The 51,306-nt window shown below is 36.3% G+C and carries 56 protein-coding genes, 1 tRNA gene and 2 other annotated features; of the genes, 43 read left to right on the forward strand and 14 right to left on the reverse strand.

Going from position 1 to position 51,306, the window contains the following annotated elements; all coding sequences use genetic code 11:
- The first annotated feature begins 73 nt into the window (after nt 1-73).
- The 3 genes from Y7E_RS29395 (at nt 74) to Y7E_RS31490 (ending at nt 2,266) form a co-directional block, all read left to right on the forward strand.
- Nucleotides 74-271 carry a hypothetical protein gene (locus Y7E_RS29395; protein WP_017150562.1) on the forward strand — a complete coding sequence of 66 codons (198 nt, stop codon included), beginning with the start codon at nt 74-76 and terminating at the stop codon, nt 269-271.
- Between the two features lie 71 nt (nt 272-342).
- Nucleotides 343-594, forward strand: a binding site (T-box leader).
- A gap of 52 nt (nt 595-646) precedes the next feature.
- On the forward strand, nt 647-2,038 hold the full coding sequence (asnS, locus tag Y7E_RS0106960; RefSeq protein ID WP_017150563.1) for an asparagine--tRNA ligase: 1,392 nt from the start codon (nt 647-649) through the stop codon (nt 2,036-2,038).
- 93 nt (nt 2,039-2,131) lie between these two features.
- A complete protein-coding gene (locus Y7E_RS31490; RefSeq protein ID WP_017150564.1) occupies nt 2,132-2,266 on the forward strand; it encodes a YuzL family protein in 135 nt (44 codons plus the stop codon).
- Between the two features lie 73 nt (nt 2,267-2,339).
- On the opposite strand, the gene Y7E_RS0106970 is transcribed toward Y7E_RS31490, so the two are convergent.
- Both Y7E_RS0106970 and rnhC read right to left on the reverse strand, forming a co-directional pair.
- On the reverse strand, nt 2,340-2,594 hold the full coding sequence (locus tag Y7E_RS0106970) for a hypothetical protein (RefSeq protein WP_017150565.1): 255 nt from the start codon (nt 2,592-2,594) through the stop codon (nt 2,340-2,342).
- Nucleotides 2,595-2,761: 167 nt separating this feature from the next.
- A complete protein-coding gene (gene rnhC, locus Y7E_RS0106975; RefSeq protein WP_017150566.1) occupies nt 2,762-3,700 on the reverse strand; it encodes a ribonuclease HIII in 939 nt (312 codons plus the stop codon).
- A 123-nt stretch (nt 3,701-3,823) separates the two neighbouring features.
- Here rnhC and zapA point away from each other — a divergent pair, with 123 nt between their 5' ends.
- The 7 genes from zapA to Y7E_RS0107015 all read left to right on the forward strand — a co-directional run bounded on the left by zapA (nt 3,824) and on the right by Y7E_RS0107015 (nt 12,876).
- On the forward strand, nt 3,824-4,093 hold the full coding sequence (gene zapA / locus Y7E_RS0106980; protein ID WP_000082702.1) for a cell division protein ZapA: 270 nt from the start codon (nt 3,824-3,826) through the stop codon (nt 4,091-4,093).
- Between the two features lies 1 nt (nt 4,094).
- Entirely contained in the window at nt 4,095-4,634 is a 540-nt protein-coding gene (locus Y7E_RS0106985; RefSeq protein ID WP_017150567.1) for a CvpA family protein, read from the forward strand.
- Nucleotides 4,635-4,689: 55 nt separating this feature from the next.
- Nucleotides 4,690-6,408 (forward strand): DNA polymerase/3'-5' exonuclease PolX, encoded by a 1,719-nt coding sequence (gene polX / locus Y7E_RS0106990; RefSeq protein WP_017150568.1) that lies wholly within the window; start codon nt 4,690-4,692, stop codon nt 6,406-6,408.
- A gap of 21 nt (nt 6,409-6,429) precedes the next feature.
- A complete protein-coding gene (locus Y7E_RS0106995; RefSeq protein ID WP_017150569.1) occupies nt 6,430-8,790 on the forward strand; it encodes an endonuclease MutS2 in 2,361 nt (786 codons plus the stop codon).
- A 206-nt stretch (nt 8,791-8,996) separates the two neighbouring features.
- Nucleotides 8,997-9,686 (forward strand): 23S rRNA pseudouridine(2604) synthase RluF, encoded by a 690-nt coding sequence (locus Y7E_RS0107005; protein WP_017150570.1) that lies wholly within the window; start codon nt 8,997-8,999, stop codon nt 9,684-9,686.
- A gap of 118 nt (nt 9,687-9,804) precedes the next feature.
- Nucleotides 9,805-10,056: a binding site (T-box leader), on the forward strand.
- A 120-nt stretch (nt 10,057-10,176) separates the two neighbouring features.
- Entirely contained in the window at nt 10,177-11,502 is a 1,326-nt protein-coding gene (gene brnQ6 / locus Y7E_RS0107010; RefSeq protein WP_017150571.1) for a branched-chain amino acid transport system II carrier protein BrnQ6, read from the forward strand.
- 174 nt (nt 11,503-11,676) lie between these two features.
- Nucleotides 11,677-12,876 (forward strand): class I SAM-dependent rRNA methyltransferase, encoded by a 1,200-nt coding sequence (locus Y7E_RS0107015; RefSeq protein WP_017150572.1) that lies wholly within the window; start codon nt 11,677-11,679, stop codon nt 12,874-12,876.
- Nucleotides 12,877-12,976: 100 nt separating this feature from the next.
- Here the strand turns inward: Y7E_RS0107015 and Y7E_RS0107020 are convergent, their stop codons facing one another.
- Together Y7E_RS0107020 and Y7E_RS33575 are read right to left on the reverse strand one after the other, a co-directional pair.
- Nucleotides 12,977-13,171, reverse strand: a complete 195-nt coding sequence (locus Y7E_RS0107020) for a YwbE family protein (protein ID WP_017150573.1) — start codon at nt 13,169-13,171, stop codon at nt 12,977-12,979.
- The gene (locus Y7E_RS33575; RefSeq protein ID WP_017150574.1) at nt 13,172-13,345 is read right to left on the reverse strand and encodes a hypothetical protein; all 174 of its coding nucleotides are present in this window, start codon (nt 13,343-13,345) and stop codon (nt 13,172-13,174) included.
- Nucleotides 13,346-13,515: 170 nt separating this feature from the next.
- Between Y7E_RS33575 and Y7E_RS0107030 the strand changes: the two genes are divergently transcribed.
- The 9 genes from Y7E_RS0107030 (at nt 13,516) to Y7E_RS0107065 (ending at nt 19,673) form a co-directional block, all read left to right on the forward strand.
- Complete coding sequence (locus Y7E_RS0107030; protein WP_017150575.1) at nt 13,516-14,208, forward strand: response regulator transcription factor; 693 nt, start codon at nt 13,516-13,518, stop codon at nt 14,206-14,208.
- Between the two features lies 1 nt (nt 14,209).
- Nucleotides 14,210-15,145, forward strand: coding sequence for a sensor histidine kinase (locus tag Y7E_RS0107035; protein WP_017150576.1), 936 nt, complete (start codon nt 14,210-14,212; stop codon nt 15,143-15,145).
- A gap of 126 nt (nt 15,146-15,271) precedes the next feature.
- Entirely contained in the window at nt 15,272-16,195 is a 924-nt protein-coding gene (locus Y7E_RS0107040; RefSeq protein WP_017150577.1) for an ABC transporter ATP-binding protein, read from the forward strand.
- Nucleotides 16,196-16,214: 19 nt separating this feature from the next.
- Nucleotides 16,215-16,367 carry a hypothetical protein gene (locus Y7E_RS34235; RefSeq protein WP_237741358.1) on the forward strand — a complete coding sequence of 51 codons (153 nt, stop codon included), beginning with the start codon at nt 16,215-16,217 and terminating at the stop codon, nt 16,365-16,367.
- On the forward strand, nt 16,364-16,867 hold the full coding sequence (locus Y7E_RS29400; protein WP_017150579.1) for a hypothetical protein: 504 nt from the start codon (nt 16,364-16,366) through the stop codon (nt 16,865-16,867). Before Y7E_RS34235 ends, Y7E_RS29400 begins: the two co-directional genes overlap by 4 nt.
- 38 nt (nt 16,868-16,905) lie before the next feature.
- Nucleotides 16,906-17,610: an ABC transporter permease gene (locus Y7E_RS0107050; protein WP_017150580.1), complete on the forward strand. Its 705-nt coding sequence runs from the start codon at nt 16,906-16,908 to the stop codon at nt 17,608-17,610.
- 68 nt (nt 17,611-17,678) lie between these two features.
- Nucleotides 17,679-18,548 carry a DUF4097 family beta strand repeat-containing protein gene (locus Y7E_RS0107055; protein ID WP_017150581.1) on the forward strand — a complete coding sequence of 290 codons (870 nt, stop codon included), beginning with the start codon at nt 17,679-17,681 and terminating at the stop codon, nt 18,546-18,548.
- A 23-nt stretch (nt 18,549-18,571) separates the two neighbouring features.
- Entirely contained in the window at nt 18,572-18,928 is a 357-nt protein-coding gene (locus Y7E_RS0107060) for a hypothetical protein (protein WP_017150582.1), read from the forward strand.
- A 52-nt stretch (nt 18,929-18,980) separates the two neighbouring features.
- A complete protein-coding gene (locus tag Y7E_RS0107065) occupies nt 18,981-19,673 on the forward strand; it encodes an ABC transporter permease (protein ID WP_017150583.1) in 693 nt (230 codons plus the stop codon).
- A 61-nt stretch (nt 19,674-19,734) separates the two neighbouring features.
- On the opposite strand, the gene Y7E_RS0107070 is transcribed toward Y7E_RS0107065, so the two are convergent.
- Complete coding sequence (locus Y7E_RS0107070; protein ID WP_017150584.1) at nt 19,735-20,238, reverse strand: DinB family protein; 504 nt, start codon at nt 20,236-20,238, stop codon at nt 19,735-19,737.
- 173 nt (nt 20,239-20,411) lie between these two features.
- On the opposite strand from Y7E_RS0107070, the gene Y7E_RS0107075 reads away from it, so the two are divergent.
- The 8 genes from Y7E_RS0107075 to trxA all read left to right on the forward strand — a co-directional run bounded on the left by Y7E_RS0107075 (nt 20,412) and on the right by trxA (nt 27,650).
- Nucleotides 20,412-20,996: a sigma-70 family RNA polymerase sigma factor gene (locus tag Y7E_RS0107075; RefSeq protein WP_034278340.1), complete on the forward strand. Its 585-nt coding sequence runs from the start codon at nt 20,412-20,414 to the stop codon at nt 20,994-20,996.
- On the forward strand, nt 20,950-21,621 hold the full coding sequence (locus tag Y7E_RS0107080) for a hypothetical protein (RefSeq protein ID WP_017150586.1): 672 nt from the start codon (nt 20,950-20,952) through the stop codon (nt 21,619-21,621). Before Y7E_RS0107075 ends, Y7E_RS0107080 begins: the two co-directional genes overlap by 47 nt.
- Before the next feature lie 287 nt (nt 21,622-21,908).
- Entirely contained in the window at nt 21,909-23,594 is a 1,686-nt protein-coding gene (locus tag Y7E_RS0107085) for a long-chain-fatty-acid--CoA ligase (protein WP_017150587.1), read from the forward strand.
- 107 nt (nt 23,595-23,701) lie between these two features.
- Nucleotides 23,702-24,289, forward strand: coding sequence for a TetR/AcrR family transcriptional regulator (locus tag Y7E_RS0107090; protein WP_017150588.1), 588 nt, complete (start codon nt 23,702-23,704; stop codon nt 24,287-24,289).
- Nucleotides 24,290-24,300: 11 nt separating this feature from the next.
- Nucleotides 24,301-25,077 carry an enoyl-CoA hydratase gene (locus tag Y7E_RS0107095; protein WP_026049128.1) on the forward strand — a complete coding sequence of 259 codons (777 nt, stop codon included), beginning with the start codon at nt 24,301-24,303 and terminating at the stop codon, nt 25,075-25,077.
- 79 nt (nt 25,078-25,156) lie between these two features.
- Nucleotides 25,157-25,930 carry an electron transfer flavoprotein subunit beta gene (gene etfB, locus Y7E_RS0107100; protein WP_017150590.1) on the forward strand — a complete coding sequence of 258 codons (774 nt, stop codon included), beginning with the start codon at nt 25,157-25,159 and terminating at the stop codon, nt 25,928-25,930.
- Nucleotides 25,931-25,966: 36 nt separating this feature from the next.
- Nucleotides 25,967-26,944 (forward strand): electron transfer flavoprotein subunit alpha, encoded by a 978-nt coding sequence (etfA, locus tag Y7E_RS0107105; protein ID WP_017150591.1) that lies wholly within the window; start codon nt 25,967-25,969, stop codon nt 26,942-26,944.
- A 391-nt stretch (nt 26,945-27,335) separates the two neighbouring features.
- Complete coding sequence (gene trxA, locus Y7E_RS0107110; protein WP_017150592.1) at nt 27,336-27,650, forward strand: thioredoxin; 315 nt, start codon at nt 27,336-27,338, stop codon at nt 27,648-27,650.
- Nucleotides 27,651-27,695: 45 nt separating this feature from the next.
- On the opposite strand, the gene Y7E_RS0107115 is transcribed toward trxA, so the two are convergent.
- Nucleotides 27,696-27,941 (reverse strand): hypothetical protein, encoded by a 246-nt coding sequence (locus Y7E_RS0107115; protein WP_017150593.1) that lies wholly within the window; start codon nt 27,939-27,941, stop codon nt 27,696-27,698.
- 303 nt (nt 27,942-28,244) lie between these two features.
- On the opposite strand from Y7E_RS0107115, the gene uvrC reads away from it, so the two are divergent.
- Nucleotides 28,245-30,029 (forward strand): excinuclease ABC subunit C, encoded by a 1,785-nt coding sequence (uvrC, locus tag Y7E_RS0107120; RefSeq protein ID WP_026049129.1) that lies wholly within the window; start codon nt 28,245-28,247, stop codon nt 30,027-30,029.
- Nucleotides 30,030-30,336: 307 nt separating this feature from the next.
- On the opposite strand, the gene Y7E_RS0107125 is transcribed toward uvrC, so the two are convergent.
- The gene (locus tag Y7E_RS0107125; protein ID WP_017150595.1) at nt 30,337-30,786 is read right to left on the reverse strand and encodes a YslB family protein; all 450 of its coding nucleotides are present in this window, start codon (nt 30,784-30,786) and stop codon (nt 30,337-30,339) included.
- Between the two features lie 312 nt (nt 30,787-31,098).
- Between Y7E_RS0107125 and sdhC the strand changes: the two genes are divergently transcribed.
- From sdhC to Y7E_RS0107150, 4 genes are all read left to right on the forward strand, one after another.
- Nucleotides 31,099-31,725 (forward strand): succinate dehydrogenase cytochrome B558, encoded by a 627-nt coding sequence (gene sdhC, locus Y7E_RS0107135; RefSeq protein WP_017150597.1) that lies wholly within the window; start codon nt 31,099-31,101, stop codon nt 31,723-31,725.
- Nucleotides 31,726-31,738: 13 nt separating this feature from the next.
- Complete coding sequence (gene sdhA / locus Y7E_RS0107140; RefSeq protein WP_017150598.1) at nt 31,739-33,532, forward strand: succinate dehydrogenase flavoprotein subunit; 1,794 nt, start codon at nt 31,739-31,741, stop codon at nt 33,530-33,532.
- The gene (gene sdhB, locus Y7E_RS0107145) at nt 33,525-34,286 is read left to right on the forward strand and encodes a succinate dehydrogenase iron-sulfur subunit (RefSeq protein WP_017150599.1); all 762 of its coding nucleotides are present in this window, start codon (nt 33,525-33,527) and stop codon (nt 34,284-34,286) included. The genes sdhA and sdhB overlap by 8 nt, the downstream gene beginning before the upstream one ends.
- A 313-nt stretch (nt 34,287-34,599) precedes the next feature.
- Nucleotides 34,600-35,046, forward strand: a complete 447-nt coding sequence (locus Y7E_RS0107150; RefSeq protein ID WP_017150600.1) for an acyl-CoA thioesterase — start codon at nt 34,600-34,602, stop codon at nt 35,044-35,046.
- 24 nt (nt 35,047-35,070) lie between these two features.
- Here the strand turns inward: Y7E_RS0107150 and Y7E_RS0107155 are convergent, their stop codons facing one another.
- Both Y7E_RS0107155 and Y7E_RS0107160 read right to left on the reverse strand, forming a co-directional pair.
- Entirely contained in the window at nt 35,071-35,841 is a 771-nt protein-coding gene (locus Y7E_RS0107155; RefSeq protein WP_017150601.1) for a M15 family metallopeptidase, read from the reverse strand.
- A 229-nt stretch (nt 35,842-36,070) separates the two neighbouring features.
- Nucleotides 36,071-36,901, reverse strand: a complete 831-nt coding sequence (locus Y7E_RS0107160; protein ID WP_017150602.1) for a 5'-nucleotidase, lipoprotein e(P4) family — start codon at nt 36,899-36,901, stop codon at nt 36,071-36,073.
- Nucleotides 36,902-37,288: 387 nt separating this feature from the next.
- Between Y7E_RS0107160 and Y7E_RS0107165 the strand changes: the two genes are divergently transcribed.
- The 3 genes from Y7E_RS0107165 to Y7E_RS0107175 all read left to right on the forward strand — a co-directional run bounded on the left by Y7E_RS0107165 (nt 37,289) and on the right by Y7E_RS0107175 (nt 39,945).
- Complete coding sequence (locus Y7E_RS0107165; protein ID WP_017150603.1) at nt 37,289-38,173, forward strand: ABC transporter ATP-binding protein; 885 nt, start codon at nt 37,289-37,291, stop codon at nt 38,171-38,173.
- 2 nt (nt 38,174-38,175) lie between these two features.
- Nucleotides 38,176-39,396, forward strand: a complete 1,221-nt coding sequence (locus tag Y7E_RS0107170; protein WP_017150604.1) for an ABC transporter permease — start codon at nt 38,176-38,178, stop codon at nt 39,394-39,396.
- 117 nt (nt 39,397-39,513) lie between these two features.
- Nucleotides 39,514-39,945: an Rrf2 family transcriptional regulator gene (locus Y7E_RS0107175; protein ID WP_017150605.1), complete on the forward strand. Its 432-nt coding sequence runs from the start codon at nt 39,514-39,516 to the stop codon at nt 39,943-39,945.
- A gap of 57 nt (nt 39,946-40,002) precedes the next feature.
- On the opposite strand, the gene Y7E_RS0107180 is transcribed toward Y7E_RS0107175, so the two are convergent.
- The gene (locus Y7E_RS0107180; protein WP_017150606.1) at nt 40,003-40,668 is read right to left on the reverse strand and encodes an aquaporin; all 666 of its coding nucleotides are present in this window, start codon (nt 40,666-40,668) and stop codon (nt 40,003-40,005) included.
- A 177-nt stretch (nt 40,669-40,845) separates the two neighbouring features.
- Nucleotides 40,846-41,811 (reverse strand): DMT family transporter, encoded by a 966-nt coding sequence (locus Y7E_RS0107185; RefSeq protein WP_017150607.1) that lies wholly within the window; start codon nt 41,809-41,811, stop codon nt 40,846-40,848.
- A 104-nt stretch (nt 41,812-41,915) separates the two neighbouring features.
- Here Y7E_RS0107185 and Y7E_RS0107190 point away from each other — a divergent pair, with 104 nt between their 5' ends.
- Nucleotides 41,916-42,488 (forward strand): helix-turn-helix domain-containing protein, encoded by a 573-nt coding sequence (locus Y7E_RS0107190; RefSeq protein WP_017150608.1) that lies wholly within the window; start codon nt 41,916-41,918, stop codon nt 42,486-42,488.
- Between the two features lie 199 nt (nt 42,489-42,687).
- Here Y7E_RS0107190 and Y7E_RS0107195 read toward each other — a convergent pair whose 3' ends face one another.
- Both Y7E_RS0107195 and Y7E_RS0107200 read right to left on the reverse strand, forming a co-directional pair.
- Nucleotides 42,688-42,873 carry a PspC domain-containing protein gene (locus Y7E_RS0107195; protein WP_017150609.1) on the reverse strand — a complete coding sequence of 62 codons (186 nt, stop codon included), beginning with the start codon at nt 42,871-42,873 and terminating at the stop codon, nt 42,688-42,690.
- A gap of 264 nt (nt 42,874-43,137) precedes the next feature.
- Complete coding sequence (locus Y7E_RS0107200; RefSeq protein ID WP_017150610.1) at nt 43,138-44,961, reverse strand: APC family permease; 1,824 nt, start codon at nt 44,959-44,961, stop codon at nt 43,138-43,140.
- A gap of 660 nt (nt 44,962-45,621) precedes the next feature.
- Here Y7E_RS0107200 and gerE point away from each other — a divergent pair.
- The 7 genes from gerE to Y7E_RS0107235 all read left to right on the forward strand — a co-directional run bounded on the left by gerE (nt 45,622) and on the right by Y7E_RS0107235 (nt 50,235).
- On the forward strand, nt 45,622-45,846 hold the full coding sequence (gene gerE / locus Y7E_RS0107205; RefSeq protein WP_000659484.1) for a spore germination transcription factor GerE: 225 nt from the start codon (nt 45,622-45,624) through the stop codon (nt 45,844-45,846).
- Nucleotides 45,847-46,034: 188 nt separating this feature from the next.
- Nucleotides 46,035-46,850: a glutamate racemase gene (gene racE / locus Y7E_RS0107210; protein ID WP_154652019.1), complete on the forward strand. Its 816-nt coding sequence runs from the start codon at nt 46,035-46,037 to the stop codon at nt 46,848-46,850.
- 147 nt (nt 46,851-46,997) lie between these two features.
- Complete coding sequence (locus Y7E_RS0107215) at nt 46,998-48,044, forward strand: GerMN domain-containing protein (RefSeq protein WP_017150612.1); 1,047 nt, start codon at nt 46,998-47,000, stop codon at nt 48,042-48,044.
- A gap of 135 nt (nt 48,045-48,179) precedes the next feature.
- A complete protein-coding gene (gene rph, locus Y7E_RS0107220; RefSeq protein WP_017150613.1) occupies nt 48,180-48,917 on the forward strand; it encodes a ribonuclease PH in 738 nt (245 codons plus the stop codon).
- An 11-nt stretch (nt 48,918-48,928) separates the two neighbouring features.
- Nucleotides 48,929-49,540 carry an XTP/dITP diphosphatase gene (locus Y7E_RS0107225; protein WP_017150614.1) on the forward strand — a complete coding sequence of 204 codons (612 nt, stop codon included), beginning with the start codon at nt 48,929-48,931 and terminating at the stop codon, nt 49,538-49,540.
- Nucleotides 49,541-49,553: 13 nt separating this feature from the next.
- Nucleotides 49,554-50,060: a metallophosphoesterase gene (locus tag Y7E_RS0107230; RefSeq protein ID WP_017150615.1), complete on the forward strand. Its 507-nt coding sequence runs from the start codon at nt 49,554-49,556 to the stop codon at nt 50,058-50,060.
- A gap of 101 nt (nt 50,061-50,161) precedes the next feature.
- A tRNA-Gly gene (locus Y7E_RS0107235) sits at nt 50,162-50,235 on the forward strand.
- Between the two features lie 414 nt (nt 50,236-50,649).
- Here the strand turns inward: Y7E_RS0107235 and Y7E_RS0107240 are convergent.
- Nucleotides 50,650-51,264, reverse strand: a complete 615-nt coding sequence (locus Y7E_RS0107240; RefSeq protein WP_017150616.1) for a PH domain-containing protein — start codon at nt 51,262-51,264, stop codon at nt 50,650-50,652.
- Nucleotides 51,265-51,306 lie beyond the last annotated feature (42 nt).

The following is a 51,306-nucleotide window of genomic DNA, read 5'->3' on the forward strand; positions in this document are numbered from 1 at the left end:
GTTTTGGGGAACAATTAATTTCTTAAGTTGATGGGTATGGGGCATAGCCATCAAGTTAACAAAAATAAACCAGATGCTGAAAAGCATCTGGTTTATTTTTGTTGAGTGTGTAGAAAAAGTCGTAGTTAGTTTAAATGAATTAAATGAACAATACGATTTTTTCATTGAGACATTAGAAAGAGAGGAATTATATGAATTTATTGTAGAAGTAGCGGCTATAGCAGGATTGGAAGTAGAAGAAGACATAACCGAAGAATGGAGAGAGTGGTAAGGTTCACTTTATTAACAGGACGCCTTGCATCTTTCCCTCGAATGTAGTACATTAATTTTAGTTTAACAAAACGAAAAACGATGATAAGGAAAAGTAGTATATACTATAATCCATAGCGAGTCAGGGACGGTGAGAGCCTGATGAGGCGGTATATATGAAGAACACCTTGGAGTTGCTAACCGAAATTGAAACTTGTATTCAAGAGTAGACTTAGACGGGAATCCGGCCTGTTACAAACCGGGAAGTATGTATTACATACGAGTTAAAGTTGGTCTTTATGACAAATTGGGTGGTACCGCGAAGTTTAACCTTTCGTCCCTTTATGGATGAAAGGTTTTTTTGTATTCAAATATATCAGCAAAGGAGAATTTCACTATGGAAAACACATTAGTAAAAAGTCTGTATAGAGATACAGATAAATACGTAGATCAAACAGTACAAGTATCAGGTTGGATTCGTAACTTACGTGATTCAAAAGTATTTGGTTTTATCGAATTAAACGATGGTAGCTTCTTCAAAAGCGTGCAAATTGTTTTCGATACAGAGTTAGATAACTTTAAAGAAATTGCGAAGCTTCCGCTTAGCTCTTCAATTAAAGTAGAAGGTAAACTAGTTGCAACGCCAGGGGCAAAACAACCATTTGAAATTAAAGCAGAAAAAATCGACGTTGAGGGCTTATCAGATTCTGATTACCCACTTCAAAAGAAACGTCATACGTTTGAATACTTACGTACAATCGCTCATTTACGTCCAAGAACAAATGCATTCTCTGCAACATTCCGCGTACGTTCTATCGCAGCATTTGCAATCCACCAATTCTTCCAAGACCGTGGATTCGTACATGTTCACACACCAATTATTACTGGTAGTGATACAGAAGGTGCAGGCGAAATGTTCCGCGTAACAACGCAAGATCTGAACAACTTACCAAAAGGTGAAGACGGACAAGTTGACGAATCAAAAGACTTCTTCGGTAAAGAAACAAACTTAACAGTAAGTGGACAACTTAATGCTGAAGCTTATGCATTAGCGTTCCGTGATGTATACACATTCGGACCTACATTCCGCGCAGAAAACTCAAACACAACTCGCCACGCAGCGGAGTTCTGGATGGTTGAGCCTGAGATTGCATTTGCTGAATTAGAAGATGTAATGGATCTGACAGAAGATATGCTGAAATATGCGATGAAATATGTATTAGAGCATGCACCAGAAGAAATGGAATTCTTCAACAGCTTTGTTGATAAAACAGTTCTAGAGCGCATGAACAACGTAATCAACTCTGACTTTGGTCGCATCACATATACAGAAGCAATTAAAGTGCTTCAAGAGTCAGGTGCAGACTTTAAATACCCAGTAGAATGGGGCATTGACTTACAAACAGAGCACGAAAGATACCTTTCAGAAGAAATCTTTAAACGTCCTGTATTCGTAACAGACTATCCAAAAGATATTAAAGCATTCTACATGCGTATGAACGATGACGGTAAAACAGTAGCTGCTACTGACCTTCTAGTTCCTGGCATTGGTGAATTAATCGGCGGAAGTCAACGTGAAGAAAGAATGGATGTTTTAGTAGACCGTATTAAAGAATTAGGCATGAATGAAGAAGACTACTGGTGGTACTTAGAACTTAGAAAATACGGCGGTACAAAACACGCTGGATTCGGTCTAGGTTTCGAGCGTTTCCTAATGTACATCACTGGTATGGCAAATATCCGTGACGTAATTCCATTCCCAAGAACTCCAGGTTCTTCGGAGTTTTAAGATATGCAAAAAGCGAGAGGGGAATCCTCTCGCTTTTTTGTGCTGTATACTTTCTTACCGCTAAGTAAAAAGTAACACTAAGGGGTGAGTATAATGGGCAAAAAAGTGAAAAAAGATCCTTCCAGAGCAAGCCTTGGTTCTCCGGAAGTCGAAGGACAGGGAACTACTACGCATGAAACGGGTTCTTATAAAGTACCTTCATCAAATAAGAAGCAAAAACGAAGCTAAACATATAAAGAAGAGTAGCTAAAATAGCTACTCTTCTTTATATGTTATTATTTGGCTTATTTTTAATTAGTTATTACTTCGTAATGATTTTCTCAATCTCTTTACAAAATTGTCCAAGCTTTTTAGGATTGTGAATTAGTTCGTAAGCATCGTACGTACCAATATGTTTACGAACTTGAAATTTGAACAGGAACGATTTACCATACCGTTCTATTAGTGCATGAAATGCTGGTTCATCATTTAATAATCGGATATTTTCTCTAATCCTGCTTTGTTTTTCATGTGGTTTACCCATTAAAACATTCAAAATCATTTGTAGTAATAACAAAGTAATCCCCTCTTTTATATAGTTTTATAATGAGTATGTATAGAATTAAAAATAAGTAAAACGAAATTTCTGTATATTTGAATTATAACAAAAAACAAGGCGAAAAGAAATAGGGATTCTTTTCGCCTTGTTTAGCTAGTTTATATATTGTCGATACTAAAAAATAGCTATTTTTTCAATAAACGAAATGCCTTTTCTGTATTTGCAAAGTGAAGTTTCACAAACTCAGGAAGTCGTTCTTTGCCTAGCTTTTGAATTAATTTTGCTGCGGCGATATCAACTTGCTTGCCTGCACCTTTCGGAAGTGGCATACCCGCTTTTTTGCTTAATTCATCAAACTGTTTTACGAATGAGTAGCGAGCTAAAATGGAAGCTGCGGCAACTGCTAAATGGACACTTTCGCCTTTTGTTGCGAAATAAACGTTTTCGCGCTGTACCTGTTTTTGTTTTGCTAAGTATTTATAGTATGTATCAGGCTGCGTGAATTGATCGATTAGGATACCTTCTGGCTTTGTCGGCGCGATCTTTGCTAGTAAATTTGTAAGAGCCTTATTATGTAAGAGTGCTTTTAGCTTACCTTGATTGTTTCCTTTTTCGAACAGCTCGTTATACTTTTCATTATGCAAAACAAGAGAGCTATAAGGAACAACAGCAAGGAGTTGTTTTGCAATTTCAGCGATTTGCGCATCATTTAAGTTTTTCGAGTCTTTTACACCAAGTTCTTTTAAGAGTGGAATTTGCTTCGCATCGACATATACAGCAACAACTGTCATCGGTCCGAAGTAATCTCCAGTACCTACTTCATCGGATCCGGCTATAGACATTGTTCCAATGGAAGAGGGCGGGGCATAGCGGTGTGAATTTGCCGTTTTCTTAACAGAAGATTTAGGTGCTTGAGAAACATTTTGCCAACGTGCTGATTCTTCCTCTGCACGAACACCTTGAAACATTACTTTGCCTGATTTATAGGCCGTAATTGTACAAGATGGGACTTTTGCCATAAAGACACCGCCTTGCGGAACTTTCGGTGCAATTGCTTGTTTATACTGCTGCCGCATGTCTTCAATTGTTGCAGGATTTGTTTGGATTACGATAGAATTTGACAAAGTAGTCGCTCCTTTTTTATATTGTTATTTTTATCATATCGGATTGTTCTTTCTGTTTCCATATTATGATGGTTCATGGTATGATAAACTTTAGGATTCTGTACGTGATTGGAGGCCGGTGAGTTGTCACAACAAAAGGGAAATAAAAGTCGAATTAATGTAGAAATCTATGGTCAACAATATTCAGTTGTTGGCGATGAAAGTACAAGTCATATCCGCATGGTAGCAGCGATTGTGGATGATAAAATGCGCGAACTCAATGCCAAGAATCCTTCGCTTGATACGAGTAGACTAGCGGTATTGACGGCGGTAAACGTCATACACGATTACATAAAATTAAAAGATGAACATGAAAAATTGAAAGAAAGTATGACAAAAAAAGGAATGGAATAACATGATTGATATTATTATCATTGTACTGCTTGTTATGGGATTTTTCCTCGGTTTAAGAAGAGGGTTTGTCCTGCAACTCGTAAAGTTAACAAGCTTTATTATCGCATACCTTGTTGCATACTGGTACTGCAAAGATTTAGCGCCAGCGCTTGAGAAATTTATTCCGTATCCATTTGATAAGAACGTATCTGTTCCAGAATGGATTGATGCGAATAATATCGAAGCAGTCTTCTATCAAGCAATTGCGTTCATTGTATTATTTATTATTACAAAAATCGCACTTTCATTGCTTGGTAATTTGCTGAATATGTTTACAGAAATCCCAGTTTTAAAGCAGGTAAATGCGTTTGCTGGGGCACTTCTTGGCTTTTTAGAAGTGTATATTATTTTGTTTGTCTTAATTATTATTGGAACAATCCTTCCGATTGAACAAGTACAAACGCCACTGCAAAAATCATCAATTAGCAAAATAATTGTAGACGATACACCGATTCTTTCTGAAAAGGTGAAGGAACTATGGCAGACAGGTAGCAGAGTATAACTTCTCTTTTTTCGGAAAGAGAAGTTTTTTTCTATGAAAGAAAGGCGGGGAAAGAATGAAAGTAAATAAAAAACAAGTGATTAAATTACTGGAGACAATCGGCCTATTTATGGAGCTTAAGGGCGAAAATCCATTTAAAATATCCGCATTTCGTAAAGCGGCAGCAGCATTAGAAAGCGATGATCGTAGTCTTTCTGAGATTGAAGATTTCACAAAGATTCCAGGCATCGGAAAAGGAACAGCAGCAGTGATTCAAGAATATATTGAAGGCGGAACTTCAGAAGTATTGCAAGAGCTCGAAAAAGAAGTACCAAGCAGCCTATTACCATTATTAAAATTACCAGGGCTTGGCGGTAAAAAAGTAGCAAAGCTGTATAAAGAACTGGGCGTAATTGATATGGAAACATTGAAAAAGGCCTGTGAAGAAAATAAAGTGCAGCTACTAGCAGGATTCGGTAAGAAAACGGAAGAGAAAATATTAGAAGCGATTACTCAAGTTGGTTCTCGTCCAGAACGTTTACCGATTGCAATGGTCTTGCCTATTGCCGGGGAAATAGAGAAGAAATTGTCGAATATCCAGGAAATTATTCGATTCTCTCGCGCTGGTAGCCTGCGACGCGTGCGTGAAACGGTAAAAGATTTAGATTTTATTATCGCAACGGAAAATCCACCAGCAGTACGTGAGCATTTATTGCAGTTTGATAATATGATTGAAGTCATTGCGAGCGGTGATACAAAGGTATCTGTTCGCCTTCAATATGAATATGATATTTCAATTGATTTCCGTCTTGTAAAACCTGAAGAATTTATTACAACTCTTCATCATTTTACAGGTTCAAAAGATCATAACGTAAGAATGCGCCAAATTGCAAAAGATAAAGGTGAAAAAATTAGTGAGTACGGTGTGGAAAACTTAGAAACAGGTGAAGTGAAAACATTTGAAACAGAAGAAGCATTCTTTGCTCATTTTGGTTTGCCATTCATTCCGCCAGAAGTACGTGAAGACGGAAAAGAGATTGAATTAATTAAAGAATATCCAAATTTAATTCAGTTCTCTGATATACAAGGTGATTTACATATGCATACAACATGGAGTGATGGTGCCTTTTCGATTGAAGAAATGGTACAAGCGTGCCGCGCTCGTGGGTATAAGTTTATGGCAATTACTGACCACTCACAATACTTGAAAGTAGCGAACGGTTTAACGAAAGAGCGCCTTCTTGAACAAGGAAAAGAGATTGAGCGCATTAACGAAAAATACCCAGATATCACAATTTTACGTGGAATCGAAATGGACATTTTACCAGATGCAACGCTAGATTTTGATGATGAAGTATTAGCGGAGCTTGATTATGTCATTGGTGCAATCCACTCTAGTTTCTCACAAGACCGTGAAACGATTATGAAACGTTTGCGCGCAGCAATTGAAAATAAGCATGTTACAATGATTGCCCATCCAACAGGTCGTCTTCTTGGACGCCGCGAAGGGTACGATGTAGATACAGATTTACTCATTGAACTCGCAAAAGAAACAGATACAGTTTTAGAATTAAATGCGAATCCGAACCGCTTAGATTTAAGTGCAAAACTATTAAAGCAAGCACAAGATGCTGGTGTAAAAGTAGCGATTAATACGGATGCTCATACACTTGAAATGTTAGAAGATATGGAAACAGGTGTAGCGGCAGCACGTAAAGGCTGGATTCAAAAAGATACCGTGATTAACACATGGAATATTGAACGTTTATTAGACTATATTAAACGGAATAAGTAACACAAGGGGGACAGGCAACTTATGTTAGAAAGAACGTTGCGTGTATTAGAATATAACAAAGTAAAAGAACAATTACTTGAGCATGTTGCTTCTTCACTTGGTCGTGATAAAGTGAAGAGCCTACTGCCTAGTACAGATTTTGAAGAGATTGTAGAAATGCAAGAAACAACGGATGAAGCAGCGAAAGTAATTCGCTTAAAAGGGCATGTACCGCTCGGAGGGATTTTTGATATTCGTCCGAATGTAAAGCGTGCGAAAATTGGAAGTATGCTGAGCCCGCATGAACTTCTTGATATTGCGAGTACGATGTATGGTAGTCGCCAAATGAAGCGATTTATTGAAGATATGATCGATAATGGTGTAGAGCTTCCAATTTTAGAAACGCATGTGGCACAAATTATGTCTTTATATGATTTAGAAAAGAAAATTACAAGCTGCATTGGTGATGGTGGCGAAGTTGTTGATAGTGCAAGTGATAAACTGCGTGGCATTCGTAACCAAATTCGCACTGCAGAAAGTCGTATTCGTGAGAAACTTGAAAATATGACGAGATCTTCTAATGCACAGAAAATGCTATCAGATGCAATTGTAACAATCCGTAATGATCGCTATGTAATTCCTGTAAAACAGGAATACCGCGGTGCATATGGCGGTATTGTCCATGACCAATCCGCGTCTGGACAAACGTTATTTATTGAGCCGCAAGTCATTGTGGAACTAAATAACGCGTTGCAAGAAGCACGTGTGAAGGAAAAACAAGAAGTAGAACGCATTTTAATGGTGTTAACAGAAGAGGTAGCAGTAGAAGCTGATACTGTGTTAGCGAACGTAGAGGTTATCGCAAATCTCGATTTCATTTTTGCGAAAGCATTTTATGCGAAACGAATTAAAGCAACGAAGCCAATTGTAAATAATGAGCGATATATGGATTTACGACAAGCTCGTCATCCACTTATTGATCCAGAAATCATTGTTCCAAACGATATTATGCTTGGTAAAGACTTCACAACAATCGTTATTACAGGACCAAATACAGGTGGTAAGACGGTTACATTAAAAACAGTCGGTATCTGTGTATTAATGGCGCAATCTGGTCTTCATATCCCTGTATTAGATGAATCAGAGATTTGTGTATTTAAAAATATCTTTGCTGATATTGGTGATGAACAATCGATTGAACAAAGCTTAAGTACGTTCTCCTCACATATGGTGAACATTGTAGATATTTTAGAAAAAGCTGATTTTGAAAGCTTAGTGTTATTCGATGAATTAGGTGCTGGAACAGACCCGCAAGAAGGGGCAGCACTTGCGATTTCCATCTTAGATGAAGTATATAACCGCGGAGCACGCGTTGTCGCAACGACGCATTACCCAGAGCTAAAAGCATATGGTTACAATCGTGAACAAGTGATTAACGCGAGTGTGGAGTTTGATGTAAACACATTAAGCCCAACTTATAAGTTATTAATCGGTGTACCAGGACGCAGTAACGCCTTTGAAATTTCAAAACGCCTTGGTTTATCTGATCGCGTGATTGATCGCGCTCGTAATCATATTAGTACGGATACAAATAAAATTGAAAATATGATTGCAAAGCTTGAAGAGAGCCAAAAAAATGCAGAGCGCGAATGGAATGAAGCAGAAGAGCATCGTAAACAATCTGAAAAACTTCATCGCGAGTTACAACGTCAAATTATTGAATTTAATGATGAGCGCGATGAGAGGTTATTAAAAGCGCAAAAAGAAGGGGAAGAAAAAGTCGAAGCTGCGAAGAAAGAAGCAGCAGGCATCATTCACGAACTTCGTCAATTGCGTAAAGCTCAGCTTGCAAACGTGAAAGATCACGAGTTAATCGAAGCGAAAAGCCGCCTAGAAGGGGCAGCGCCAGAACTTGTGAAAAAACAAAAAGTAAAAGTGAAAAACACAGCGCCAAAACAACAACTACGAGCAGGTGATGAAGTAAAAGTATTAACGTTCGGTCAAAAAGGACAGCTGCTGAAAAAAGTAAGCGATAATGAGTGGAACGTTCAAATTGGTATTCTGAAGATGAAAGTGAAAGAATCCGATATGGAGTACATTAATACGCCACAACAAACTGAGAAAAAGGCAGTCGCGACTGTTAAAGGAAGAGACTACCACGTTTCCTTAGAGCTTGATCTTCGTGGTGAACGCTTTGAAAATGCAATGATGCGTGTAGAAAAATATTTAGATGATGCACAGCTTGCAAATTACCCGCGCGTATCCATTATTCACGGAAAAGGAACAGGAGCACTTCGCCAAGGTGTACAAGATTACTTGAAAAAACATCGTGGCGTAAAAAACTACCGCTATGGTGATATGGGCGAGGGAGGCCTCGGCGTAACGGTTGTCGAATTAAAATAGCAAAAAACCAAGCAAAAGGGGTAAACACTATGTTTATGGACAAACTTGCAAAAGTATTGTTAGCTTGTTGCGGCATATTTTTTGTGATTGGGGTTATTTATTTAGTGGTTTTTGCGAAGTAAGAGAGCGTCAATCTCGGCATAAGTATACCGCCTGAGATTGACGCTTTTTCTTTTCGGATAATCTATAAGAAAAAGGAATACGACATGAAAATTAACCAATTTATAAGCGAAGCATTATCCTGCTCAAGGAGAGAAACAGACCGTCTTATTAAAGCAGACCGCGTGGCAATTAACGGCGAAGTTTGTGCGCATGGTACGATTGTTACACCTAATGATACTGTAACGGTTGATAGAAAAGTGATTGAAAAGGAAAATAAAGAAAAAATCTATATTGCCTTTCACAAACCAGTGGGAATCACTTGTACCGCTGCAGAACATATTGAAGGGAACATCATTGATTATATCAATCATCCAGAGAGAATCTTTCCAGTTGGTCGTTTAGATAAGGCGTCAGAAGGACTGATTTTGTTAACAAATGACGGAGCGATTGCCAATCAAATTTTACACGGAGATCATGAGCATGAAAAAGAATATGTAGTGACAGTTGATAAGCCATTTACAGATTGGTTTATTGACGGAATGTCTCGTGGCGTGAAGATTAAAGATGGGATGACGAAGCCGTGTAAAGTAACAAGGGTAGATGGCAGTACATTTCGAATTATTTTAACGCAAGGAATGAATAGGCAAATTCGCCGGATGAGCCGGGCTTTTGGATATACAGTAACGAAGCTAAAACGCGTGCGCATTATAAATATTAAGCTTGATGGATTAGAAGCTGGGAAGTGGCGAAATGTTACAGAGCAGGAGTTACAGGAATTATTGAAGCAGTTGTAAGGAGAGGAGGAGCTATCGCTTTCTCTCTTTTTATTTTTTTGTCAGAAAAAATAAAACTATTGATTTTTTAAAAAATAGCCCATATAATAAAAAACAACAAGATTCGACAATATATTTTATAAAAGTAATGATGAGGACATGAGTTATTTTTTACGATTCTCAGAGAGGGGAGCCTTAGGCTGTGAGCTTCCTAATACGAAAAGATATACTTACCACCTCTAAACTTCAAGAGTGAACTGCATGATGCATTGTAATTCTTGGCGGATAAAACCGTTATCAATTTACACGAGCTATAAAATGAGTTTATTTTATTATACATTCATTTTATTAGAATAAGGGTGGAACCACGATTTCAACACTCGTCCCTTTGTTAGGGACGGGTGTTTTTTGCGTTCTTTTGTAAGGGAAGTAGGATTGAAAGAGGAAATGTAACGGGTTTTTATTTCTGAATATTTTGTTTATTTATAAATTTTTTAGGAGGTAAATGAAAGTGAAATCATCTTTAAAGTTATCTGAGATGTTTGCAATAAGTTTAATGTTATTTGCGCTATTCTTCGGTGCAGGAAACATGATTTTCCCGCCAGCATTAGGACAAGGTGCTGGAACGGATGTATGGATTGCGTTGTTTGGTTTTATTATTACAGGAGTAGGTCTTCCTTTACTGGGGGTTATTGCCATTGCCTTAAAAGGAGATATTAATAAACTCGCAGGTCGTGTGCATCCGTTATTTGCACTTGTTTTCATCGTTGCGATTTATTTATGTTTAGGTGTATTTGTAAGTGTACCGCGTACAGGAACTGTTGCTTATGAAATGGCGGCTGCTCCATTTTTATCAAGTTCAGTAGTGGGCCAAGCATATTCACTTGTTATCTTTACATTTATTTTCTTTGCAGTTACTTTCTACTTAGCGTTAAATCCTTCGAAATTAGTAGAACGTATTGGGAAAGTATTAACACCAATTTTATTAGCTGTCATTGCAATTATTGTTATTAAAGCACTTATTACACCAATTGGAGAGTTCGGTGCACCAACAGAAACGTACAAAGATCCACTTTTTAAAGGATTTATTGATGGATATTTAACATTAGATGGATTAGCGGCACTTGTTTTCGGAAATGTGGTTATCAATGCTTTAAAAGGAAAAGGGATTACAAATAAGAAAAGTATTGCAAAAGTAACAATCTTTGCAGGAATTATTGCAGCACTTGGCTTACTTATTGTTTACTTAGCGCTTGCTTATCTGGGGGCTTCTAGTGTATCGCTTGGAATGGGAGAAAACGGTGGTGTTATTTTAACAAACGTTGTTCATCATTTATTTGGTAGCTCCGGTACTTTATTACTTGGTGTAGCAATTGCGGCTGCATGTTTGACAACTTCTGTTGGGATTGTCGCAGCTTGTGGAGAGTTTTTCTCAGCATTATTACCGAAGCTTTCTTATCAAAAAGTTGTTTTCATTTTCTGTGTGTTAGCATTTATGGTAGCAAATCTTGGCTTAACACAGCTAAATGCATTAGCATTACCAATCTTAATTGCAATCTATCCAATTGGAATCGTGCTAATCGTATTATCATTAGCTGAAAATTATATTCGCATTCCGTTATCGATGTATGTAGGTGGAATTATAGGAGCATTTGTTATTAGCTTCTTCGATGGATTAAATCATGCACACATTCAAATTGCAGCACTAGCACCTATTTTAGAAAAAATTCCATTCTATAGTGTTGGCATTGGATGGTTGATTCCAGGATTGATAGGTATGTTTGTTGGATATATTGTTTCTATCTTTCAAAAACAAGAAGTTGTTATTGAAAAATAAATTAGAAAGGCTTTCCTAAAAGAGGAAAGCCTTTTTGTTTTTTAGCCAGGTGATGAGCTGGTTGTACTAGCAAAGCAATAATATGGTATAGTGAAACGAGGCTGTTTTTTCAGTCTCGTTTTTTAAATGCTTCCTACTAGATAGAAAGCATTCAAATGGAAAGGAAGACATTACATGCGATCAGAAGTAACTGTAAAGATAAAAACGAAATTTATAAAAGAAATTAAAAGTGGCTACCCACTTATTTTAAAAGATGCGATTCAAAACTTAAATGATATACGTGAAGAGGGGACGATCATCAAAATTGTTGATGAGAAGAACCAATTTCTTGGAAAAGGATACTATGGAAAGCAAAATAAAGGATATGGCTGGATTTTAACGAGAAAAGAGCAAGAGCACATTGACCAAGCTTTCTTTGAAAGAAAAATCAAATCAGCGTTACATAAGCGAAAAGGTTTTTATAAATCGAATGATACGACTGCATTCCGCGTTGTAAATGGTGAAGGGGATGGACTTGGCGGTTTAATTATCGATTACTACGATGGGTATTATGTAATCAGCTGGTATAGTGAAGGAATCTATTCATTCAAAGATGAAATCATTGGAGCTCTTCAAAAAATAGCAAACTTTAAAGGAATCTACCAGAAGAAGCGTTTTGATACAAAAGGAAAGTATATTGAAGAAGATGACTTTGTAACTGGAGAACGCGGTGAGTTTCCAATCATCGTAAAAGAGAACGGTGTGAATTTTGCAGTGTATTTAAATGACGGAGCAATGGTTGGCGTGTTCTTAGATCAGCGTAACGTTCGAAAGCAAATTCGTGATACATATGCGAAAGGGAGAACGGTATTAAATATGTTCTCTTACACAGGTGCATTTTCTGTATTTGCAGCGCTTGGCGGAGCAACAAAAACAACAAGTGTTGATTTGGCCAATCGTAGCTTAAGTAAAACAATTGAACAATTCAATGTAAATGGAATTGATTACGAAGCACAAGACATTATCGTAGAAGACGTATTCCATTATTTTAAATATGCAGCGAAGAAACAAATGAAATTTGATATGGTTGTACTAGACCCACCAAGTTTCGCGCGTTCGAAAAAATATACATTTAGTGCGGCAAAAGACTATAAAAACTTATTAAAAGAAACAATCGCAATTACAGAAAACAACGGTATTATCGTTGCTTCTACAAACTGCAGCACATTCGATATGAAAAAATTTAAAGGCTTTATCAGTGCAGCATTTAAAGAAATGAATGGGAAATATAAAATATTGGAAGAACATTCATTACCAGAAGATTTCCGTACAATTGACCAATTTAAAGAAGGCGACTATTTAAAAGTAGTCTTCATCGAAAAAATCAAAGGGTAATCACAATTATCGGTGTTTCGACAAAGAATATCGACTTACAGAAAAAACGACATGAATTATGAATAAAAAAAGGAGCTCAATTTCAAATGAGTTCCTTTTTCTATTCCACAATGTGCTGTACTCTACCAACCTGCCCATCTTGCAGTCGCACTTTAATGCCGTGCGGATGAGACGGTGAGTTTGTCAAAATATCTTTTACAATCCCTCGAGTGAGTGTGCCAGTACGTTGATCTTTCTTTAGTACGATATCAACTTCCAAGCCTGGTGAAATATTAGCTCGTTTTTGCCCGTTCATTTACACACCTGTACGTCTACGTTGGTTGTTTGTTTTCTTTGTTTGCTGACTTTGTAGTTTCTTCGTTGCTTGATTTTGGTTTTTAGCATTTGCGCCATTTCCATTTCCTTGCTTTTTCTTCGCAAGTTGCTCACGCATTAAATCAGCTAAATTTACTTTTTTATTTTCTGACATGGTAAATCTCCTTTATATAAAGTGAATTGTGAACAAGAGTAGTGAATTCCATCATAACATTGTTGTGAAAAGAAATGAAGTCAGATTGAATTTTCATATAATTCTTTTCAGTTTTATCTACTTCAGTTACAATTAAATTGTTAATGATTGTAAAAAAAGGGGATAGAAACATGTCACATCATATTTTACTAGTAGAAGATGACATTTCGATTCAAGAGATGGTTGAAAAATATTTAACGAAAGAAGGCTTTCAAGTTACAATCGCACCTGATGGAGAAGAAGGAGTTCTAGCGTTTTTAAAAGGTTCATTTGATTTAATTATTTTAGATATTATGATGCCAAAGCTAGATGGTTTAGAAGTGGTGAGAATTATTCGAGAAAAAAGTGCTGTTCCGATATTAATGATGTCTGCGAAGGATACGGATGTTGATAAGGCGGTCGGTTTAGGCCTTGGAGCAGATGATTACATTTGTAAGCCATTTTCTATGATTGAGCTATCAGCGCGGGTAAAGGCAGGTATTCGAAGATCAACCAAGTATTCAGCCACGGAGAAGAAAGAAGAAATGATTGAGATTGGTGATTTGAAAATCGATCCAATCAACTTTACTGTGCAAAAAAACGAAAAACAGCTAAAACTTACTTTGAAAGAATTCGAGATTTTAAAGCTATTTGTGAAGAATCAAAATCGTGTATTTACAAAAGCACAAATATATAATCTCATTTGGAATGAAGAATACTATGGCGATGATAACGTGATTAATGTTCATATGAGACGGTTGCGTGAGAAAATTGAAGATGATCCTTCTAATCCGGAATATATTAAAACACTATGGGGTATTGGTTATAAGTTGGAAGTGATATAGTATGGTCGCTCTTTTAACAATTGTTATTGTTATGTTATTAGGTATTATTTATTTTCAATATAGAATACAGAAAAGTAAAAGTGCAAATGTGCGCTATACATATGAAAAGTTACAGGATATTGTAAAGCAGCAAACAGGTGAGAAATTATTAGTTGTAACGGATGATAAAGAACTGCAAAAATTATTAGTAGCGATTAATCATTTATTAGATGCGAAGCAAAAAACGAATGCCAATCATGCGAAGGTTGAGATTTCCATGAGGAAGATGCTTTCTAATATCTCACATGATTTAAAAACGCCGCTTACTGTTATTCTTGGGTATACAGAAATGTTAAATACAGATAAAACGATGAGTAAAGAAGAGCAACAAGCATTACTAGAAAAGGTACATTTGAAAACACTGGAAGTAATGGAACTGATTCATAAGTTTTTTGATTTGGCGAAATTAGAATCTGGAGATAAAGCAATCGAAATGACGAAGGTGAATATGAATGAAGTGTGCCGGGAAAAGATTTTATCATTTTATGATTTAGTAACGACGAAAGGGTTTGAGGTTCATATTGATATACCGGAGAAAAATGTATATGCACTCGGAAATGCAGAAGTGTTGGGTAGGGTATTAAATAATTTAATATCAAATGCAATTGCGTATGGATATGATGGGAAAACACTCGGTATTACATTAAGAGATGATGATAGGTGCATATATGTTGATGTATGGGACCGCGGCAAAGGAATTGATGAATCTCATATTGATAAAGTATTCGAACGCATGTATACGTTAGAAGACTCGAGGAACCGATTGTATCAAGGAAGCGGTCTTGGACTTACGATTACAAAACGACTTGTGGAAGCGTTAGGCGGAGAAATTCATCTTTCTAGTACGCCATATGAGAAAACGGTATTTACAATTATGCTGAAAAAAATGGAGTTTTAGCTTGTAGAAAAGGGTGTTCTACAAGCTTTTTTTGAACGTAAGAAATTTGTAAGGAATGGGTAAGAAAAAAGAGACGTTCATTGTCTATGATAGAAATATAAAACGGAAGCGAAAGGGGAAAATGATATGGCTTATATATTAAAAACAAATCAGTTAACAAAAGTGTTTCAAGGAAAAGAAGTGATTTCAGGGGTCAACATGCACGTGAAAAAAGGAGAAATCTACGGCTTTTTAGGACCCAATGGTGCTGGTAAAACAACAATTATGAAGATGATTACAAATTTAATAAAACCAACGAGTGGGGATATTGAAATTTTTGGTGAGAGATTAACAGATACATCATATGACGTGTTAAAACGAATGGGAACAATTATCGAATATCCAATTTTTTATGACAAATTAACAGCTAAGGAAAATTTATATCTACATTGCGAATATATGGGTTACTACGACAAGAAGGAGATTGAGCATGCATTAGATCTTGTTAATTTACACAACGTGGAGAATAAAAAAGTAAAAGATTTTTCGCTTGGGATGAAACAAAGATTAGGAATTGCCAGAGCGATTTTGACAAAGCCAGAGCTATTAATTTTAGATGAACCAATCAACGGTCTAGATCCAATCGGGATTAGAGAATTGCGCGACCTATTTAAAATGCTTTGCAAAGAATATGGAATTACCCTATTAGTATCTAGCCATATTTTAGGAGAAATGGAGCAAATGGCAGATACGATTGGCGTTATTCAAAATGGGAAATTGATAAAAGAAGTTTCAATGAAGAGCATTAATGGAAAACAAACAGAGTACATTGAAATTCATGTTCAAGATGTGAAACGTGCGGCTTATATTTTAGAAAATAAACTTAGCATAACAAATTACAAAATTATGAGTGAAAGTATGATTCGCGTGTATGAAATGACAGCTACACAGCAAGCAGTTTCTAAAACGCTGATCATGAATGACATAGAAATTGAAAGTATAAACAAAAAGCATAGTTCGTTAGAAGAGTATTTCTTGAACCTTGTGAATGGAGAGGGCATCCGTGCTTAACTTAATGAGACTTGAATTCATGAAATTTAAGATATGGTCGGTTATTAGAGGGGCACTTATTGCAATCTTGATTGTTTCTATATTTATCCCATTGATTATATTTGATGGGAACTTGATAGTTATGACAGCGTATTTCAAGCTATTGATCGTTTTTCACGAGCCGTATTTATGATTTTCGGAGCCAGTTTAATTGCGAAATTCATTATTCAAGAGTTTCAAAATAATACGATGACAGTGATGTTTATGTATCCGATTAATCGAAAAAAAATGATGACAGCAAAAATTCTCATCATTATACTGTTTACGCTATGCGCTATTATCATTTCAGAGATTATTATGTTTAGTTTCGTCTATGTTTTAAATTTATATCATCCAGTAATCATGGAACCGTTAACGGTGGCGATTTTAACTCAGAACGCAGCGGAACTATTTGTGAATGCTTTAGCATCAACAGGAATTAGTTTAATCCCGATTCATTTTGGAATGAAAAAGTATTCAGTCCGAGCAACGTTTGTATCTGCAATTATCGTTATGTGTTTATTTACTTCTAGTTTGAATGGTGAAGTTTCATTGTTCAGCTTTATTGTGATTCCTGTCATGATAGCATGTGTTGGTTTATTGATTGCTTTTATGGCAATAAGGAAGATTGAACAGGTGGATTTGTTTAAATAAGGAATATTTTTTAAATCGTATCAATGGGGGCAATTAACATGTTTAAACTAATGAAACTAGAATGGAAAAAGCATCGCTTATCTAGGTATTTTAAAGGAGTAGTAATTTGTATTATAGCAATTTTCGCTGCTGTTGGTCTTATGGCGTGGGGCTCTAGAATTGAGAGTGATTTAATGTTTCCAGATTATACGGGGTTCATGTATGTAACGAATGTTTTTATTAGAGTAGTATTTATGATTTTTTCAGCTGTCATTTTATCAAGTTTAGTGATTGATGAATACAGGAGTAAAACGATGCAATTATTATTTACCTATCCGTTACAACGAAAAAAATTAATGCAAGCGAAGTTAGCAATTGTTTTTGGATTTTGTTTTTGCAGCATAATTGTTACTACTTTTATTATCAACATGTTAACTTTTTTCTTAAATCCAATAATAGGATTCTTTGGGAAGCCTGTTAGTATGGGGGAAATAATTGCAACAGTGCCAAGCACTTTTCTTAGTGCATTCATGATGGCTGGAATAAGCTTAGTTCCTTTATATTTTGGCATGAGAAAAAAATCTACTGCTACAACAATTACTTCTTCTGTATTAATTGGATGTGTAATTAACTCAGCTGTTTCTGATGCGAGTGGTTCGGTTAGCTTGTTCGACTTTATTGGCGTACCAATTGCATTCTGTCTATTAGGTCTTATCATTGGCTATCTTTCTTATCATAAAGTTGACAAAATTGATGTGGCCTAAATAAAGATCAGGGTAAAGATGGAATAATTCATGTTTATTTAAACTGAAAATGAAATGAGGGATAAAAATTGAAAAAAATCATATTCGCTTCTACGGCATTAATTGTAATTGGTGGACTCACTTTTGGCATCAAAGAAGTAGGAGGGAAGGGTTTTGAAAAAGAAAACTCCTTTGAAGTAGATCGTATTGCAGAAGTAGAAATAAACAACGAATCTTGGGATGTTGAGTTCAAAAGTGCAGAATCAAACAAGGTAACAATTGCAGTTGAAGGAAAACAGAAAGATAAGAAGAATGATCCTGTAACAATTAAAAAGGATGGAAAGAAAATTGTAATCACTCAACAAGAACAAAAGGATGGATTTATTGGTGGCTTCACTTTTGGAAAGAAAGGTACAATCTATATTTCTATTCCAAAGGATGGAGTAGATACGATTACATTGAATAATAGATCTGGCGATATAAAAATGAATGATATAATGACTAAAAATATTGTATTTTCAAACGGATCTGGTGCTGAAAAGATTGAGGGGCTATCAGCAGAAAACGGTGAGTTTACATCAAAAGGTGGGGAACTAAGTTTGAAAAATAGTTCGTTACAGGAACTATCTGTAGCTTCTACTACCGGTGATAACTACCTTACAAATGTAAGGAGCCCTAAGACAAAAGTTACTTCAACAGATGGTGAAGTATTGATTAAAGAGACAATAGAAGGAAAGTCATTACTTGTAGAAACAAAATCAGGAGACATTGGTGTCTCTTATAAAGAAGCTCCAACTTCATTAAAGCTTGCTGCTAACAGTGATTCATCCGATATAATAGTGAGTTTAAATGGGTTTAAGAAAAGAACGAATACGGAAAAAACAAAAGAAGGTGTAATTGGTGATGCATCAAATAAGGTGGAGATTTTAAGTAAAAAAGGCACTATATGTATCAAATAATAATCAGAAGAGGTGAATATATCATGCAGAAAAAATCAATTCGTTCCGTCAGTGACATATTTGCTATGCTGTTTTTTTACTGTACGACGGGACTATTAAGCGTTATTGTTGTTCCAGTTTTGGCAACGATTGCGTACGGTTTCGGTTTTTGTACTGTACTTATATTAATTGCAGGTATTATTCGTTCCTTTGGAGTTACATGGGTACAAATGGATATGGGTCCTAGTTTATCAATTCCTCAGGAGTGGAGCATGGTTTATGCTCTGATCATAGGTGGAATCGTGGGAAGCATCGCCTATTTTAGTTGGAAGTATCTTCGTATTTATTTGAATTTTTTATCGAGAAATTATCGTAAAGTATTACCAATGAATAAACAATAAAATCAAACCGGTGGATTTTTAAAAATAAAATAGATGAACTAAGGGGGATAAAATGCTGCAACTTATAAAGCTAGAAATGAAGAAATCTAAGCTTGGATGGTATATAAAAGGTGCGATTATCGCAAATATAGTGATGATTGCGATGCTATTTTTTGTAAGCTATATGTCACAGATTGAAGGGGATGTAGAACTAGGAAATCCTCAAGGAATTCTTTTAATGGCGAGTGCAATGGTGCGAGGAACGTTTATTGTCTTTGCGGGAGTATTAATTGCAAAACTAGTAATTGAAGAATATAAAAATAAAACAATACTGCTCATGTTTTCGTATCCAATTAGTCGAAAAAAAATCATTGCTAGTAAGTTATTAATCACAGCAATGCTAACGTTTGTAACAGTTTTATTATCTAATATTTTTGTAATAGGTATCTTCTTTACATTGAATAGTTATATGTTAGTTATTCCGAATACAATAACGGTAGCTGAGTTGATTCAAGAAGGTATAAAAGTGATTCCTTTTGCTATGGCAGCTGCAGGATCAGGGTTAATTCCCTTATATTTTGGTATGCGTAAATACTCTGTTCCAACAACGATTGTTTCTTCCTTACTTGTTGTGATGATTGCATGTCAAAGTCAGCCAGAATTCTCATTAGCAACTTTTCTACCACTTCAATTAGCACTTGCGGCTATTGGTATTATGATTGCTTATTATGGAATTAGAAATATTGAGAAGGAAGATGCGTTATAAAGTTTCACATGAAACAAGTTACAGAAAAAGACAAGGTGCAGTTACCTTGTCTTTTTCGTTATTACATTTTCGGAGCTTCCATCCCGGCAGCTGCCCACTCTTCCTTAGCAGGTCCATAAATACCTGGAACCTGTAACCCAGCTTGACGCATTAAGACAGTCATTTGCCCACGGTGATGATTTTGATGATTAATGAGAGTCATCAAAAAGATAGAGTTTGGCATGGGGCGCCCAAAGAAATCATTAATTGTTGCTAAATCTTGATCAGTCCACTGCGTTTGAATTGCCTCTACAAAATCCGTATTTACTTTACGATAACCTTCTGCAATCGTCTTCGCGGAAGTTGGTACAGGATAATCTTTTGTCTCCCCCTCAAACTGTAAACCTGTTCCTGACAGCATCACAGGAATTGCGGTAACGATATGCCAAGCGACTCTGCCTAAAGTCCAATGCCCAGGAGCAATTTCTTGCTTCAATGATTCATCAGTTAATGCATCTAGTATCTTTTGTGTAGACTCAGACTCGTATTTCCATGTTGTCAGAAAGCCTTCAATTGTTTGATACATGATATCCCCCCAATGGTTATATTCATAGAGTAAATTCGTGAGAGTAGGTGTTTGTCCTGCTTTTTTATTTTTGTATATTTACATTTAACTAAATTTTGTATTTGTGTCAGAAAACTAACATTATAATTCGTATATTAAGTGAATAGAGAATGAAACAAAGAGTGGTGATAGGGATGAGCGAAGCTGAAGTAGTAGAAGGGTTACGAAAGAAAGATATGACTGCATTACATGCAGCGATTGATCAATATGGTGATTTAATTTATAAAGTTGTTCATAGTGTGTTAGATACATCGCATAGTAAAGTACTCGTTGATGAATGTGTGGATGATATTTTATTAATTATTTGGTACAACATTGAGAGTTATGATGAAAAGCGCGGGAAATTTAGAAATTGGCTTATATCTGTTGCGAAGTTTAAAGCAATTGATTTTAAGAGAAAAAGTAATCAGGCTTATCGATTACAAGAATTTCAGCAGGATATATATGAAGAGATAAAAGATTCAAATCAAACAAATGAGGAACAAGAGGAAACCTTCTACCTTTTAATTGAAGCTTTAAATAATAAAGATAGAAAAATCTTTATAAAGAGATATTTAGATGAATATAGTGTGCAGGAGATTGCTTCTGAATTAGGGCTGACAACAGATAACGTTTATAGCAGACTTTCAAGAGGACGGAAAAAACTAAAAAAGATACTAGGAGGGGAAACTGATGCGCAAAGAGGAGCTGTTACAGGGATTAAGCAATTTACAATATAGTGATGAAGATGTTGCAGAATATAATGATGAAGCAAAAGTGGATAAACAGAAAATAAAACGTGCAAAAATGGTAGTGACTAAAAGTATTTTGATGCAGCGTTGTTATCAGGAAGTACAAAGTGATTTACAGAAAAATGAAGAGATCTTATATAGTATGATTGCATCTAATCCTCGTGTAAAGGGATCACAAACAGGAACAGCAACTATGTTAGGAATAGGCGCTCTCGCTATGCATTTTGGCATTAATAGCGTTTTGGTTGTTACAAATGAAAGATTATATGTTTTCTTTGTAGACCGGTATTATAATGATGTTGATTTAAAAGTATATCAATTAGATGAAATTATTTCTATGAAAACAGTATTAGATCGTAAGGGGGGAAGTGAGTTTTTATATATAAAATATACAAATGGTAAAGAGTACTTATTATTAGGAATTGATGATGAATATCGTGAATTGTTTCAAGTGTTACGTAAGGTGAAAAAAGCCAGTGGAATAGAGCTGTCATTACAGGATAAAAAATTAACCTGGGCACTAAGAGGTAAAAGAATGATGTTTTATATATTTATGTATTCATTTGTGATATATGGATTTTATAAAGCTTATGTTAACTTTTTTCCACATTAACGGGCAGTGATACCCCCACCTTAAAATTTAGCAAAAGCAAAGAAGTTAGGTGGGGGAAATCACTATATATGAAAGTTCCATTAGCTTTACTTTTGTTTTATAGCGAGCGTTAAAGTGCATTTAGCTTCTATTAATGGAAGGTGTTCTTTCTTGTAGTTGTTATGGAATAGTTATATAAAAGTCAGAATATTATGATTGTAACGCGATTACGACTATAATATAATGAAAACAATCATCATGAATGGACATTCATTGTATTCTTGTAAGAACAGGGAGGAGGAATGAGGATGGAAAAGCCTTGGCTACAAAGTTATCCAGAGGAAATTCCAGATACAATTTCTTATGATATTCAGCCGCTCCATGTATATTTACAGCAGATGTCTTCTCGGTATCCAGAAAAGAAAGCGCTTCACTTTCTGGGGAAGGATATTATATTTTCAGAGCTGAATTGTAAGGTGAATCAATTTGCAAATTATCTTCGTAAGCTTGGTGTGAAAAAAGGTGATCGAGTTGCGATTATGTTACCAAATTGTCCGCAGGCTGTAATTGGATATTATGGTACATTGCTCGCAGGTGGTATTGTCGTGCAAACAAATCCTCTTTATACAGAGAGGGAACTAGAATATCAACTCCATGACTCTGGAGCGAAAGTTATTCTATGTCTGGATCTCGTTTTTCCGAAAGTTACGAATGTTCAATCTACCACAAAGCTTGAGCATGTTATTGTAACCCGCATTGCAGATTTTTTACCATTTCCAAAAAATTTACTATATCCATTTGTACAAAAGAAGCAAACGAATCTTGTTGTAAAAGTAGCCGAAAGTGATACGATTCATGTTTGGAAATCGGTAGAAAGAGAAAGTGATGAAATGGTAGAGGTGCCTTGTGATCCTGAAAATGATTTAGCGCTCTTACAATATACAGGAGGTACGACAGGATTTCCGAAAGGAGTTATGTTAACGCACAAAAATCTTGTATCGAATACATTGATGGGTGTGCATTGGCTATATAACTGTAAAGAAGGAGAAGAAGTGGTTCTCGGTGTCCTTCCATTTTTCCATGTGTACGGGATGACAGCTGTGATGAATTTAACCGTTATGCAAGGATACAAAATGGTAATTGTCCCGAAGTTTGATATGAAAATGGTGTTTGAAGCGATTAAAAAGCATAAAGTTACACTGTTTCCGGGAGCTCCGACGATTTATATTGCCCTTTTAAATAGTCCTCTGCTTCAGAAATATGATATCTCTTCGATTCGTGCTTGTATTAGTGGTTCTGCTCCTCTTCCAGTAGAGGTGCAAGAGAAATTTGAAAAGATTACAGGCGGTAAGCTCGTAGAAGGATATGGACTGACAGAGTCATCTCCAGTCACACATAGCAATTTCTTATGGGAAAAACGTGTGCCAGGAAGCATTGGCGTCCCGTGGCCAGATACAGATGCCCGCATTATGTCACTTGAAACAGGAGAATCGTTACCTCCAGGGGAAATTGGTGAAATTGTTGTGAGAGGTCCGCAAGTAATGAAGGGATACTGGAATAAGCCTGAGGAAACAGCAGCTGTATTACAGGATGGTTGGTTACACACAGGTGATGTTGGCTATATGGATGAAGATGGATTTTTCTATATAAAAGATCGCAAGAAAGATATGATTGTTGCTAGCGGATTCAATGTTTATCCGCGCGAAGTGGAAGAAGTATTATATGAGCATGAAAAGGTGCAGGAAGTGGTTGCGATCGGTGTCCCAGATCCATATCGTGGTGAAACCGTGAAAGTTTTTGTTGTACTAAAAGAAGATGAAGTTTGTTCTGAAGAAGAGTTAGATCAGTTTGCTCGTAAATATTTGGCTGCTTATAAAGTTCCAAAATTATATGAGTTTCGGAGTGAGTTGCCAAAAACAACTGTTGGGAAGATTTTACGACGCGTCCTTATAGATGAAGAGAAGAAAAAGAAAGAGGATGAGCAGACGGGCTAAAGGCCCTTTCTTTTTGAAAATATATGATTGACAATATTGAAAATAGTCAGTATTATTAAAATATGAATGATTATTCATTCAGTCATCTTCTTGAAGGGGACAGTAAAGTGAAAAAAAATCGACCAAAATATAACCAAATTATTGATGCGGCGGTTATTGTGATTGCAGAAAATGGATACCATCAAGCGCAGGTTTCTAAAATTGCAAAGCAAGCTGGCGTTGCTGATGGAACTATTTATTTATACTTTAAAAATAAAGAAGATATATTGATATCCTTATTCCAGGAGAAGATGGGAGAATTTGTCGAAACAATTCGTCAAAAAACAGCAGGAATTGAAAGCGCTGTAGAGAAGTTGTTTATGTTGGTAGAAACGCACTTCTTGCTGTTATCACAAAATGATCCTCTTGCTATCGTCACTCAACTAGAGCTTCGCCAATCCAATCAAGACTTACGCCTCAAGATAAACGAAGTATTAAAAGGATACTTACAAGTCATCGATGAAATTTTGGAAACAGGTATAGGACAAGGAGAATTCCAAGCGGATTTAAATGTTCGCGTAGCAAGACAAATGATCTTCGGAACAGTAGATGAAGTTGTGACCAATTGGGTAATGAGCGATCATAAATATGATTTGGTCGCACTTTCAAAAACGGTACATGGGCTGCTTATTTCAGCTTGTGGTTATCGTCAATAATGGGAGGGATCATGTTGAAATTCCTATCTGTAACAGTGGAAGACCATATCGCGGTGGCGACATTAAATCATCCGCCAGCTAACGCTATGTCTTCACAAGTTATGCATGACGTTACTGAGTTAATTGATCAAGTCGAAAGGGATGAAAGTATCCGCGTCGTCGTTCTTCATGGCGAAGGACGCTTCTTCTCAGCAGGAGCAGATATTAAAGAGTTTACTTCTGTTGAGGAAGCAAAACAGGCGACAGAGCTAGCACAGCTTGGACAAGTTACTTTTGAGCGTGTAGAAAAATGCTCAAAACCAGTTATTGCGGCAATTCATGGAGCGGCACTTGGCGGTGGCCTTGAATTCGCTATGTCTTGCCACATGCGCTTTGTAACTGAAAGTGCAAAGCTTGGTTTACCAGAGTTAACGCTTGGATTGATCCCTGGTTTTGCAGGTACACAGCGTTTGCCACGCTACGTTGGCAAAGCGAAGGCTTGTGAAATGATGTTAACAAGTACACCGATTACAGGTGCACAAGCATTAGAATGGGGACTTGTTAATGGTGTGTTCTCTGAAGAGTCGCTCTTAGAGAATACTCTTCAAATCGCAAAACAAATTGCTAGTAAAAGTCCAGCGACAACTCGTGCTGTGTTAGAGCTATTACAAACAACAAAATCATCTCATTATTATGAAGGTGTACAACGTGAGGCACAAATATTTGGTGAAGTGTTTACGAGTGAAGATGGAAGAGAAGGTGTAGCGGCATTCTTAGAAAAACGCAAACCTTCATTTAGTGGTAGGTAGTTCGAATTATTTTTTTAATATAAATTAACAGAATATTAAAATTGGTGGAATCTTTCTGAAAAACAAGGGGGTAAATGGAATGAACATCTACGTACTCATGAAACGAACATTTGATACAGAAGAGAAGATCGTAATTAAAAACGGTGCAATTTACGATGGCGAAGCGGAATTCATCATCAACCCTTACGATGAATATGCGATTGAAGAAGCAATTCAAGTAAGAGACGCACAAGGCGGTGAAATTACGGTTGTAACAGTTGGCGGTGTAGACAGTGAAAAAGAACTTCGCACTGCGCTAGCGATGGGCTGTGATAAAGCGGTATTAATTAATATTGAAGATGATATTGAGAATGGTGACCAATTTACAACAGCGAAAGTGCTTGTTGAATATTTAAAAGATAAAGAAGTAGATTTAATTTTAGGTGGAAACGTAGCGATTGATGGTGCGTCTGGACAAGTTGGACCTCGCGTAGCTGAAGCGTTAAATATTCCATATGTAACAACAATTACGAAGCTTGAAATTAACGGCACAAGCGTGAAAATTGAGCGCGATGTTGAAGGAGATACGGAAGTGATTGAAACATCACTACCGCTTTTAGTAACAGCGCAACAAGGTTTAAATGAACCACGTTATCCATCGCTTCCAGGTATTATGAAAGCGAAGAAAAAACCGCTTGAAGAGCTAGAATTAGATGATTTAGATTTAGCGGAAGATGATGTGGAAGCAAAGACAAAAACAATCGAAATCTATTTGCCTCCTAAGAAAGATGCAGGAAAAGTGTTACAAGGCGAGCTGCAAGATCAAGTAAAAGAACTTGTATCGTTGCTCCATACAGAAGCGAAAGTAATCTAATAAAATACGAAATTATATATGCAGGAGGGAAAATCTATGGCTCGTAAAGTATTAGTAATGGGTGAAGTTCGTGACGGATCACTACGTAACGTTTCGTTTGAAGCAGTAGCAGCAGCGAAAACAATTGCAGAAGGCGGTGAAGTGGTTGGCCTTCTAGTTGGAGAGAGCATTGCATCTTTAGCAAATGAATTGATTCATTACGGTGCAGATCGCGTTGTGACAGTTGAAAATGATAAATTAAAATCATATACATCCGATGGTTATGCACAAGCGTTTCTTGCTGTATATGCTGAGGAAAAGCCTGAAGGAATCGTATTTGGACACACAGCGCTTGGTAAAGATTTATCACCAAAGCTAGCTGCAAAACTTGAAGCTGGTCTTGTTTCCGACGTCACTGCACTAGAAGTAACGGGTGGTAATGTTGTATTTACACGCCCAATTTACTCTGGTAAAGCGTTTGAGAAGAAGATTGTCACAGATGGCATTTTATTTGCGACAGTACGTCCAAATAACATTACGCCATTAGAAAAAGATGAAGCGCGTACAGGTGATGTGTCTTCTATTACAGTTGATGTAAAAGATTTACGTACAATCATTCAAGATGTTGTGCGTAAAACAGCAGAAGGTGTAGACCTTTCAGAAGCGAAAGTCATTATTGCTGGCGGACGCGGCGTGAAAAGTGAAGACGGTTTTAAACCGTTAAAAGAATTAGCAGATGTATTAGGCGGCGCTGTTGGAGCATCACGTGGTGCGTGTGACGCAGAGTATTGCGATTACTCATTACAAATTGGACAAACAGGTAAAGTTGTTACGCCAGACTTATATATTGCATGTGGTATTTCCGGCGCAATTCAACATTTAGCAGGTATGTCTAACTCGAAAGTAATCGTTGCAATTAATAAAGATCCAGAAGCAAGTATCTTCAAAGTAGCTGACTATGGTATTGTGGGCGACTTATTTGAAGTGGTTCCTTTATTAACAGAAGAGTTTAAAAAGTTAAAAGTGCATTCTTAATTTGAGTAACCCTTGAGTTCCAAGTGAAATACCCCTATATATAGAAAAGCGAGAGGTCCCCTGCCTCTCGTTTTTTAACATGTATTTCTTTCCGATATATAATTCGCGGTTATGAAAACAAAAGAAGATTTGTACTCATTTTCTCTTGTTGTTTTTACTTGGCGTGGGGCTAAAAAAGGATCTGACCGCTTCTATGCATGGTTGGATGCTCTCTTCCATCTAAAAAAGAAAGGTTTTATGTCGTTTTTTTATTTGATATCTATATAGCTTGTATTTTTATATAGTATAAAGGAACCCTTTTTTGTTACAATACATAACGATACATAATATTCGCCACGTATATAACTTAATGATATACTTTTGGTAGAATACACTTGAAGGAGGAAATAAAATGGCAATTGTAAACGCAACTGACCAAAACTTCGCAGCTGAAACTAGCGAAGGTATTGTATTATTAGATTTCTGGGCACCATGGTGTGGACCTTGTAAAATGATCGCTCCTGTATTAGAGGAAATCGATGCAGAATTAGGCGAAAAAGTAAAAGTAGTAAAAATAGACGTGGATGAAAACCAAGAAACCGCTCGCCAATTTGAAGTAATGAGCATCCCATCTCTTTTCGTATTAAAAGATGGTAAAGTGGTTGACCAAGCGTTAGGCTATAAACCAAAAGAAGCGTTAGTAGAATTAGTTTCTAAACACTTCTAATCGGAAAAGCTGCCGTAGGGCAGCTTTTTATTTTAATTTATCTAATTAAAACCATCTTTGATGCATTTCTTTTAGAAAGCTTTCTGCGACTTTATATCCAGAATTTTCTCCGATAACAGAGTCAATACCACAGTAGGGACAAACTGCTGTATTATCATCATCCCACCATTCATTAATTCTACTTGGGTGAAAAATTTTTAAACAATAAAAACAACCACACATAGTATCCTTTTCCAAGTAAGTTCTATTATGAGAATAGAAACGGTGTACGTCTTCAAAATATTTTTCCATTGTTATCCTCCTGTTTACGCTGTTCTTTGATTGTCATATTTGAATGAATTTTTTGTATTTTATGACCCAATCATTTGCATTGTGTATTAGGAAAGTTTAAAAGGAGAAATTCCCAATTCTATCTTGTTAGTCTAACATGAAAATCAATAGTAAAATACGATATGAAAAGATAAAAATACGTATAATATTTTCATTTTTTTGCGCTTTCCGTTACAATTAAAGAACGTATGTTGGGGATTTAACGATTGTATGTTTTTGCTTGGAAACAACAATGATAAACATGTAAGAAACGGAGGTTTACGAGTGCACGAGCATTTAAAAGAAAAATTAGCGATTTTACCAGATCAACCAGGTTGTTATTTAATGAAAGACAAACAAGGAACAGTTATATATGTCGGGAAGGCCAAGGTGTTAAAAAATCGTGTGCGCTCGTATTTTACTGGTTCACATGATGGGAAGACACTCCGTCTTGTCGGAGAAATTGTTGATTTTGAATATATTGTTACCTCCTCGAATTTGGAGGCTCTCATTTTAGAATTAAATTTAATCAAAAAATATGATCCAAAATATAATATCCAATTAAAAGACGATAAAACATACCCGTTTATTAAAATTACAGCTGAAAAACAGCCACGTTTGCTTATTACGAGAAATGTAAAAAAGGATAAAGGAAAGTATTTTGGTCCGTATCCTAATGCGCAGTCAGCTCATGAAACAAAAAAGCTGTTAGATCGTATGTATCCGCTTCGGAAATGTACAAATATACCAGATAAAGTTTGTTTATATTATCATATGGGACAATGCTTAGCACCTTGTGTACAAGAGGTAACGGATAAACAAAATCAAGAAATTGTAGATGGAATTGTTAAGTTTTTGAACGGTGGACATAAAGAAGTTCGTTCAGAATTGGAAGCGAAAATGTATGAAGCATCAGAAAAATTAGAGTTTGAGCGTGCAAAAGAATTGCGTGATCAAATTGCTCATATAGATGCGATTATGGAAAAGCAAAAGATGATTATGAGCGATTTAGTTGACCGCGATGTGTTTGGTTATGCGGTTGATAAAGGCTGGATGTGCGTGCAAGTTTTCTTTGTTCGAAAAGGTAAGTTAATCGAGCGCGATGTCTCCATGTTTCCAATTTATGATGAGCCTGAAGAAGGATTTTTAACATTTATCGGTCAATTTTATGAACAAAACAACCATTTTAAACCAAAGGAAATCGTAGTGCCAGGAAATATTGACCCTGAATTAGTAGAGCGTTTTTTAGAAGTGGATGCAACGCAGCCGAAACGCGGAAAGAAAAAAGACCTCGTTGAATTAGCAAACAAGAATGCGAAGATCGCTTTAGAAGAGAAGTTTTATTTAATTGAACGTGATGAGGAGCGAACGATAAAGGCTGTTGAAAATTTAGGTAAGCAGCTTGATATTGAAACGCCATATCGTATTGAAGCATTTGATAACTCAAATATTCAAGGGACGAATCCAGTTTCAGCAATGATTGTCTTTATTGATGGAAAGCCAGCGAAAAAAGAGTATCGAAAATATAAGATAAAAACAGTTCAAGGGCCGGATGATTATGAATCGATGCGAGAGGTTGTACGCCGGCGTTATACACGTGCTTTAAAAGAGAATTTGCCACTACCTGATTTAATTGTGATTGATGGCGGGAAAGGACATCTTGCAGCTGCTAGTGATGTGCTTGAAAATGAACTTGGATTGTATATTCCGATAGCTGGACTTGTTAAGGATGATAAGCACCGTACGTCGCATTTAATTATTGGTGATCCTCCTGAGTCAGTTATGCTTGAAAGAAATAGCCAAGAATTTTATTTATTGCAGCGTATTCAAGATGAGGTACATCGATTTGCGATTACGTTCCACCGTCAGCTTCACGGGAAATCTGTTATTCAATCTGCTTTAGATGGAATTCCTGGAGTAGGAGAGAAACGGAAAAAGGTATTGTTAAAACATTTTGGTTCGTTAAAAAAAATGAAGGAAGCTTCTGTGACCGAATTTGTCGAAGCGGGAATGCCGCAAAATGTCGCAGAAACTATTTATTCCTATTTAACAGATAAGAAGACGTTGTAGTTTACAATGTCTTCTATTTTTTGGTATAATTTCAGAATATTAAAAATAATTAGAAGTGAATGAATATACAATATAAATCCATTGTGATTTTTCGACATATAATCTGTGGCTATGAAAACAAAAATAGTTTTCCATTCATTTCCTCCTTCTGTTTTCACACGGCATGGGGAAAAAAGGAGCTGATCCCTTCTATGCATGGGCGGATGCTCTCTCCCACCTAAAAAGAAAAGGTTTATGTCGTTTTTAATTGGATTTATATAGAAAAGTCAACTAAACCTATATGTCTAGTTGACTGTTAATGTAGATTCTACACTTCGACAGGATCTTTTACGTCCCATTTTACAAGAAATGTGATAGAATCCGAACGTTTTTTTTGCTCTTCATATGACTCTGCAACAACATTTCGCTGCTTTTGAATCTGCTCTGCAACAAATCCAGTTTCTAATTGGTAAGAAGAATGTCTATTTTGCTTTTGGCGCTCTGTAATGAGCGGGCTTGTTAGCTGAAAATGCATTTCACGGCGTTTATGCTCGATGATGTTCAAGCGGCCCCAACCAGCTTTTTCAAAAAAATGAATGACTTCTTCAATCGTTTCTAGCGGATATTTTCGTGCTAGGTTTCTGCCAGCCCAGTATAAGATGTCATCTAATTCTTTTCCAATTAGGTCAGGTAATACTTCTTCACGCAGCAGTTCATAAGCGAAGGCGTTCAATGAAACATCTTCAAAAGATGCTATATCAATTGTATTTTTGCTCACAATATTCCCCTCTTTCTATAGGGATTATTATATAACATTTCCCATTTATAAAAACAGAACTTTCTTTGGGAAAATCTGAATATAAGAGAAGAAAAAAAGAATTGGCAAATTATATGCAAATTATGTACAAATTATGTATACGTTTTCTTGACGCTTCGACAAGAATAGGAGTAAAATGAACTTGTTATCAAATTATGCTGAAATATTTCGAATAATTTTTTCAGTTTTTCTTATAGCAATAGTGAAAAAACATTATTGTTATAAACTAATACTGAAAGCAGCAGTCAAACACTCAAGGGGGGTAATGGGGACATGAAAGGCCGCGAGTATACGTTTCGCAAGTGGCACTCATTAATGGGGGTCATTCCGGTTGGTGTCTTTTTGACGCAACATTTAGTAGTAAACAATTTTGCAACAAGAGGGGCAGAGGCTTTTAACAAAGCTGCTCATTTTATGGAGCTCCTTCCATTCCGGTATGCGCTAGAAATTTTCGTCATCTTTTTACCGATACTGTACCATGCTATATATGGATTATATATTGCATTTACAGCTAAGAACAATGCGACATCTTATAGTTATTTCCGTAACTGGATGTTTGTCTTCCAACGAATCTCAGGTATCGTTACGCTGATTTTCATAGCTTGGCATGTTTGGGAAACTCGTATTCAAGCATTGTTAGGTAAACAGGTAAATTATGACATGATGGCAGATATTTTAAATAATCCAGCTATGTTTGGTTTCTATTTAGTTGGGGTTGTATCAACAATTTTCCACTTTGCGAATGGACTATGGACATTCTGCATTAGCTGGGGAATTACAGTATCGCCACGTTCACAACGTATCTCTACTTATGTAACATTAGCTATTTTCTTAGGTTTATCTTATGTAGGTGTGAGTGCATTATTAGCGTTCATCGATCCACAGCTAGCAAATCAGTAAGGAGTGGGAGAGCATGAAAGGGAAACTTATAGTAGTCGGCGGTGGCTTAGCCGGCTTAATGGCAACGATTAAGGCAGCGGAAGCAGGAGTAAATGTTGAACTGTTCTCTTTAGTACCAGTAAAACGTTCACATTCTGTATGCGCACAGGGTGGCATTAACGGTGCCGTAAATACGAAAGGTGAAGGGGATTCTCCATGGATCCACTTTGACGATACAATTTATGGTGGTGACTTCTTAGCGAACCAACCGCCAGTTAAAGCGATGTGTGAAGCAGCGCCTGGTATTATTCATTTAATGGACCGCATGGGTGTTATGTTTAACCGTACAGAAGAAGGACTTCTTGACTTCCGTCGCTTCGGGGGAACACAACATCACCGTACAGCATTTGCTGGTGCAACAACTGGCCAACAATTATTGTACGCATTAGATGAGCAAGTACGTCGTCATGAAGTAGCAGGACTTGTAACGAAATATGAAGGTTGGGATTTCTTACGTGCTGTTGTAGATGACGAAGGTGTGTGTCGTGGAATCGTCGCACAAGACTTACAATCTATGGAGATTAAGAGTTTCCAAGCTGATGCCGTGATTATGGCAACAGGGGGCCCTGGTATCATCTTTGGAAAATCAACAAACTCTATTATTAATACAGGTACGGCAGCATCTGCTGTATATCAACAAGGTGCATATTATGCGAATGGTGAGTTCATTCAAATTCACCCAACTGCAATTCCTGGAGACGACAAATTACGTCTGATGAGTGAATCTGCACGTGGTGAAGGTGGGCGCGTTTGGACGTATAAAGATGGTAAGCCATGGTACTTCTTAGAAGAGAAATATCCTGCATACGGAAACCTTGTACCTCGTGATATTGCAACACGTGAAATCTTTGATGTATGTGTAGAGCAAAAGCTTGGTATTAATGGTGAAAACATGGTATATCTAGATCTTTCTCATAAAGATCCGAAAGAATTAGATATTAAACTTGGTGGGATTATTGAAATCTATGAAAAATTCACAGGTGATGATCCTCGTAAACTACCGATGAAAATCTTCCCTGCTGTTCACTATTCAATGGGTGGACTATGGGTTGATTATAAGCAAATGACAAGTATCCCAGGGCTGTTTGCAGCAGGTGAGTGTGATTACTCTATGCACGGTGGTAACAGACTAGGTGCTAACTCATTATTATCAGCAATTTATGGAGGTATGGTAGCGGGACCAAATGCAATTGAATATATGAAAGGTCTTTCAAAATCATCTGATGCTGTTTCATCTGCTTTATACGAGCAAAATGAATTAATCGAAACAGAGAAATTTAACAATATTTTAACGTTAGATGGTAATGAAAATGCATATGTTCTTCATAAAGAGCTTGGAGAATGGATGACAGATAACGTAACAGTAGTTCGTGAAAATAAAAAGTTATTAGAAACAGATGCGAAAATCGAAGAGTTAATGGAGCGTTATAAACGCATTAACATTAACGATACGGCGAAATGGAGTAACCAAGGTGCTTCGTTTACACGTCAACTGGCAAATATGTTTGAATTAGCTCGTGTTATTACAATAGGTGCATATAACCGTAATGAAAGCCGCGGTGCACACTATAAACCAGAATTCCCAAATCGTGATGATGCGAACTTCTTAAAAACTACAATGGCGAAATTTGAGGGAGCAGGAAATGCACCAGCATTCCATTACGAAGACGTTGATATTTCATTAATTACACCACGTAAACGTGATTATTCTTCAAAACATGATGTAGCTGCTAAGAATGAAGAGAAGGGGGATAAACAACATGTCTGAGAAAACAATCCGCCTCATCATTACGAGACAAGATGGACCAGATGCACAATCGTTTGACCAGGAATTTGAAATTCCATACCGTCCAAATATGAATATTATTTCGGCTCTTATGGAAATTCGTCGTAATCCTGTCGATGCAAAAGGAAACCATACAACTCCTGTTGCATGGGATATGAACTGTTTAGAAGAAGTATGTGGTGCTTGTTCTATGGTAATTAACGGTAAACCGCGTCAATCGTGTACAGCGCTTATCGATAAATTAGAACAACCAGTTCGTATAAAACCGATGAAGACATTCCCAGTAGTGCGTGATTTACAAGTTGATCGTAGTCGTATGTTCGATGCTTTAAAACGTGTGAAAGCTTGGGTTCCAATCGATGGTACGTATGACTTAGGACCAGGACCAAGAATGCCAGAGAAAAAGCGTCAATGGGCATATGAACTTTCAAAATGTATGACATGTGGTGTTTGCTTAGAATCATGTCCAAACGTAAACAGTAAATCTGACTTTATCGGACCAGCACCGCTTTCGCAAGCTCGTTTGTTTAACTCACATCCAACTGGTGAAATGCATAAAGCAGATCGCTTACGTGCAATCATGGGTGATGGTGGACTTGCAAACTGTGGTAACTCACAAAACTGCGTACAATCATGTCCAAAAGGTATTCCGTTAACAACATCAATTGCAGCATTAAACCGTGATACAACAATTCAGTCGTTTAAAGATTTCTTTGGTAGCGACAATAACTACTAATCAATATTGCCTCTTCGAATCGAAGAGGCAATATTTATATAAATACAAATTGAAAAACTGACATAAAACCTTTCACTTTATGTGGGAGGGAGCATCCGGCCATGCATAGAAGCGGTTAGATCCTCTTCCTGCCTCATGCCAAGTGAAAACAAAGAGAGAAAACGAGTGCAGGTCACCTTTTGTTCTTTATAGCAGCGATTTATATGTTGAAAAATCAAAATAAATATATATGGGTTTCTATCGTTTTAATTTTTTGTTTATTCTGAAATGTATTATATTACTTATTAGAATAAGAGAAAAAGGAGAGAAAAGCATGAAGAAGATTTCTTACATTGAAGACTTTGAGAGATGGGAAAAAGGTTTTTCATTTTACATTCCTGTGAAAGTTCGATTTTGTGAAACCGATATGTTTGGACACATGAATAATGGTGTTGCATTTACATATTTTGAAGAAGCACGTATTGAGTTTTTTAAAGAGCTAGGTTTTATGCAAGAATGGACTCATGAAGCGTCAGAAACGATGATCGTGGTTGCTGATTTACAATGTAACTTTTTGAAACAAATTTTCTTCGATGAACATTTAAAGGTATATGTAAAAGCCGAAACAATTGGGAATTCTTCTTTAGATTTACACTATATGGTAAAAAATGAAGCCGGAGAAGTTTGTTTAGTAGGGCGTGGTGCAATGGTGCAAGCCTCAAAGAAAACGGGAAAAGGTGCACCTTGGCTCGAAGAATGGAAGCGAAAGTTACTGCAATAAAAATAAAAGAGCTATTTAGCTCTCTTATTTTTTTGCACCCATTGCTTCTTCTAATGTTAAGTGATGTTTATGTAAGTATGTAGCGTATGGGTTGCCAACGTAGCGAAGATGCCATGGCTCGTATGAATATTCCGTTGTATCTGTTTTATCTTCTAAATAACGAATGACGAAACCAAATTCATGAGCATGTGCTGCTACCCATTTTCCTTCTTCTGTTTCGCCAAAAATAGGTTCTAATTGATATTTTGCAGATTTAGAACTAATATCCATTGCAAGGCCTGTTTGATGTTCACTTGTTCCAGGAATAGCGCTAACTGAATCAGCTTCAGCTTTACCTTGACGTTTTACGTATATGTTATGTAATGACTGTTGCCGTTTATAAGAGCGAAATCCTGATACGGCTGTAAGCTCGAGTCCTTCTTGTTTTGCTGCGAGGAACATCTTTTCAAGAGCTGTCGCAGCATCTTTACGCAGCAACGTTTTTTCTTTATCTTTTGGGGATGTAAATGGAACGTCTGGTCTTATGAGATCATCTGGTGTATAACCATCTGGCAATTTTCGATGTTTATTTACTAACACTAGTAGTGAGTCTGGATTCGTAACAAGTGAAAAGTTCTCATCTATTTTTTCTGCTGTATGAGTTGCTTTTGGAAATGATGGAATCTCTTCTTTTGGATGTTCTATTGTTTCTACAGCTTTCGCTTCATTTTGGAGTGGAGATTTTGAGCCGAAGTAAGCGAAGGATGTGATACCGATTGCAATAGTGGCGACAGAAATAACAATTACCTTTTTCATAAAGCTGTGTAATCTCAGTCCTTTCTTATTGTTTGTCTATTCTTTTTATTATAAGTCTACTTACTATAAAAAGAAATATAAGAGTCGTAACGTAATAGAATTGCAAAGAAAATGTCAAAAAATGTTTGATTTTGTCGGTTTATATATGCGACGTTCATATATACGAATAATTGGATTGGAATGAATTAGGAGGGAGGGAAATAGTAAAAGGATGGCTTATGCCATCCTTTTACTTGTTTACTTCAAATGATTTTAAGTTATCGCGACGAAGTTTATCTTTTTCTGCATCAGATTTTTTGAAGTTGTAATCATATAGAGCACCTTCCCAATCGCCGTACATTGGGTTAGGGAAAATAATAAATTTTTCGCCAAATTGTGCTTTTGTTTCTTCGACTGTTTGATTGCGATCTTTTACAGATTTTCCATCAAATCCAGTGAAGTCGGATAAGTTGTCACCAAAGAATAGGACGATATCGTGCGATTGTGAAACAAGTTCACGACGCTTTTCTTTCCCTTTTTCTTTCGGATCTTGTAGTAAAATATGTTCTTTTGTTGCTTGCGGAGCACCAACGCGCTCAAGATTTTTAATTGTTGCATCTAATTGATTTGTTTTACGGTTTGAAACGTAGTAGATGTCTACACCTTTAGACTCCGTATATTTTAAGAAATCAATTGCACCAGGAAGAGCTTCTGCTTCTGCTTTATTAATCCACTCATCCCATTTATAAGGATAACCCTTTCCTTCTTTCACAGTCATCGCTTGGTGAGGGCTGTTATCTAAAACAGTTTCATCTAAATCTAGTACAATTGCTGGTTTTTTGCTTGTACCTTTTGCAAGAGCTGCATCAAGTTTTAACTGACCAATATTGTATCCTTGATAGTATAACGCTTTTGTTTCACCGGCTGTTTGGAACCATAAATCAGCCATTAGCTGCTGGTCTGTTAATTTTACTTTCTCTTCTTTTGCCACAGTTTTCTCAGCTGTTCCTGAACATGCTACAAGCGATGTAGAGAGAACGGCTACAGATAATAAAGTGGTAATACCCCTTTTCATCTTCATATGTATCCTCCTTGATGTAATTAAATCCTTTAATATTATATATTAAAAGATAATGTTTTTTGTGATATTTTTTATGCATTTTTGCATATTGTTCTTCGTATATACAGTAGTATGCCCTATTTCAGTATAATGAGTAAGGGACACGCTGTTTGTTTTGTGAATTATATTTGTCAAAATGACAATTATAATTGACAAAAAGTTTTTTGTAATTTACAATTTTAACTAAATAAAACAAATGGTGGATGGTAAAGGTAGAAGAATATATAATATTAATTTTAAAATCTCATTATAAAAATTAATGAATTCACATGTGTTACAATATTTTGCCTATATTCAACATACCATTTAGAAGATTGTAAGAATGGTGAAAAAGGGGAGGGATTGTATTTGAGTTTACAAATTCAAAACTTAACGAAAATATTCGGCGAATCAAAGGCAGTCAATCAATTGCAAATTTCATTACCAAAAGGTGAAGTGTTAGGACTACTTGGCCGAAATGGTGCAGGGAAAACGACAACAATTAAAATGCTCCTTGGGTTATTAACTCCTAATAAAGGTTCTATTACATGGGACGGAAAAGCAATTTCTCAGAGCGGTGTAACAATTGGTTACCTTCCAGAAGAAAGAGGATTGTATACAAAAAGTAGAGTGATAGATCAACTTCGCTATTTCGGTAGATTAGAAGGAATGACGAAAAAAGAAGTAGACCGTGCGATTGATCGTTGGTTAGAAAAACTAGCAATCCCGGAATATAAATATAAAACGGCGGGAGAACTTTCAAAAGGAAATCAGCAAAAAATCCAATTAATTGCTGCGCTTCTTCACGATCCAGAGCTTCTTATTTTAGATGAGCCATTTAGCGGACTTGATCCTGTTAATGCTGGTATGTTAGCGAATATTATTGAAGAACAAGTCCAAAAAGGAAAAACAATTATTTTATCAAGCCACCGTATGGAACAAGTGGAAGCGTTTTGCCAGCATGTTTGCATTTTAAAGAAAGGTGAAGCAGTTGTAGAAGGGCAGCTAAGCGACATTAAGAAAGAATACGGTTTTCGTAATTTAACAATTGAAGATGTGGTAGAAAATGAACAGGCATTGCAAGCATTAAATATTTCGTACGAAAAACAACAGGGACTGCTTTATGTGAAAGTTCATGATGATGCAGAAGCCTTAACGATTTTACAGAAGTTACAAGGACAAGGTGTGAGCTTAAGGCAATTTAAAATGCTAGAGCCGACACTAAACGAAATATTTGTGGAAAGGGCGAAATAACAATGCGTAAATTTTCTCATGTATTTTCATTTTATTTTAGGGAATCATTTCTATCTAAAAAATCTTTGATTACGAGTGCCGTTTTATTTTTAATTGTGTTTGGGATCGTAGCGTTTACCCATTTTACTGCTGATAAAGATAAAGGGAAAGATAAAATCGCAGTGGTAACAGAAAGTACTATATATAAAGTACAAGAAAGTGATTTAACTAAATTAATCCCGTCAGCTAAAGTAACTGTGGCAAAAAAAGATGAATTTAATGCGTTACGTAAGCAAGTGGAAGAGGGAGACTTAGACGGTTTATTCCGTATTACAGAAAAGAATGGCATTCCCGAAGTTACGTATATGTATAGTGGCTTTCCAAGTCAGTCAACATCTACGCTTATAGCAAGTTATTTGAAGGAGCAGTACACGGCAGTAATGATTGAAAAAAATAATGTATCTCCGGAAGTAGCGAAACAATTACAAATAGAAATTCCTATGAAGCAAGAGGCAATAAAAGATCGGGCATCTTCCTTTGGTATCGGTTATGCATTTTCGTTTGCGTTGTATATGTTTATTATCTCGTTTGGAAATGCGATTGGGACAACAATTGCATCTGAAAAAGCATCACGTGTTATGGAACTTATGCTTCCAAAAGTAAAACCGCTTACGATGATGTATGCGAAAATTTTAGCTGTTGTAGCTACAGCTTTATTACAAATTGCTGTACTTGCTTGTGGATTTATCATTCCGTATTTATTAGGATGGGTTGATTTAAATAATGCTTCAATATTTGGACTTTCTTTAGATTTTTCAACTTTAGATACATTAGTAATCAGTATGTTTATTATCTACTTTATTACAGGATATTTACTATATGCGATGTTATATGCAGCGGCTGGAGCAGTTGTATCTAAGTTAGAAGATTTACAATCAGTTGCATTGCCGATTACATTTTTAGGTATGGGAGCATTCTTCATTAGTATGAAGTCGCTATTTGATCCAAATAGTACACTGGTTTTAATCAGTTCCTATATTCCATTCTTTACACCGATGGTTACGTTCTCGCGCGTTGTAGCTGGTGAAGCAGGAGCGTTAGAGGTTAGCGTTACATTAGCAATTTTAGTTGTAACAATTTTAATTATTAATTGGATTGCCAGCCGCATTTTCGTTAATGGTGTTATGAATTACTCTGATAAAGTGAAATTTAAAGATTTAGCTAAATTTATTAAGCGTCAATAAGAAGAAAAAGTATGATTCTCTAAGGGAATCATGCTTTTTCTTTATGCACAAATAAGAAATAGTATATAATAGTATGTATCGTCTTTTGATAGAATGAATGTAAAGGAGGGTGTGCAGATGGGAATTAGTAGCCGTTTTACAGTAGGTGTTCATATGTTAACGTTACTTGCGATAGATCGAAACTCTCGCTGTACCTCTGAATGGATTGCTGGTAGTGTGAATACAAATCCAGTTGTGATTCGCCGCATTACAGGAATGTTGAAGAGAGCGGGGCTTGTTGATGTCCAAGCCGGAAAAGGTGGTACATCACTTGCTCGTGATTTAGATGAAATTACATTACTTGATGTATATAAAGCAGTGGAAGTAGTGGAAGAAGGACATCTATTTTCTTTCCATGAGAATCCCAACATTGAATGTCCAGTAGGAGCTAATATTCAATCAGTATTAGAAATTATATTGATGCAAGCGCAGGAAGCAATGGAAAATGTACTTGCGAATGTAACAGTCCAGCAGCTTGTTACAAACTTACAATCGAAAATTCAAAAATAAAAAAGCGAGCCTCATATAAAAAGGCTCGCTTTTTTATTTTCAGAAAGGATGAAAAATCTATTTTTCAGTATTTAATACGAATTTCCCAACAATGGCAGCAACGATACCACCAAGAATTGGAGCAACAATAAATACCCATAATTGAGATACAGCTTCTCCGCCAGCAAATAAAGCTGGTGCTAGGCTACGTGCAGGGTTAACTGAAGTTCCTGTTAATGGAATACCTAGTAAGTGAACTAACACTAATGTGAAACCGATTACTAATCCAGCTAACTGTGCATTACCCTTTTTACCTGTTACAGCAATAATTACTAAAATAAAGACGAATGTTAAAACAAATTCAACTAAGAAAGATCCTGATAATCCAAGTTTTCCAAAACCATTTTGCCCTAAGTTATCTAAAGACATATTAGAAGATTTTAAAATCGTTACTAATGTTGCAGTTCCTAATAAACCACCTAAAACTTGAGCTAATAAATAACAGCTAAGCTCCATAGCATTCATTCGTTTGTTTACAAACATGGCAATTGATACTGCCGGGTTTACATGACATCCAGAAATTGTTCCAATGCTATATGCCATAGCAACAATTGATAATCCGAAAGCCATTGCGATTCCTAAAATTCCAATTCCTTCAATTCCGCCACCTAAAACAGCAGTTCCAGTTCCGAATAATACAAGTACAAAAGTACCAATAAACTCAGCAATTCCTTTTTTTAGCATAATTTTCCTCCTTAAAATGTGCATGAGAACGTATTGTAACATAGAATGATGCTGTTCTAATTATAAATAAGGAATAAAAAATATTCCGATTAAATAAACAATAAAGGTTTGTGCAATTTCGATTGCATGAAAAAAAACATGGTTCTCCTTTAAGAACCATGCTTTTTCAACTTTCTGCTATGCTGTTTTCTTCTGCCGTGCAACCGGAACAGACCGATTCAAAATACTATTTGCGACCATTCCAACCATAATGATAATCATCCCAATAAGAGAGAGCCCGCTAGGGAACGAACCATTTAAGAAAATGATTTCACCAAGAACAGTAAATACCATTGTTCCAGCTTGTGTTGCTTCGACAGCTCCTAGTAATGCGAGATTATTTTTCGCTAAATCTGTAGCAAAGAAAAATGTCATTGTCGCAATAACGCCTGAGCATAGTGCTAATAAAAAACCTTGGAGCATTTGACTAGATGTTGGAATGCCTGTTGCCACAAAACCGTATATTCCAAGAATAATTGCTATAGGCAGACTACCGATTGCCATTCCTAATACACGCTGGAATGTATCAAGGCGTCCTCCTACATCCTCCATCATTTTTCGATTACCAAATGGATATAAGAAAGCTGCGAGGACAACAGGAAGAACCCCAGATATAAATTGAGAAGCTGTAATATGTCCAGCTTCTGTTGCCTGCATGCAAATGACACCGATTAAAATGAAAAGTGATACGTATAAACTGCGAAGTGGGATTTTTCCCCGCACGCGTTTTGTACCTGTTTTTGTTTCAATCGTAATAAAAAATAATGGCGATAGTAGCAAGCCAGCGAATATTGTAATTTGCCAAGTCCCTGCAACAAGCCAAGCTGGAGAAAAGACAGCAGCAAAGCTTAATAAAGAATAAAAGCCGATGCCCGCTAGAGATCCCCATCCTAGCCATGCAAAAGGATGTTTTCGCATTTCTGACCATAAGGGCCCGAGGTTTTTGCGAAATAAAACGATAAGGAATAAAATAGGAAGAGCGAATAAAAAGCGGAAGGAAGCAGTCCAAGCCCAGCTTGTTCCGGATACATTCATCGCTCTGTTAATAATAAAGGTTGCAGAAAAAAAGGCTGATGATAAAATACCTAATAATATTGCACGCATGATGTATAGCGCTCCTTTCAAAAACTGAACATTTATGTATAGTATAATATACATAAAATAAATAAAAGTAAAATATTTTATACTTTAAGGTGGTTTTGTTACTTATGAAAGAAAAAGAGGATATGCAAACAAAAGAAGTTATTCAGCAAGTTGGTCAGTTATTACGACAAATTCGTAATGAACAAAAACTAAGTTTAGAAGAATTGGCACAAAAAACAGGGGTCAGTAAATTAACATTAGGAAAAATTGAAAGAGGTGAAACGAATCCAACATTAGCTGTCATTTGGAAAATTACGAAAGGGCTATCTATTCCTTTATCTAGGCTAATGGTTGTTGGAGAACCGGTAGCTATTTCACGATCTGGGGAAGGTTTTGCGGTAGACGCAGGACAGGCATGGCGGTTAGAAACAATGTTTCGGTATACGAAAGAAACTGGCATGGAGATGCATCGTGCTTGTTTAAGACCACAAAGTATTTATGAGCCAGAGTCTCACCATGAAGGGGCAATTGAACTAGTTACAGTTATGAAAGGACAAGTTGCTATTCAAGTTGAAAATGATGTGTATGAATTAAATGAATTTGATTCGATTCAGTTTGAGGCAAATAAAAAGCATAGTTACAAAAATGCTGGAGATGAGATTGCTGTTTTACATTTAACGATGAAGTATTCTTCATGAGTATAAAAGAAGGGAGGGCTTGTAGAGAAGTGCTCCTTTTTTCTATGGGTTTAGAGCTGCATTTAGAAAACTGTATGTTTCGAATCACTACTATTGTGTTATTTAGTGTTTGTGTATTTTAATAAATACTCGTTAGAAAAAGTTCTTTATAAAATAGAAATAAGATGAAAGAAAGGCACCGATTGGGCAACGGTGCCTTTTAGTAAGAACGTGGCATAAGCAATAAACAAACAAGGTAAGCTAAAAAACCTGTTCCGAAACATAGAATCGCAATAACCCAAAGAATACGAATCATACTAGCGCTTATATCGAAATATTCTCCTAAACCACCGCATACACCAAATAAAACCTTATCTGTTTCAGATCTACGTAGCTTTTTTTCCATTATAAAATCCTCTCCTTTTTAATCACCATGTTGTTTTTTATGTATTGGTGATTCTTTATACTTTTATCTTACATGGAAAAGAATATGGAAACTATCGAATTATATTACATTTTTCTGAAAGGAGATTACATTTTTGTAAGACATTTTTGATGAATGTGCACCTAAAAGAAAGAGGGAAAGCAGATTTTTATCGTTTTAACCGAGAAGACCTCCTCCTCTAAACGAAGTGAAGGTGGGGGTAGTTCAATTAGGTGCAAAGTGTTTTTATTTTCGAAATCGATAAGGAACAGTTGTGACAATGACGTTTTTCTTATACAAAAGATAAACGCGTAGTAATACGCTTGATTGATTGTGCAAAATGTTATGCCAGTTCTTTTTGGTAATGAATTGAGGAATTAAAACTGTAACAAAACGGTTGTTCTCTAGCGCTTTATGTTGAATAATCGTAATTAATTTTGCAATAGGTCTCATTAAGCTTCGGTAAGATGAGACAAATGTAACAAGACGAATGTTCGGTTGCCATTCTTTCCATTTTTCTTGCATGCGTAGTTCACTTTCTTTATCAAAAGCGACATATACAGCAATAACTTGATCGCTAATCGTTTCTGCGTAGTTAATTGATTGTCCGACTACCTTCGTAATGCCAGCAATAGGAACAATCACGACATTACCAGTTAGCTTCTCAGGAATTTCATTAAAACTGACCCTTAACTGTTCTCCTACCGCAACATAATGATTATGTATGCGATGGAATATGAAAACAATGATAGGTAGGAAGATAAGGATAGACCATACTTGTGCAAATTTTGTAATAAAGAAAATAAAAAGCACAGTTAATGAAATAAGGGCACCTAATAAGTTTGTTAGTAATCTTGGCCCCCAACCTTTTGGTTTTTCCCGTATCCATTTTATAATCATCCCTGTTTGTGACAATGTAAAAGGTATAAAAACGCCCACTGCATATAGCGGAATTAATTGTTCGGTCTTACCTTGAAAGGCCATAATTAAAAGGATAGAACTGATGCCTAATGTAATAATTCCATTCGAATATCCTAAGCGATCTCCACGCATTAAATACATACGCGGCATATATTTATCTGATGCTAAATTAAAAGCTAACAGTGGAAATGCTGAAAAACCTGTATTGGCAGCTAATACTAAAATAAGTGCCGTTGTTCCTTGAATAAAGTAGTATACAAAGTTTCTTCCAAAAATATTAGAAGCAATTTGAGAAACCACTGTTTCATTATGTTTTGGGGAAATTCCGTACCAATACGCTAAAAATGTAATACCGGTAAATAAAATGGCTAGAATTATACCCATGATGACGAGTGTTTTTGCTGCATTTTTCGCAGCAGGTTCTTTAAAGTTTGGAATTGCATTCGAGATAGCTTCTACTCCTGTTAAGGCAGAACAACCAGATGAAAATGCTTTTAACAACAAGAACAGTGTAATGCCAGGTACGACAGTCCCGATTGGTGTATGTAAATTGACAGGAACTTGTCCAGAAGTAATTTTAAAAATACCAACAATAATTAAAACAACAAGTGCGAAAACAAAGAGATAGACAGGATACGCTAAAACCGATGCTGATTCAGTTACACCTCGTAGGTTTAAAATTGTAATAAACAAAACAAGTATGACTGCAATTGGAACGGTATATGTGTGCAACGCCGGAAATGCTGATGTAATAGCATCGGTTCCAGCAGAAACACTTACGGCTACAGTAAGAATGTAATCAACAAGTAGTGATCCTCCCGCAATGAGCCCGGCATTTGTACCTAAATTTGTTTTTGAAACAACATAAGCACCGCCCCCATGGGGATAGGAATAAATGATTTGCCTGTACGATAGAATAAGCGCTGTTAATAAGACTAAAACCCCAATTGCGATGGGAATGGAATACCAAAAAGCAATTGCTCCAAAAGTAGCAAGAACAATTAAAATTTGTTCAGTTCCGTAAGCGACAGAAGAAAGGGCATCAGAAGACAGGATAGCGAGTGCCTTAAGTTTATTTAATTTTTGTTCTCCTAGTGCTGTTGATTTGAGTGGCCTACCGATTAAAAATCGTTTGAAGGTCGAAAACATAATGACACCACCAATACATAAAATTTTGTGTACAAAGCGGAGTGTTATGAATACATACATTCCTACCTGGTAGTATTGGCGGTTTTATGAATAATCTCTCTAAAAAGAAGGAGGTAATAAATGGAGTGAGAAAATGATCCTGAGAACTATATTGTGTGAGTCGTCTAAAACAATCAAATGAATCCATTGTAAAAAAAGTATGTCCATCAAAATGACAATTCCCATTGTGGAACATAAAAAAATTATGAAAGTTAATGTTTGTTTCATATTACCATTACATTGTTTATTCCTTATATATGAGTGGATAGTTATCTTCGTTAGATAAGTGGGGAGAAATCTTACCTTCTGTGCATGAAAAATAAAAAATGTACTCGAGTATTAAGAGTCTAATGAGAAGAAACAGGCTAGTTATGAGGTAAATAGTTATATGTATTGTAAGCGTTTTCGTGTTTGGTATTTAATAATTTTTTTGATGAATAGCAAGTATTATTTGAAAAAGGTTTTTTGCAGTTCTTAAATACATATAAATCGTAAATAACGTTCCGAAATTAGCCCATTTTCATTCACCTCCTGCACATTTTGTTCATACAATATCTTGACTAAATAAACACCCAACTTACACATATACAGCTCTGGCTTAAGCAAGGAGGGTTATACCAGTTGAAGGAAAAAGCGTATCAATCTAAACCTTTACTCACAAAGAGAGAGAGAGAAGTATTTGAATTACTGGTTCAAGATAAAACGACGAAGGAAATTGCAGGTGAACTTTTTATTAGTGAAAAAACTGTACGCAACCATATATCAAATGCAATGCAAAAGCTAGGGGTTAAAGGACGTTCACAAGCGGTTGTTGAGCTTCTTCGTATGGGAGAACTCGAATTATAAACAGATGAAGTCGACTTTTTTATAAAAGGTCGGCTATTTTTCTGTCTTGCAAATTACGAAGAAAAGGAGCAAAATAAAAAAGTCCCTGGTCTATACAGGTACATATTTAGAAATCTATTAAAAAGGATACTTTAGTTTTATAAAAGCTAAAGTATGTACGATATATTTGTATGTAAAAAAGATGATGAATGAGAAAATGGGTGATTATGTTGAATAGAGCGATTGGTGTTATTGATTCGGGAGTAGGAGGATTAACAGTAGCGAAAGAGTTAATTCGTCAGCTGCCAAAAGAGCGTATTATATATTTAGGAGATACAGCACGTTGCCCTTATGGTCCGCGTTCTCGCGAGGAAGTGCGTCAATTTACATGGGAAATGACGGAGCATTTATTGGCACTTGATATTAAGATGTTAGTTATTGCTTGTAATACCGCAACTGCGGTTGTACTAGAAGAGATGCAAAAGCAATTACCAATTCCAGTGGTGGGTGTGATTCATCCAGGCTCGCGTACAGCCTTGAAAGTGACGAATACGTATCATGTTGGTATCATTGGAACAATTGGAACGGTAAAAAGCGGTGCATATGAAGAGGCGCTGAAGTCCATTAATAACCGTGTTATGGTAGAGAGTTTAGCGTGTCCGCCATTTGTTGAACTTGTAGAAAGTGGAAACTTTGAGAGTGAGATGGCTTATGAGGTTGTTAGAGAAACGTTGCAACCACTGAAAACTACTGAAATCGATACATTGATTTTAGGGTGTACGCATTATCCGATTTTAGGTCCAGTTATTAAGCGGGTAATGGGGGGGAAGGTGCAATTAATTAGTTCTGGAGACGAAACAGCTCGTGAAGTGAGTACGATTTTATATCATAGTAAGATGTTAAATGAAGGGGAAGAGCAAAGCGATCATCTCTTTTTAACAACAGGAAAGATCGGTTTATTTAAAGAAATTGCATCTAAATGGTTTGGACAACCAATTGAAAATGTAAAGCATATTAATTTGTAAGTAAAATAGTATATTCGTAAAAAAACTCCTGGAAAGTTAGGAGTTTTTTTATTTTGTGAAATGTAAGATAAGTTGTCATTGCTTGTTCTAAAATGATAAAGAGCTCGTATACATATAGTACAAACTTAGATTTTAGGGGGAAATGGTATGCCTAAATCCACTTTTAAATGGCTTGTTTGTACTGCAGTAAGCGCAGCTTTACTAACAGGGTGCGGTTTGTTAAATAAGGAGAAAGAAACGGAACAAATTGATCCACCGAAAAAAGTCACGTATACAGACGGTGAAAAGAAAGAGACTGCTACAAAGGAGAAGCAAGGACAAACGAAGAAATATGAGCTATATCTTGTTGATAAAAATGGTTATGTTGTACCGCAAACGCTAGCATTACCCGCTCCAAAACAAAATGAAGTTGTGAAACAAACATTAGAATACCTTGTGAAGGATGGTCCAGTAGAGAATTTACTGCCAAATGGATTCAAGGCGGTTCTTCCGGCAGGTACAATGATGTCCATTGATTTGAAAAAAGATGGGACAGCAGTTGTGGATTTTTCAAAGGAAATGAAAAATTATAAAAAAGAAGAAGAGCGTCAAATCGTTGAATCGGTAGCTTGGACATTAACGCAATTTAAAGATATTAAACAAGTTAAATTTCAAATAAATGGTGAGAAATTAGCGAAGATGCCTGTTGGTGGCACGCCGCTTGGTGAAGGTGTGAGCCGTGCTGACGGTATTAACTTTGATGATGAGCAAGTGGCGGATGTCACGAATACGAAGCCAGTTACACTTTATTTCTTAGCACAAAATAATAAAACACAGTATTATGTGCCAGTGACACGCCGCGTGGCAGAAGGAAAGGAACATGAAGTAGCAACGGTTGTGAATGAACTTGTTAAAGGGCCATCGGGTTCAGCTTTACTTAATGATTTTAATCCTGATGTGAAGCTTGTTAGTGAACCGAAAATACAAGATGGAAAAGTTACATTGAATTTCAATGAAAATATATATATAGATAAAGGGAAAAGTATGATTTCAAATTATGTATTGCAATCACTCGTTCTATCTTTAACAGAAAAGCAAGATGTAAAAAATGTTTCTGTTGAAGTAAACGGGAAAGCAAATCTTGTTACTGAGAAAGGTGAGAAACTAACAAAACCTGTTGATCGTCCGCAAAACGTGAATACAGGTAGTTTTTAATCTTAAATAATTTGATATAATTATGTTAGAAAGGGGAATTTCTTTTTGAGTTCTCCTTCTTCTATTATTGTTGTACATAATTATAAATTTAAAATGGGCTATACTAACGAGTAGTAGTTACTAGGGGGTTATTTTATGCGAGTAGATGGTAGAGAAGCGGCAGAACTGCGTCATATACATCTTCATACAAATTATTTAAAACATCCAGAAGGATCTGTTCTGATTGAAGTTGGAGATACGAAAGTTATTTGTTCGGCAACGATTGAAGAACGTGTGCCACCATTTATGAGAGGCGAAGGAAAAGGATGGGTAACAGCGGAATACGCGATGATTCCACGGGCAACAGAACAGCGTACAATTCGTGAGTCCAGTAAAGGGAAAGTAACTGGTCGCACAATGGAAATTCAACGTTTAATTGGACGAGCATTACGTGCGGTTGTTGATTTGGAAGCGCTTGGGGAAAGAACGGTTTGGATTGACTGTGATGTCATTCAAGCAGATGGCGGAACAAGAACTGCGTCGATTACGGGTGCTTATGTCGCGATGGTGTTAGCATTTGAAAAGTTATTACAAGCGGAAAAGGTATCTAAAATTCCAGTAAAAGATTATTTAGCTGCAACATCTGTTGGAATTGTTGAAAACCAAGGTGTAGTTTTAGATTTAAACTATGCAGAAGATTCTAAAGCGGATGTTGATATGAATGTCATTATGACAGGAAAAGGCCAGTTTGTTGAAGTGCAAGGAACTGGAGAAGAAGCAACATTTAGCCGCGCAGAGTTAAATGAATTGCTCGATGCAGCTGAACAAGGAATTTTACAACTCGTTGAAAAACAAAAAGAAGCATTAGGCGACATCGTATCTCACATAGAGTAGAGGTGAAAAATATGAAACAAGTTGTTGTAGCGACGAAAAACATGGGGAAAGTACGTGAATTTGCTGAGCTATTCGAGAGATTTGATTTAGAAGTAAAATCTCTTTATGATTTCCCTCATATTGAAGAAGTTGAGGAAACTGGCGAAACATTTGAAGAAAATGCAATCTTGAAAGCGGACAGTTTATGTAAGCAGTTCAATTCAATTGTCATTGCAGACGACTCAGGTCTAATTATTGATGCTTTAAATGGAAATCCTGGTGTGCGCTCTGCTCGCTATGCTGGTGAACAAAAAGATGACCAGGCGAATATCGACAAAGTTTTAACAGAATTAGATGGCGTTTCGATGGAAAAGCGTACAGCGCGTTTTTATTGTGCGTTAGCAGTTGCTTTTCCAGAAGATGATAAAGAACCGGTTATTGTAAATGGTACATGTGAAGGGAAGATTTTAGAACAACGTCGTGGTGAAAATGGTTTCGGATACGATCCAATCTTTTATGTAGAAGAATACAAACGAGCGATGGCTGAGCTAACTTCAGATGAGAAAAATGAAATCAGTCACCGCGGACGTGCTCTTCGTAAGTTGGAAGAGAAAATTCCAGAGTGGTTTTTAGAAGAAGAATAAGGGAGAGAGACCGATGAGAGCTTTAATTGTAAGCGATAGTCACGGTTCTACGAGAGAATTACAGCAATTAAAAGATACATATGAGAGAAATGTAGATATTATGATTCATTGCGGTGATTCAGAACTCACACCAGATCATTCTGATTTACAAGGGTTCCAAGTAGTAAAAGGAAATTGCGATTTCTATAATGGCTTTGAAGAAGAAATCATTACTGATGTAGATGGATTACGCTTTTTTGCTACGCACGGACATCGGTACAATGTTAAAATGAGTTTGCAAACACTTCTATATCGTGCAAAAGAAGTGGAGGCGAATATTGTGTGTTTTGGACATTCTCATATGTTGGGAGCGGAATTTATTGATGATATTTTATTCATCAATCCTGGAAGCATTTTATTGCCACGTTCCCGTAAAGAAAAAACATTTACTTTGTTAGAAGTAAATGAAGAAGACATTGAAATTCGATTTGAAACATTAGATGGAAAAGTTGTCGCACATAAAACTTTTCAAAGAGGATAAGAAAAATTATCCTCTTTGAAAAAAAGTGTTGACTTTATCTAGACGTACAAATATAATAAACATTGTCGATAAGACATCAAGCGAAAATAAAAACAAAATATGCGGGTGTAGTTTAGTGGTAAAACAAGAGCCTTCCAAGCTCTGGTCGAGAGTTCGATTCTCTTCACCCGCTCCATGTCCCAGTAGCTCAGCAGGATAGAGCAACGGCCTTCAAGAATAGGAGCCTTTATAGGGAAACAAGAACCTATAGAGTGGACGACACTATATCGGTGAAGCCTTAACAGTACGGCTGATGGTAATACCGAGGAAACTTACGATCTTCCTTGAGAAGATTAAGGAGTTTTGAATGATTAAGTAAATCTTAATGGTAAAGACTCTGAAGCATGATGAAAATCATCGTGAGGTTCCGTAGAGACTACACGTGTCGCACCTGAAATGGTGAAGATATAGTCCAGACTACAAACAGTAAATACTGGTAGCGAAAGCTATGGTGGTAAGCTAAGCCGTCGGTCGGGAGTTCGAATCTCTCCTGGGACGCTAAAAAAACCTTGTTATCTTTTGATAACAAGGTTTTTTATTTGTTTTTAAATTAGTTGTTAATAAATTTTTCAAAGACAAATCCATAATCTTTCACATTATAGTGTTTTTTCGTATCAACAAGCCAGTTGAAGGCAATTTGATTCATTTCCTTAAATTGCTCTGCTAAATTGAGTTGTGCGTTTGTAATGCGGCTAAATGTGTTGGATGCCATGTCTAAGCTTTTATGAGCATACTGTAATGTAATATCATTCTCATAGGAGATTTCCTCGATTTTGAGAAGGGCTTTATATAAGTCTTTGAGCTCTTCAATGTGCTTTTTGTGAACATCAATTGAGTAATACTCATCCCCCATGTGAAATTTAATTTCTACATCTAAATCGATTGTACCAGCAGTTTCTAACGCTACATTTCTAATTTGATATTTGCTGTAACTATAACGACGCAATGTACGTTTTTTACTTGCTGCACTCGTTCCGTCTAGATGAATTAATCCTTTGTTTGTAAAGCAATATTCGTCAGACTTTGATTTGATTAAAAAATAAATTTTTTCTCCATCTTCATGCATGACATAATCATCAGCATCAACTTTATCATAATCTTTCGGTGTGATTACAGAACCTACGTCGCTTAACCCAAGTACATCAGCAGCTACTTTTTTGAACATATGTATCATCCCTTTTTTTTTTTTTTTTTTTTTTTAATTTTT

This window comes from Bacillus bingmayongensis (assembly GCF_000299035.1).
Lineage (GTDB): Bacteria > Bacillota > Bacilli > Bacillales > Bacillaceae_G > Bacillus_A > Bacillus_A bingmayongensis.

Excerpts from the sequence above, each read along its gene's own strand:
- Y7E_RS29395 (WP_017150562.1), top strand. The coding sequence starts at position 74 with ATGCTGAAAAGCATCTGGTTTATTTTTGTTGAGTGTGTAGAAAAAGTC.
- asnS (WP_017150563.1), top strand. The coding sequence starts at position 647 with ATGGAAAACACATTAGTAAAAAGTCTGTATAGAGATACAGATAAATAC.
- Y7E_RS31490 (WP_017150564.1), top strand. The coding sequence starts at position 2,132 with ATGGGCAAAAAAGTGAAAAAAGATCCTTCCAGAGCAAGCCTTGGTTCT.
- Y7E_RS0106985 (WP_017150567.1), top strand. The coding sequence starts at position 4,095 with ATGATTGATATTATTATCATTGTACTGCTTGTTATGGGATTTTTCCTC.
- polX (WP_017150568.1), top strand. The coding sequence starts at position 4,690 with ATGAAAGTAAATAAAAAACAAGTGATTAAATTACTGGAGACAATCGGC.
- Y7E_RS0106995 (WP_017150569.1), top strand. The coding sequence starts at position 6,430 with ATGTTAGAAAGAACGTTGCGTGTATTAGAATATAACAAAGTAAAAGAA.
- Y7E_RS0107005 (WP_017150570.1), top strand. The coding sequence starts at position 8,997 with ATGAAAATTAACCAATTTATAAGCGAAGCATTATCCTGCTCAAGGAGA.
- Y7E_RS0107015 (WP_017150572.1), top strand. The coding sequence starts at position 11,677 with ATGCGATCAGAAGTAACTGTAAAGATAAAAACGAAATTTATAAAAGAA.
- Y7E_RS0107020 (WP_017150573.1), bottom strand. The coding sequence starts at position 13,171 with ATGAACGGGCAAAAACGAGCTAATATTTCACCAGGCTTGGAAGTTGAT.
- Y7E_RS33575 (WP_017150574.1), bottom strand. The coding sequence starts at position 13,345 with ATGTCAGAAAATAAAAAAGTAAATTTAGCTGATTTAATGCGTGAGCAA.
- Y7E_RS0107030 (WP_017150575.1), top strand. The coding sequence starts at position 13,516 with ATGTCACATCATATTTTACTAGTAGAAGATGACATTTCGATTCAAGAG.
- Y7E_RS0107035 (WP_017150576.1), top strand. The coding sequence starts at position 14,210 with ATGGTCGCTCTTTTAACAATTGTTATTGTTATGTTATTAGGTATTATT.
- Y7E_RS0107040 (WP_017150577.1), top strand. The coding sequence starts at position 15,272 with ATGGCTTATATATTAAAAACAAATCAGTTAACAAAAGTGTTTCAAGGA.
- Y7E_RS34235 (WP_237741358.1), top strand. The coding sequence starts at position 16,215 with ATGAAATTTAAGATATGGTCGGTTATTAGAGGGGCACTTATTGCAATC.
- Y7E_RS29400 (WP_017150579.1), top strand. The coding sequence starts at position 16,364 with ATGATTTTCGGAGCCAGTTTAATTGCGAAATTCATTATTCAAGAGTTT.
- Y7E_RS0107050 (WP_017150580.1), top strand. The coding sequence starts at position 16,906 with ATGTTTAAACTAATGAAACTAGAATGGAAAAAGCATCGCTTATCTAGG.
- Y7E_RS0107060 (WP_017150582.1), top strand. The coding sequence starts at position 18,572 with ATGCAGAAAAAATCAATTCGTTCCGTCAGTGACATATTTGCTATGCTG.
- Y7E_RS0107065 (WP_017150583.1), top strand. The coding sequence starts at position 18,981 with ATGCTGCAACTTATAAAGCTAGAAATGAAGAAATCTAAGCTTGGATGG.
- Y7E_RS0107070 (WP_017150584.1), bottom strand. The coding sequence starts at position 20,238 with ATGTATCAAACAATTGAAGGCTTTCTGACAACATGGAAATACGAGTCT.
- Y7E_RS0107075 (WP_034278340.1), top strand. The coding sequence starts at position 20,412 with ATGAGCGAAGCTGAAGTAGTAGAAGGGTTACGAAAGAAAGATATGACT.
- Y7E_RS0107080 (WP_017150586.1), top strand. The coding sequence starts at position 20,950 with ATGCGCAAAGAGGAGCTGTTACAGGGATTAAGCAATTTACAATATAGT.
- Y7E_RS0107085 (WP_017150587.1), top strand. The coding sequence starts at position 21,909 with ATGGAAAAGCCTTGGCTACAAAGTTATCCAGAGGAAATTCCAGATACA.
- Y7E_RS0107095 (WP_026049128.1), top strand. The coding sequence starts at position 24,301 with ATGTTGAAATTCCTATCTGTAACAGTGGAAGACCATATCGCGGTGGCG.
- etfB (WP_017150590.1), top strand. The coding sequence starts at position 25,157 with ATGAACATCTACGTACTCATGAAACGAACATTTGATACAGAAGAGAAG.
- etfA (WP_017150591.1), top strand. The coding sequence starts at position 25,967 with ATGGCTCGTAAAGTATTAGTAATGGGTGAAGTTCGTGACGGATCACTA.
- trxA (WP_017150592.1), top strand. The coding sequence starts at position 27,336 with ATGGCAATTGTAAACGCAACTGACCAAAACTTCGCAGCTGAAACTAGC.
- Y7E_RS0107115 (WP_017150593.1), bottom strand. The coding sequence starts at position 27,941 with ATGGAAAAATATTTTGAAGACGTACACCGTTTCTATTCTCATAATAGA.
- sdhC (WP_017150597.1), top strand. The coding sequence starts at position 31,099 with ATGAAAGGCCGCGAGTATACGTTTCGCAAGTGGCACTCATTAATGGGG.
- sdhA (WP_017150598.1), top strand. The coding sequence starts at position 31,739 with ATGAAAGGGAAACTTATAGTAGTCGGCGGTGGCTTAGCCGGCTTAATG.
- sdhB (WP_017150599.1), top strand. The coding sequence starts at position 33,525 with ATGTCTGAGAAAACAATCCGCCTCATCATTACGAGACAAGATGGACCA.
- Y7E_RS0107150 (WP_017150600.1), top strand. The coding sequence starts at position 34,600 with ATGAAGAAGATTTCTTACATTGAAGACTTTGAGAGATGGGAAAAAGGT.
- Y7E_RS0107155 (WP_017150601.1), bottom strand. The coding sequence starts at position 35,841 with ATGAAAAAGGTAATTGTTATTTCTGTCGCCACTATTGCAATCGGTATC.
- Y7E_RS0107160 (WP_017150602.1), bottom strand. The coding sequence starts at position 36,901 with ATGAAGATGAAAAGGGGTATTACCACTTTATTATCTGTAGCCGTTCTC.
- Y7E_RS0107170 (WP_017150604.1), top strand. The coding sequence starts at position 38,176 with ATGCGTAAATTTTCTCATGTATTTTCATTTTATTTTAGGGAATCATTT.
- Y7E_RS0107175 (WP_017150605.1), top strand. The coding sequence starts at position 39,514 with ATGGGAATTAGTAGCCGTTTTACAGTAGGTGTTCATATGTTAACGTTA.
- Y7E_RS0107180 (WP_017150606.1), bottom strand. The coding sequence starts at position 40,668 with ATGCTAAAAAAAGGAATTGCTGAGTTTATTGGTACTTTTGTACTTGTA.
- Y7E_RS0107185 (WP_017150607.1), bottom strand. The coding sequence starts at position 41,811 with ATGCGTGCAATATTATTAGGTATTTTATCATCAGCCTTTTTTTCTGCA.
- Y7E_RS0107190 (WP_017150608.1), top strand. The coding sequence starts at position 41,916 with ATGAAAGAAAAAGAGGATATGCAAACAAAAGAAGTTATTCAGCAAGTT.
- Y7E_RS0107195 (WP_017150609.1), bottom strand. The coding sequence starts at position 42,873 with ATGGAAAAAAAGCTACGTAGATCTGAAACAGATAAGGTTTTATTTGGT.
- Y7E_RS0107200 (WP_017150610.1), bottom strand. The coding sequence starts at position 44,961 with ATGTTTTCGACCTTCAAACGATTTTTAATCGGTAGGCCACTCAAATCA.
- racE (WP_154652019.1), top strand. The coding sequence starts at position 46,035 with ATGAGAAAATGGGTGATTATGTTGAATAGAGCGATTGGTGTTATTGAT.
- Y7E_RS0107215 (WP_017150612.1), top strand. The coding sequence starts at position 46,998 with ATGCCTAAATCCACTTTTAAATGGCTTGTTTGTACTGCAGTAAGCGCA.
- rph (WP_017150613.1), top strand. The coding sequence starts at position 48,180 with ATGCGAGTAGATGGTAGAGAAGCGGCAGAACTGCGTCATATACATCTT.
- Y7E_RS0107225 (WP_017150614.1), top strand. The coding sequence starts at position 48,929 with ATGAAACAAGTTGTTGTAGCGACGAAAAACATGGGGAAAGTACGTGAA.
- Y7E_RS0107230 (WP_017150615.1), top strand. The coding sequence starts at position 49,554 with ATGAGAGCTTTAATTGTAAGCGATAGTCACGGTTCTACGAGAGAATTA.
- Y7E_RS0107240 (WP_017150616.1), bottom strand. The coding sequence starts at position 51,264 with ATGTTCAAAAAAGTAGCTGCTGATGTACTTGGGTTAAGCGACGTAGGT.